This window comes from Patescibacteria group bacterium, assembly GCA_024238995.1.
Taxonomy (GTDB): domain Bacteria; phylum Patescibacteriota; class Minisyncoccia; order Minisyncoccales; family JANBVM01; genus JANBVL01.
Genome location: JANBVL010000005.1, coordinates 1 through 43,297 on the forward strand (window position 1 = coordinate 1; position 43,297 = coordinate 43,297).

The 43,297-nt window shown below is 32.4% G+C and carries 40 protein-coding genes and 3 tRNA genes; 28 read left to right on the forward strand and 15 right to left on the reverse strand.

All coding sequences use genetic code 11. The annotated features are described in order from the left end of the window. Positions 1-270 precede the first annotated feature (270 nt). From KJI70_02245 to recA, 9 genes are all read left to right on the forward strand, one after another. On the forward strand, positions 271-1,713 hold the full coding sequence (locus KJI70_02245) for a tetratricopeptide repeat protein (GenBank protein MCP6718336.1): 1,443 nt from the start codon (positions 271-273) through the stop codon (positions 1,711-1,713). A 111-nt stretch (positions 1,714-1,824) separates the two neighbouring features. Next, positions 1,825-2,031 carry a hypothetical protein gene (locus tag KJI70_02250; GenBank protein ID MCP6718337.1) on the forward strand — a complete coding sequence of 69 codons (207 nt, stop codon included), beginning with the start codon at positions 1,825-1,827 and terminating at the stop codon, positions 2,029-2,031. A gap of 9 nt (positions 2,032-2,040) precedes the next feature. Next, on the forward strand, positions 2,041-2,304 hold the full coding sequence (locus KJI70_02255) for a type II toxin-antitoxin system mRNA interferase toxin, RelE/StbE family (GenBank protein MCP6718338.1): 264 nt from the start codon (positions 2,041-2,043) through the stop codon (positions 2,302-2,304). A gap of 85 nt (positions 2,305-2,389) precedes the next feature. Further along, entirely contained in the window at positions 2,390-2,581 is a 192-nt protein-coding gene (locus tag KJI70_02260; GenBank protein ID MCP6718339.1) for a hypothetical protein, read from the forward strand. Between the two features lie 180 nt (positions 2,582-2,761). Beyond that, complete coding sequence (locus KJI70_02265) at positions 2,762-2,827, forward strand: hypothetical protein (GenBank protein ID MCP6718340.1); 66 nt, start codon at positions 2,762-2,764, stop codon at positions 2,825-2,827. A gap of 214 nt (positions 2,828-3,041) precedes the next feature. Beyond that, positions 3,042-6,245, forward strand: a complete 3,204-nt coding sequence (locus KJI70_02270; GenBank protein MCP6718341.1) for a DNA-directed RNA polymerase subunit beta — start codon at positions 3,042-3,044, stop codon at positions 6,243-6,245. Between the two features lie 4 nt (positions 6,246-6,249). Then, the gene (gene rpoC, locus KJI70_02275; protein MCP6718342.1) at positions 6,250-9,909 is read left to right on the forward strand and encodes a DNA-directed RNA polymerase subunit beta'; all 3,660 of its coding nucleotides are present in this window, start codon (positions 6,250-6,252) and stop codon (positions 9,907-9,909) included. 57 nt (positions 9,910-9,966) lie between these two features. Continuing rightward, positions 9,967-12,138 carry a DNA translocase FtsK gene (locus KJI70_02280; protein MCP6718343.1) on the forward strand — a complete coding sequence of 724 codons (2,172 nt, stop codon included), beginning with the start codon at positions 9,967-9,969 and terminating at the stop codon, positions 12,136-12,138. A gap of 83 nt (positions 12,139-12,221) precedes the next feature. Then, positions 12,222-13,226, forward strand: coding sequence for a recombinase RecA (gene recA, locus KJI70_02285; GenBank protein MCP6718344.1), 1,005 nt, complete (start codon positions 12,222-12,224; stop codon positions 13,224-13,226). 50 nt (positions 13,227-13,276) lie between these two features. Here recA and rpsR read toward each other — a convergent pair whose 3' ends face one another. The 5 genes from rpsR to ychF all read right to left on the reverse strand — a co-directional run bounded on the left by rpsR (position 13,277) and on the right by ychF (position 16,255). Beyond that, complete coding sequence (gene rpsR / locus KJI70_02290; GenBank protein ID MCP6718345.1) at positions 13,277-13,474, reverse strand: 30S ribosomal protein S18; 198 nt, start codon at positions 13,472-13,474, stop codon at positions 13,277-13,279. A 35-nt stretch (positions 13,475-13,509) separates the two neighbouring features. Further along, complete coding sequence (locus tag KJI70_02295; GenBank protein ID MCP6718346.1) at positions 13,510-14,181, reverse strand: hypothetical protein; 672 nt, start codon at positions 14,179-14,181, stop codon at positions 13,510-13,512. Between the two features lie 112 nt (positions 14,182-14,293). Then, complete coding sequence (ssb, locus tag KJI70_02300) at positions 14,294-14,755, reverse strand: single-stranded DNA-binding protein (protein ID MCP6718347.1); 462 nt, start codon at positions 14,753-14,755, stop codon at positions 14,294-14,296. A 14-nt stretch (positions 14,756-14,769) separates the two neighbouring features. Continuing rightward, entirely contained in the window at positions 14,770-15,189 is a 420-nt protein-coding gene (gene rpsF / locus KJI70_02305) for a 30S ribosomal protein S6 (GenBank protein ID MCP6718348.1), read from the reverse strand. Positions 15,190-15,232: 43 nt separating this feature from the next. Then, entirely contained in the window at positions 15,233-16,255 is a 1,023-nt protein-coding gene (gene ychF / locus KJI70_02310) for a redox-regulated ATPase YchF (protein ID MCP6718349.1), read from the reverse strand. Between the two features lie 49 nt (positions 16,256-16,304). Between ychF and KJI70_02315 the strand changes: the two genes are divergently transcribed. Further along, positions 16,305-17,678, forward strand: a complete 1,374-nt coding sequence (locus tag KJI70_02315; GenBank protein MCP6718350.1) for a phosphomannomutase/phosphoglucomutase — start codon at positions 16,305-16,307, stop codon at positions 17,676-17,678. Here the strand turns inward: KJI70_02315 and trpS are convergent. The 10 genes from trpS to KJI70_02365 form a co-directional block, all read right to left on the reverse strand. Beyond that, on the reverse strand, positions 17,675-18,652 hold the full coding sequence (gene trpS, locus KJI70_02320; GenBank protein ID MCP6718351.1) for a tryptophan--tRNA ligase: 978 nt from the start codon (positions 18,650-18,652) through the stop codon (positions 17,675-17,677). The two genes, KJI70_02315 and trpS, sit on opposite strands and share 4 nt — an antisense overlap. A 4-nt stretch (positions 18,653-18,656) precedes the next feature. Next, the gene (locus KJI70_02325) at positions 18,657-20,366 is read right to left on the reverse strand and encodes a ribonuclease J (protein MCP6718352.1); all 1,710 of its coding nucleotides are present in this window, start codon (positions 20,364-20,366) and stop codon (positions 18,657-18,659) included. Between the two features lie 77 nt (positions 20,367-20,443). Beyond that, positions 20,444-20,526, reverse strand: a tRNA-Leu gene (locus tag KJI70_02330). Next, positions 20,527-21,156, reverse strand: coding sequence for a hypothetical protein (locus KJI70_02335; GenBank protein ID MCP6718353.1), 630 nt, complete (start codon positions 21,154-21,156; stop codon positions 20,527-20,529). A gap of 51 nt (positions 21,157-21,207) precedes the next feature. Continuing rightward, a complete protein-coding gene (locus tag KJI70_02340) occupies positions 21,208-21,915 on the reverse strand; it encodes a nucleotidyltransferase family protein (GenBank protein ID MCP6718354.1) in 708 nt (235 codons plus the stop codon). Next, positions 21,912-22,787, reverse strand: coding sequence for a UTP--glucose-1-phosphate uridylyltransferase (locus KJI70_02345; GenBank protein ID MCP6718355.1), 876 nt, complete (start codon positions 22,785-22,787; stop codon positions 21,912-21,914). Before KJI70_02345 ends, KJI70_02340 begins: the two co-directional genes overlap by 4 nt. Beyond that, a complete protein-coding gene (locus tag KJI70_02350) occupies positions 22,784-23,383 on the reverse strand; it encodes a glucose-6-phosphate isomerase (protein ID MCP6718356.1) in 600 nt (199 codons plus the stop codon). Before KJI70_02350 ends, KJI70_02345 begins: the two co-directional genes overlap by 4 nt. Beyond that, positions 23,362-25,377, reverse strand: coding sequence for an ABC transporter substrate-binding protein (locus KJI70_02355; protein MCP6718357.1), 2,016 nt, complete (start codon positions 25,375-25,377; stop codon positions 23,362-23,364). The genes KJI70_02350 and KJI70_02355 overlap by 22 nt, the downstream gene beginning before the upstream one ends. Before the next feature lie 37 nt (positions 25,378-25,414). Then, on the reverse strand, positions 25,415-25,633 hold the full coding sequence (gene secG, locus KJI70_02360; GenBank protein MCP6718358.1) for a preprotein translocase subunit SecG: 219 nt from the start codon (positions 25,631-25,633) through the stop codon (positions 25,415-25,417). Continuing rightward, entirely contained in the window at positions 25,630-26,007 is a 378-nt protein-coding gene (locus tag KJI70_02365; protein MCP6718359.1) for a phage holin family protein, read from the reverse strand. Before KJI70_02365 ends, secG begins: the two co-directional genes overlap by 4 nt. A gap of 172 nt (positions 26,008-26,179) precedes the next feature. Between KJI70_02365 and KJI70_02370 the strand changes: the two genes are divergently transcribed. The 18 genes from KJI70_02370 to KJI70_02455 form a co-directional block, all read left to right on the forward strand. Next, the gene (locus KJI70_02370) at positions 26,180-26,479 is read left to right on the forward strand and encodes a co-chaperone GroES (GenBank protein ID MCP6718360.1); all 300 of its coding nucleotides are present in this window, start codon (positions 26,180-26,182) and stop codon (positions 26,477-26,479) included. 17 nt (positions 26,480-26,496) lie between these two features. Continuing rightward, positions 26,497-28,191: a chaperonin GroEL gene (gene groL / locus KJI70_02375; protein ID MCP6718361.1), complete on the forward strand. Its 1,695-nt coding sequence runs from the start codon at positions 26,497-26,499 to the stop codon at positions 28,189-28,191. Between the two features lie 126 nt (positions 28,192-28,317). Then, on the forward strand, positions 28,318-28,869 hold the full coding sequence (locus KJI70_02380) for a LemA family protein (GenBank protein ID MCP6718362.1): 552 nt from the start codon (positions 28,318-28,320) through the stop codon (positions 28,867-28,869). 7 nt (positions 28,870-28,876) lie between these two features. Then, on the forward strand, positions 28,877-29,773 hold the full coding sequence (locus KJI70_02385) for a M48 family metallopeptidase (protein MCP6718363.1): 897 nt from the start codon (positions 28,877-28,879) through the stop codon (positions 29,771-29,773). Positions 29,774-30,831: 1,058 nt separating this feature from the next. Further along, positions 30,832-30,916: transfer RNA gene (locus tag KJI70_02390), tRNA-Ser, on the forward strand. A gap of 39 nt (positions 30,917-30,955) precedes the next feature. Next, entirely contained in the window at positions 30,956-31,534 is a 579-nt protein-coding gene (locus tag KJI70_02395; protein ID MCP6718364.1) for an HD domain-containing protein, read from the forward strand. A 15-nt stretch (positions 31,535-31,549) separates the two neighbouring features. Next, the gene (locus tag KJI70_02400; GenBank protein ID MCP6718365.1) at positions 31,550-32,065 is read left to right on the forward strand and encodes a mechanosensitive ion channel family protein; all 516 of its coding nucleotides are present in this window, start codon (positions 31,550-31,552) and stop codon (positions 32,063-32,065) included. A 3-nt stretch (positions 32,066-32,068) separates the two neighbouring features. After that, positions 32,069-33,793, forward strand: coding sequence for a DNA primase (gene dnaG / locus KJI70_02405; protein ID MCP6718366.1), 1,725 nt, complete (start codon positions 32,069-32,071; stop codon positions 33,791-33,793). Between the two features lie 3 nt (positions 33,794-33,796). Beyond that, entirely contained in the window at positions 33,797-35,035 is a 1,239-nt protein-coding gene (locus KJI70_02410; protein MCP6718367.1) for a sigma-70 family RNA polymerase sigma factor, read from the forward strand. A gap of 46 nt (positions 35,036-35,081) precedes the next feature. Continuing rightward, positions 35,082-35,156, forward strand: a tRNA-Asn gene (locus tag KJI70_02415). 59 nt (positions 35,157-35,215) lie between these two features. Then, a complete protein-coding gene (locus KJI70_02420; GenBank protein MCP6718368.1) occupies positions 35,216-35,686 on the forward strand; it encodes a hypothetical protein in 471 nt (156 codons plus the stop codon). 505 nt (positions 35,687-36,191) lie between these two features. After that, positions 36,192-36,578, forward strand: a complete 387-nt coding sequence (locus KJI70_02425; GenBank protein ID MCP6718369.1) for a hypothetical protein — start codon at positions 36,192-36,194, stop codon at positions 36,576-36,578. A 729-nt stretch (positions 36,579-37,307) separates the two neighbouring features. Then, positions 37,308-37,826, forward strand: coding sequence for an NYN domain-containing protein (locus KJI70_02430; GenBank protein MCP6718370.1), 519 nt, complete (start codon positions 37,308-37,310; stop codon positions 37,824-37,826). Between the two features lie 362 nt (positions 37,827-38,188). Then, positions 38,189-39,457, forward strand: a complete 1,269-nt coding sequence (locus KJI70_02435) for a DEAD/DEAH box helicase (GenBank protein MCP6718371.1) — start codon at positions 38,189-38,191, stop codon at positions 39,455-39,457. A 282-nt stretch (positions 39,458-39,739) separates the two neighbouring features. Continuing rightward, a complete protein-coding gene (locus KJI70_02440; protein ID MCP6718372.1) occupies positions 39,740-39,940 on the forward strand; it encodes a cold shock domain-containing protein in 201 nt (66 codons plus the stop codon). A gap of 194 nt (positions 39,941-40,134) precedes the next feature. Then, entirely contained in the window at positions 40,135-40,326 is a 192-nt protein-coding gene (locus KJI70_02445) for a PspC domain-containing protein (protein MCP6718373.1), read from the forward strand. A 163-nt stretch (positions 40,327-40,489) separates the two neighbouring features. Next, positions 40,490-40,819: a hypothetical protein gene (locus KJI70_02450; GenBank protein MCP6718374.1), complete on the forward strand. Its 330-nt coding sequence runs from the start codon at positions 40,490-40,492 to the stop codon at positions 40,817-40,819. Between the two features lie 178 nt (positions 40,820-40,997). Next, positions 40,998-43,297: hypothetical protein (locus KJI70_02455; protein MCP6718375.1), on the forward strand; the 2,300-nt coding region annotated here is incomplete at its 3' end.

Here is a 43,297-nt window from a genome sequence, read left to right on the forward strand (position 1 = left end):
AATATTGTTTTGAGAATTCATATATCTCAAAAGAAAAAGGGAGAATAAACAAAGGCATTAAAAATACCAATGAATAAACGCTGAACTTTATAATATTTTCTAAAATCTTAACCATATTTTTTAATTTTATTCAGTTTATTTAATTATTTTAACCTTTAATCTCAAAAAATGCAACGCAAAATGTATAAGTTTATCAGCAAATATTGATGTAATTTACATATATTTTGTTTTTTTTATTTTTTAAATAATCTCGGATATTCTTGGCTTTCTATGTCAATAATCCTGCTTTTTATTTCAATTACATTTTTATTTGTAAATAACTTTAATCAATGGACAGGAATTTCATTGCCACAAGAACAAGTTTTAGGAAGCGCTATTAGCTGGAATACTTCTTTAAATACAGTAACAAGTAATTTTAAAAATGCTTTTCTAGGTTCAGGAACTGGAACTTGGCACTATGTTTTCTCTAAATTTAAGCCTATTGAGTTCAATAATAGTGTTTTATGGCAGATTAGATTTGACAGGGCGGGTAATTATATTACAGAGCTTATTGCCACATCAGGGATTTTAGGATCTGCTTCTTATTTATTAATGATTGTAATGTTCTTTTTAGTATTCTGGGTTTTACGCAAGAAACTAAATACTTTACCTTTGATTATGACTTTTATTGCTTTGATAATATCTCAGTTTGTTTATTATCAAAACAGTATTTTAGCTTTTACCTTTTGGTTTATTTTAGGATTAAGCGTTGTATCGTGGCAGGAAACAAATAAATCTTTTAAAATTATTCCTTTGAAAGATTTTCCTGAGTTAAGTTTGGTTTTTTCTACTGTTTTAGTTTTAATTTTATTAGTTGTTTCAGTTAGTTATTATTCTGCGATAAGGTTTTACTTAGCTGATATAAATTACGCAAAATCCCAAACAGCTTCTAGCCTTGAAAAGAAAGTAGAGTTATTAGAAGAAGCTGTCCGTTTGAATCCTAAATCAACTACTTATCAAACAATATTGGCCAGAGTTTATTTGGTTTCTTTCTTGAATGAATCAAAACAAGCTTCAGACGAACAGGCTGTTGAGAAAGTCCAAAATCTCATGTCAAAATCCATTGATTACGGAAGAAAAGCAAGCGAACTTTCTCCTAATATGGTTGTTGTTTGGGAAACCCTAGGAATGATCTACAGAGATATACAAGTTTTTGTCCAAGGTTCAACTGACTGGGCAATTGATTCTTTTAAAAAAGCAATTGAACTAGAAGGCAAGAATCCAATTCTCCATACTGAAATTGGTAAGTTGTATTTGGTTTTAGATGATGCTGAGAAAGCAAAACAAAGTTTTGCTAAAGCCAAAGAGTTAAAGCCGGATTATATTGACGCTTTGCTTCAAGAAATTTTACTTTATGAAAAAGAGGGAGACTTAGATGCAGCTATTCAAAAAACGGAAGAATTAGTTACAGTTTATTCATTTAATATTGAGGTACGTTTTCAATTGGGCAGACTTTACTTTAATAAAGGAGAAACAGATAAAGCAATTGTTCAATTTGAAACAGTGTTAAGCATTGTTCCAAATCATTCAAACTCTCTTTATTCTCTTGGAACGGCTTATGCTCTTAAAGGACAAAAAACAAAAGCGACTGATATTTTTGAAAAAGTTTTAGAATTAAACCCGGATAATCAAGATGTTATTAAGAAACTTAATGAATTAAGGGGAGAAGAATAACATTATTAAGCTTTTTCGTATAATTAAAATAATTAGGTTTTTACAAATTTGGGCAAGTTAAGCTTGTCTTAGAAATTGACAGTATTATCCGAAAGAATATAATGAAAATATATGGTTAAAATTATTACTATTCCAAAAGAAATTGCAAAAAAAGGTGAATTAGTTTTAATACCTCGAAAAGAATATGAGGAGTTTTTAAGATTGCGAAAGCAAAGAGAGTGGGAAAAAAAGGACACCGATGAAGCAATTAGAATTTTTAAAGAAGAGAAAAAGAAAAAAAAGCTTCTTAAAATAAAATCATTAGCCGAGTTTAAATAAAGCCGTTTTATGGACATTTTCCTTACTTCGAAATTTCGGAGGGCCTATAAGAAGTTGCCAAAACAAGTAAAACAAAAAGCAAAATTAAAAGAAAAGATATTTAGGAAAAACATTTTTACTCCTCATTTAGAGACCCATCCACTCGGCGGAAAATACAAAGGTTATTGGACTTTTTCAATTGATTATTCTTATAGAATAATGTTTAAATTTTTAAATGCCACTAAAACAAAGGTGGCTTTTATTAATGTCGGCACTCATGAAATTTATAAATAGGTTAGAGAAATCTATCGCAAGTTTGGACAAGTTAAGTTTGTCTTAGAAATTGACGGTATTATCCAAAAGAATATAATGAAAATATATGACTAAAACAAAACAGAAAACAATTAAAATCTCCAAATCTGAGTATCAAAGATTAAAATTCCTTGATTTAGAATTTAGTAAGCTAATCCGCTATTTTAGATATCTTCAAAGTCTTGATGAAGCAAGAGAGCAAATCAAAGAAGGCAAAACCTTTTCCTTAAAGAACGTTTTGGAAGAATATAGAATCTAATGAAGATAGAGTTTACTAAAAGAGCTAAAGAAGATTTAGAAGCTCTACCGAGAAATGTGGCAATACGGATTTTAAAGAAACTGATTTTTTATAGCAAACAGAAAAAAATCTTTAGTTTTCGCTAAAGCCTTAAAAGGAAATTACGGAGAGTATCGTTTTCGGATAGGAAAATATAGAGTGGTGTTTGATAAAATCAAAAACACAATATTTATTCTAAGAATTGGTAAGCGTGACGAGATTTATTAATTTGTCTTAGAATCGTGCTTTTCATAGTAAATATTGACTTTTTTTTGCTGATACATTAGAATAATAATCACAGTCTTTTGAATACTGTTTTTAATATTTTATTAATTTTATAATCAATTTTGATTCCCTTTAGCTAGAAAAATTTTTAACAAAGCGTTTATCCCATAACGTGAGGGGGTGTTTTTTTGCTGTTGGGTTTTGATTTCATATTTTTATGACAGGTTTGAACATAAAAAGCTTTGCTAAATCAAAAACTTTTTTGCCTTTACCTTATTTATTAGGTTTAACTAAAGAAAGCTGGGCTTTTTTTTGGCAAAAAGATTTAAAAGCATTGTTCGAAGAAATTTCTCCTATTCGAGACCATGCTAAAAAAGAGTTTGAACTCTGGTTTTTAGATTATAATCTTGATAAACCAAAATACAAATCCTATATTGAGGCAAAGCAAAATAATGACTCTTATGAAACTGCTTTAAGAGTGAGAACAAAGCTTGTTAATCTAAAAACTAAAGAAATAAAAGAACAAGAAATCTATCTTTGTGATATTCCTCTTCCTACAAAAAGAGGAACTTTTGTTGTTAATGGGGTAGAAAGGGTGGCTATATCACAATTAATTCGTTCACCAGGAGCTTTTTTCACAAGCAGAAAAGTTGGCGGTAGAAATCATTTTGGCGCAAAAATTATTCCTAACAGAGGTGCTTGGTTAGAATTTGAAACTGAATCTTCAGGGACAATAGGGGTAAAAATTGACAGACGCAGAAAAGTGGCAGCTACAACATTGCTTCGTGCTTTTGGTTTTGTTGACGATAAAGATATCAAAGAAAAGTTTCAGGATGTTAATAAAGGAGAAAAGGATTATATAGAGGAAACTTTAAAAAGAGATGCTTCTCACAATCAGGCAGAAGCTTTGGTTGAAGTTTATCAAAGATTAAGGCCTGGTGATTTGGGCACTCCTGATACTGCCAGAGAATTAATAGAAAATATGTTTTTTAATTTTGAAAGGTATGATTTATCTAAGGTTGGAAGATGGCGTATGTGGCAGAGATTACCAGAGTTAAGAAAAAAACCAAAGGTTAAACCAAAGAAAAAAGATTTAGGAGAAGAAATTAAAATTGAAGACAGGGTTTTAAAACCAGAAGATGTTTTAATGGTTTTAAGAGAGATTATTAGGTTAAATAACAACCCAAATGCAATTCCAGATCAGATTGATCACTTAGGGAACAGAAGAGTAAGACCTTTTACAGAACTATTAATCAACAGATTAAGGTTGGGTTTAATGAGAATGGAAAGAACTGTAAAAGACAGGATGTCTACATTAGATAGCATTGCTTTAGCTCCAATACAGCTTATAAACCCTAAGCCTGTAATGGCTATTGTTAAAGAGTTTTTTACTTCTAGTCAGATGTGTCAGTTCATGGACAATGAGAATCCTTTGGCTGAGTTAGAACATAAAAGAAGATTAACAGCTACGGGTCCAGGGGGACTAACAAGAGAAAGAGCTGGTTTTGAAGTAAGAGATGTTCAGCCTTCTCATTATGGAAGAATTTGTCCGATTCAAACACCCGAAGGTCCAAATATTGGTTTAGTGGGACATCTTGCCTCTTATGCCAGGATTAATACTTATGGATTTTTAGAAACTCCTTATTCAAAAGTTGAAAAAGGAAAAGTAACTTCAAAGATTCAATACCTTTCTGCTTACGAAGGAGAAGAATACAATATTGCTTCAGGAGCAATACCTGTAGATAATAAGGGCAATATTATTCCTGAAGAAGTTGAAGCAAGGGTAAAAGGAAATCCAGATATGATTAATAAAAGTGAAGTTGACTTTATCGATGTTTCTCCTCAGCAACCATTCTCTATTGCTACATCTTTAATTCCATTTTTACAAAATGATGATGCCAACAGGGCTTTAATGGGTTCAAATATGCAAAGACAATCAGTGCCATTAATTTCTCCAGAGCCTCCTCTTGTTATGACTGGTGTTGAAGAAAGAGTGGCAAAAGATTCTGGTCAGGTTATTGTCAGTGAAAATAATGGAACAGTTACTGAAGTTGATGCTAAGCATATTAAAGTGGGAAGTAAAAACTATGATTTAAATACTTTTGTCAGAACAAACCAATACACATGTTTCCATCAAAAGCCAATAGTTAAAAAAGGGCAGGAGATTAAAAAAGATCAAATTTTAACAGACGGTGGAGCAATTGCAAAAGGTCATCTAGCATTAGGTCAAAATGTTTTAATTGCTCTTCTTCCTTGGCGCGGAGGAAATTTTGAAGATGCCATACTTATTTCAGAAAGATTAGTGAAAGATGATGTTTATAGTTCTATTTATATTGATAGTTTTACTTGCGATGTAAGAGAAACTAAATTAGGTCCAGAGGTAACAACAGCTGACATTCCCAATGTTTCAGAGGAAAAATTAAAAGATTTAGATGAAGAAGGGGTTGTTAGAATTGGAGCTGAAGTAGGGCCAAGCGACATTTTAGTTGGAAAAATTTCTCCAAAAGGAGAAGCAGAATTAACTTCTGAAGAAAGATTGCTAAGGGCAATTTTTGGAGAAAAAGCTAAAGAAGTTAAGGATACATCGCTGAGGATGCAGCACGGAAAAAGGGGGAGAGTTATTGATGTTAAAATCTTTTCCAGAGAGTTGGGTCATAAACTTGACCCCGGAGTTATTAAAAGAATTGAAGTAGAAATTGCCCAAATAAGAAAGGTTCGGGCAGGTGATAAATTAGCAGGCCGTCATGGAAACAAAGGCGTTATTTCCAAGGTTTTACCAGTGGAAGAAATGCCTTTTATGGAAGATGGGACTCCTGTTGACATGATAATTAATCCTTTAACAGTTATTTCCCGTATGAATTTGGGTCAGGTTTTAGAAACTCACCTTGGCTGGGTAGCTAAAAAACTTGGATATCATGCTGTTACCCCTTCTTTTTCAGGCGCTACTGAAGAAGATATTAAACAAGAGCTTAAAAGTGCTGGCCTTGCTGAAAATGGGAAAACAACTCTTTATGATGGCAGAACCGGCAAGATGTTCCCCCAAAAAGTCACTGTTGGTTATATGTATATAATGAAGCTTATTCATATGGTTGAAGACAAAATCCACATGAGATCTATTGGCCCTTATTCTTTAATCACACAGCAGCCTTTGGGAGGAAAAGCTCAATTTGGAGGACAACGTTTTGGAGAGATGGAAGTCTGGGCTTTGGAAGGTTATGGTGCAGCTCACAGTTTGCAAGAAATGTTAACTATAAAATCAGATGATGTTATTGGAAGAGCAAATACTTATGAATCTATTTTAAAAGGAGAAAAAATAAAAGAACCCAATCTTCCTGCTTCTTTTAACTTATTGGTTAATGAGTTAAAAGCAATAGGTTTAAATGTAGAAATTAAAGAGAAATCCAAAAAAGAAATAAAATAAAGTTATGAGAGTAGAAAATTTAGAGGCAATAAGGATAAAAATAGCCTCTCCAGAAGAAATTTTATCATGGAGTCATGGCGAGGTTACTAAACCAGAAACAATAAACTATAGGACCCAAAGAGCTGAAAAAGATGGGTTATTTTGCCAGAAGATTTTTGGACCAGAAAAAGATTATCAGTGTTATTGCGGGAAATACAAAAGAATCCGCTACAAAGGAATTGTTTGTGACAGGTGCGGGGTAGAAGTTACAAAGTCTTCTGTAAGAAGAGAAAGAATGGGACATATTAAATTAGCAGTGCCTGTTTCTCACATCTGGTTTTTAAAAGGAATTCCTTCAAGAATAGGAATGATTCTTGATATTTCTATGCAGGATTTAGAAAAAGTAGTTTATTTTGCTTCATATATTGTTACTGATGTTAATGAAAATGCTAAAAAAGAAGTGCTGGAGAATGTTGAAAAAGAGTACAAGATGAAAATAAAAAAAATAAAAGTTTCACTTCACGAGAATCCTGATTCTCGTTCTGCTCAAACTAAAAAATCAAAATCAAAAACAACAGTTAAGAAAAGAGGAAGAAAGATTTCAAAGAAAACAATTAACTCGAAACTTCAAGAATTGAAGTCTGCCAGAAATCGAGCCAAGGAAGGAGTACTGTCAATTTCTCTCTTAAAGGTTTTATCAGAAATTGAATATCGTGACTTTTCCTTTAAATATGGAGAAATTTTTGAAGCAGGAACAGGAGCAGAAACTTTAAGAACAATTTGCCAAAACATTAATTTATCAAAAGAAACTAAAAAATTAAAAGGAGAGCTTGAAACTATCAGCGCTCAAAATAAGAAAAAGTTTTTAAGAAGATTAAAAATTTTTCAGGCAATGAAAAGAATGAACATTCGCCCTGAATGGATGTTTTTAACGGTTTTACCAGTCTTGCCTTCAGATTTAAGACCAATGGTTCAATTAGATGGAGGAAGATATGCCTCTTCTGATTTAAATGATTTATATAGACGCGTTATTAACAGGAATAATAGATTAAAGTATCTACTGGATATCGGAGCGCCAGAAGTAATTGTTAGAAATGAAAAAAGAATGCTTCAGGAAGCAGTTGATTCTTTGGTTGATAACAGTATGAGGCGGGGAACAACTACAAAAGCAACAACTGGCGGAAGAAGACTATTAAAATCTTTAGCTGATATTCTAAAAGGAAAACAAGGCAGGTTCAGACAAAACTTATTAGGAAAAAGAGTTGATTATTCAGGAAGGTCAGTAATAGTTGTTGGCCCTGATTTAAGAATAAACCAAGTTGGTCTGCCAAAGAGAATGGCTTTAGAGCTTTTCAAACCTTTTGTTATTAAAAGTTTGCTTAAAAAAGAATTAGCTTACAATGTCAGAGGAGCTTCCAAATTAATTGATGAAGAAATTGATGAAGTTTGGGCATGTCTGGAAGAAGAAGTAAAAGACAAGTTGATTTTATTAAACAGAGCGCCAACTCTTCACAGATTAGGCATTCAAGCATTTTACCCGATATTAATTGAAGGAAAGGCTATTAGAATTCATCCAATGGTTTGTAATGCTTTTAATGCTGACTTTGATGGAGATCAAATGGCTGTTCATGTACCCTTGTCTGAAGATTCCCAAAAAGAAGCTAGAGAAAGAATGTTAAGCAATTTAAACCTTTTAAAGCCAGCTACCGGACTTCCTGTTGTAACTTTATATCAAGATATTGTTTTGGGTTGTTATTGGCTAACTGATGTTTGGGAAGGATTAAAAGGAGAAGGTAAGGCATTTTTAACTGAAAAAGACGCTATTTTAGCTTATGATTTTGATGATATTGATTTAAAGGCAAAAATAAAATTAAAAACTTCTAAAAAATCAAATGATTTTACAGAAACTTCGGTTGGCAGGATTATCCTTAATCAGGCTTTGCCAGCTAAGTATTCCTTTCAAAACAAATTAATTACTATTAAGGATTTAAAAGAAATTATTGGGGAAATTATTGATAAATATTCAAATGAAGTTGTTGAAGAAACTTTGGATAAAATTAAAAAATTAGGCTTTGAATATTCTACTTTATCTGGCATTACCTGGGGAATGGAGGATTTAGTTCTTCCAAAAGGAAAAAGCGAAATAATAGAAGCAGCGCACAAGCAGGAGCAAGAGGTTGAGAATTATTTTAAAAAAGGATTACTTGCTCCGGAAGAAAGATCTGGAAAAATAACAGGAATTTGGAGCAAGGCAAAATTAGACTTAGAGAAAGAAGTAAGAAATGCCTTGCCTCGCAAAAGTCCTGTCTTTCAAATGATAAATGCAGGCGCCAAGGGTTCTTGGTCTCAGATTGTTCAGATGTCTGGCATGAAAGGATTGGTAATTAATCCAGTGGGTGAAATTATTGAACTGCCAATTAAAAGTTCATACAAAGAAGGATTTTCTGTGTTAGAGTATTTTATTGCTACTCATGGAGCAAGAAAAGGGACAGCTGATACAGCATTAAGAACCTCAACTGCAGGTTATTTAACAAGAAGACTTGTTGACGTTGCTCACGAGGTGATTGTTTCAGAATCAGATTGTAAAGATAAAAATGGCATTGATATTTTTAAAGAAGATTCTAATCAAATTGGCCAAGATATTAAGTTCAAGGTCTTAGGAAGAGTTGTTCTGGAAAATATTAAAGGGGTTTGCAAAAAAGGAGAAATAATTGATAAAGAAAAATCAGAAAAATTTGCAAAATCTAAAACAGAAAAAATAAAAGTGCGTTCACCGCTGAGCTGTAAAAGCGTTAGGGGAATTTGCCAGAAATGCTATGGTTGGGATTTAGGCAAGAATCAATTAATTAAATTAGGTGAAGCAGTGGGAGTTGTTGCTGCTCAATCTGTTGGTGAGCCAGGCACACAGCTTACATTGAGAACATTTCATACTGGAGGAGTTGCTAGTGCAGTAGATATTACTTCCGGTCTTCCAAGAGTACAGGAGATTTTTGAAGCTCGTATTCCTTCAGGAAAAGCTGAAATTTCTTTAACTGACGGCAAGGTAATAGAAATTACAGATGACAAGATTATAAAAATTAAGAATAAAAGTGAAAAACTAAAAAGCAAGAAAAAAGACGTTTTAGAGTATAAGATTGTTCCTCAATCAACTATTTTGGTTAAACCAGGACAAACAGTTAAAAAAGGTGACCAGCTTTGTGAGGGCAGTTTAGATATAAAGGATTTATTTAAATTAGCTGACAGAGAAAGAACCTGGAGATACATAGTAAAAGAAATTCAGAAGATTTATTTTTCTCAAGGTGCTCAAATTCATGATAAGCATTTAGAAGTTATTATTAGTCAGATGTTTTCCAGGGTTAAAATTAAAGATTCAGGAGACAGTAATTTTACTGCTGGAGAGATAGTTGAAAAAACAATCTTTCTTGAAGAGAATATTAGGTTAAAAGAACTGAAAAAAGCTAAAAAAGTAAAAAATCTTCAATTTGCCAAAGCCAGCCCTGTTCTATTAGGAATTTCAAAAGTAGCATTAACCACTGATTCGTTCTTGTCTGCAGCATCATTTCAAGAAACTTCCCGTGTTTTGATAAAAGCAGCCATTGAAGGAAAGGAAGATAGATTAAGAGGCTTGAAAGAAAATGTCATTATTGGTAAATTGATACCAGTTGGGACCGGCTTTAAAAAGTAACTGAATGAATATATAATGGTTAAGATATTTAATTAAGTCGTTAATCTTACTTTATTAATGGCAAGAAAAAGAAGAAAAAATAAAAAGAATAAGAAGTTTCTACCAGAGCTAGATTTTTCTTTGCCAGAAGAAACACAAAGACACATATTGGGCATAGTGTCTTTTGTTTTAGCTTTGCTTTTTATTCTTAGTTATTTCAGCAAAGCAGGCATAGCAGGACAGTTTCTTTTTACAAGCTTTAATTTCTTAATAGGAAAAACTGTTTTTATTCTTCCTTTGCTCTTTCTTTTAATGGGACTGTCTTTTTTCTCTGCTGGCTATAAAGAGGTTTTAAGACCTTCGCTTTTAGCAATTATTGCACTTGTAGTAGGAGTTTCTGGCATGCTTGAAAGATTGAGCCCTGGAATAAGGGAAGGGGGCTGGTTGGGGCATATTTTAACCTGGCCCTTGCTTAAATTATTTGGCTTATGGGTAACTCAGATTCTTTTTTTTGCAGGCATTGTGGTTGGAGCAGTGATTTTTTGGAATTTACTTAAAAAAGAATCAGTTAAAGACGACGAAGAGGACGAAGAAGAAAAAAAACCCTCTTTCATTAAAAAAATATTTGCGCCATCTTTTAGAATAAAAAGTATTGAACCAGTTATCAAAGAAGAAAAAGAAACAAAAAAAGAAGAGAAAGAGCAGTCTTTAGATTTGAAATCTCAAAAACCTAAGATAATGCCAGCATCAAGTGGTTATGAAATACCTCCTTTGGATTTACTAGATTTAACAAAAGGCAAACCTTCTCCAGGTAATATTAAGGTTAATTCAGCAGTAATTAAAAAAACATTAGAAAGCTTTGACATACCAGTAGAAATGTCAGAAATTAATATTGGCCCCACTGTCACTCAATACTCTTTTAAGCCTGCTGAAGGAATAAAGCTTTCAAAAATTACTTCTCTGTCAAATGATTTAGCTTTAGCCTTAGCTGTTCATCCAGTAAGGATTGAAGCTCCTATTCCTGGAAAAAGTTTAGTTGGCATTGAAGTGCCGAATGAAGTCAGGGCTTTTGTCCGTTTAAGAAATCTTATTGCAGATTCTAAATTTCAAGACCATGATTCTAATCTAATGCTTTGTTTTGGAAAAAATGTTTCTGGCAATTCTATTTATGCCAATTTGGCAAAAATGCCTCATTTATTAGTAGCTGGTTCAACAGGAACAGGTAAGACAATTTTTTTGAATAACTTGATTATTTCTTTGCTTTATAAAAATTCACCTGATACTTTAAGACTGGTTTTAATTGATCCAAAAAGAGTTGAGTTTATAATTTACAACGAGCTTCCTCATCTTTTATGTCCGGTTATTGTTGACCCTCAAAGAGCAACTAATGCTCTGAAATGGTTAACAGAAGAAATGGACAGACGATTTAAAACCTTGGCTCAAGTACGTTCAAAAAATATTGCCGGTTATAATGAAAAAGCAGCAGACAGCGAGTTAGAGCTTCTCCCATACATTGTTGTAGTAATTGATGAATTAGCTGACTTAATGGCTGCTAAGGGAAGGGAGGTGGAAAGCGCAATAGTAAGACTGGCTCAGATGGCAAGAGCAGTTGGGATTCATCTGATAGTTGCAACTCAAAGGCCATCAGTCGAGATTATTACAGGTTTAATAAAAGCGAATATAACATCACGCGTAACTTTTCAAGTTGCTTCACAGATTGACTCTAGAACTGTTCTTGATACTAGCGGGGCTGAAAAATTACTTGGTTTAGGAGATATGCTTTTTATTTCTAATGAGAATATCAAACCAAAAAGAATTCAAGGCCCATATGTTTCAGAAAAAGAAGTAAAAAAAATAACAAAGTGGATAAGTTCTAAAATAGAAGAATATTTAACAGAGACAGCAGATTTAGAAATTGAAGAAGTTAAAGATAGTTTAACAAAAGCACTAGAGCAAACAGAAGTAGAATTAACAGAAGATTCAGAAAGCTCTGGTTTTGATGATTCTTTATATGAAGATGCAAAAAGAATTGTTGTTGAAAATAAAAGAGCTTCTGCGTCACTTCTCCAGAGGAAACTAAGAGTAGGGTATGCAAGAGCTGCTCGGTTAATAGATATGTTAGAAGGAAATAAAATTGTAGGGCCAAGCAAAGGATCAAAACCCAGAGAAGTTTTTCTTGTAGAAGAAGCTAGGGAATATGACGATGACGATATTGATAACAATGAAGAAGGAGAATGGGAGCAAGTATAATTTCTATATAGTATAATAAAAAGAGAAGAGTATGCCGTCTTTATTCTTATTAATTTTAAAAAAGTAATGATTAAAAAATAAATATGGAAAAAAAGGAAAAAACAAAAAACGAAAAGAAAGATTTAAGTGATGCATTAAGCGAAATTCAGCAAAGGTTTGGAGAAGGCTCTATAATGAAGCTTAGCGAAGCTGCTGAATTTTCCAGTGTTGAAGTGATTCCAACAGGTTCTTTTTCGTTGGATTTAGCGCTTGGTGTAGGCGGGTTTCCAAAAGGCAGGGTAGTTGAGATTTATGGTTCTGAAATGACTGGAAAAACAACATTGGCGCTTCATGCTTTAGCCAGTGCTCAAAAACAAGGCGGAGTTGGAGCTTTTATTGATGCTGAGCATGCTTTAGATCCTGATTACGCAAAAAAAATTGGAATAAATATTGATGATTTGTTGATTTCCCAACCTGATTCTGGAGAACAAGCTCTTCAAATTGTTGAAACTTTAGTTAAATCAGGAGAAGTTGATGTAATAGTAGTGGATTCTGTTGCAGCATTAGTTCCTGAAGCTGAAATTGCAGGGGAAATGGGACAATTCCAAATTGGTCTTCAGGCAAGATTAATGAGTCAGGCGCTAAGAAAACTTTCTGGGATAATTTCTAAATCAAAAGTAAGAACAGTAGTTATTTTCTTAAACCAAACAAGAATGAAAATAGGAGTAATGTTTGGCAATCCTGAAACAACTCCAGGCGGTTTGGCTTTAAAATTTTATGCATCTGTTAGAGTAAATTTAAGAAGAAGTGCTCAGATAAAGCATGGAGACAATATTATTGGGAATAGAGTAAAAGCAAAAATAGTTAAAAATAAAGTTGCTGCTCCATTTAAGGTTGCTGAATTTGACATTTATTACAACGAGGGAATCTCATATGTTTCAGATATTATAAATACTGGCGTTAAATATGAAGTTGTTAAAAGATCAGGCGCTAGCCTTCAATACCAAGACATTAAACTTGGCAGAGGAATGGAAGCTAGCAAACGGTTTTTAAAAGAAAATCCAAAGATCTTAAAGCAGATTAAAAAAGCAATTATTGAACAGGTGTAAAATAAAAACAGAACTTTTTTAAAGTCTGTTTTGATCTCAAATAACCTGTTTTACTTAATTGTATATGCAAGTAAGCCTAAAAACCTTGCTCTTTTAATAGCCTGAGATAATCTTCTTTGATGAGAAGAACATGTTTCTGTTCTTTTTCTTGCTTTGATTTTTGCTAAACCAGAAACAAACTTTGTTAAAAGTTTAGTGTTTTTGTAATCAATTTCTTTAATATTTCTCTGACAAAAATAACAAGGCATAGTGTTTTTTCTTTTGCAAAATAAATTTTTCTAGATTAACTAATATAATGATTTCCCTTTTTAATATTTTCTATTTTTTCTAATGGTTGCAGATTTTTCAAATCCCAACATTGTTTAAATTCTAAATCGTCTGGAGAGATATAATTGAACAAACTCTTTGGTTTCACATGATCAATTACCCAATAGCTTCCATAATTATCCCAATTCATTTTATTGTCAAATTGTCTTTCTAAACATTCTATTAATTCTTTTAAAGCAAAATCGACTAAAGTTTCCCATTTTCGTCCAGCCTTTTTATCTTTTAAAGAAACCCAAATAGCTGTACCTATATTTTCATTAAGACGATATTTTGGATCTGTCTTTCTTTTATATTTTTGCCACTTCCCTTTATATCGCAATATTTTTTCTTTATTTTCTCGGCTGTACTTTCTCTGACGCCATTGTATCTTTTCTCTATTTTTCTGATAATATTTTTTACATTGTTGCAATCTTTTCTCTCTATTCCTTTGATACCACTCTTCATGATATCGCGTTCTCTTTTCTCTATTCTTTTGATAATATTCTTTGTGTTGTAGTCGTACTTTTTCTTTATTCTTTTGATACCATTTCTTACTATACAATTGCATTCTTTTTTGTATCCTTTCTTTGTTCTTTTGATAATACTCTTTTTTGTTTTGCCGCTCTTTCTCGTTGTATTTATAGGCCATAATTCCTATAATTAATTTACTTAAATAGTGAACACTCAAAAGATATGATAAATAAAAAAAAAGCTCATTTATCTATTACTTCATTATAGACTTTTTAAGAGTTTTTATCAACTCAAAAGGGGATTTGAGATACATCAATTTCTCCTTCGTTTTCTTCAATAACTGGAATGTCTTCTGATTTTATATCTTTGGTGGCTTGTTTGGGTTGTTGACTGGGCTGCTGAGGTGCAGACGTTGCCTGGGATGCGCTTTTTGGCCCTAACTGCAAGCGTTCACCTATGATTTCAGTTCTATATTTTTTATTACCAGATGAATCTTCCCAGCTTCTGGTTTTAACCCTTCCTTCTAAAAAAGCTAAAGAGCCTTTTGTTAAATACTGGGAAGCAATTTCAGCTAATCTGCCGAATAAAACAATATTATGAAACTCTGCCTGTTGTTGTTTTTGGCCTGATTTGTCAGTGTAAAAAATGTCAGTGGCAAGTCCGAAATTAGCAACTTGATTTCCTGAAGGAAGAGTCTTTAATTCTGGATCGCGAGTTAGTCTGCCTATTAAAAATATTTTATTTAAATTCATAACGATTAGAGATCTTATTGATCGCCTAATATCTCTTCTAATTTTTTTTCAATTTCTTTTAATTCGACCTTTTGTTTTGGTTTAAGCTCAACGCCTTTAACTTCTTTTAAGGGTTTGGTCGTCCTTTTTCGTACGGGCTTAGTTCTTACAATAATTTTCTTAAACATTAAATGCCTTATAATGTTTTTTTCTGATGTTAGTTCATCTTTAATAATTTTTAATTTTTCTGGTTCTAAATTAAAACTTAAACCGGTTAAAAATGCTTCAGTGGAATTTTTAATTTCATAAGCTAAAACCTGTCTATTTAAAATCTCTGTTTTTTTAATAAAACCGCCTTCTTTTTTCACTAAAGACTTTATTTTCTCTCCTATGTTCTTAGCATCTTGCTCTGAAAGTTGGGGAGAAATCAAATAATCAAGTTGATATAATTGCATATTTTTTTATGATTTATTCGCGTTAATTTGTAATTATTCGTGGCTATATTTTAAATTCAATAATATCACCATTACTGATAATATGGTCCTTGCCAACTATTTTTATTAATCCTTTTTCTCTTGCTTTTTGCCAGGAGCCAATAGAAACAAGTTCATTCCAGTCAATTAATTCTGCCCTAATAAATTTATTTTCAAAATCTGAATGAACCACTCCTCCAGCTTCTGGGATTTTTGAATTTTTAACTATTGTCCAGGCTTTTACTTCTTTCCCGCCAGCTACTGTAAAAAAAGTAATCAGACTCAAAATATCATAGCAAGCCAGGATTAATTTATCAAGCTGGGATTCTAAATTAAGTTCTTTTTTTTCTTTTTTTGATAATTCCAAAATACCTTCTTCGTCTTTTAAATTTATCATTAGATGCCTGTCTTGTATATGTTCAAAATTGGTTTTGTCATCAGTGTTTAGAATATAGAAAACTGGTTTATTTGTCAGCATCCTGTAATCTTTTATTATAGCTTTTTCTTCTTCTATTAGTTCAATTTCTGAAATAAGCTTTCCTTTATCAGCCTGCTCTTTTATTTTTTTTAAAATTTTAATTTTTTTAACTTCTTGTCTTTTTTTCTCAAGTTTTGAGATTGAGCTTTCTAAGGTTTCTAAATCTTTCATCAGTAGTTCAATATTTACAACTTCAATTTCTTTTAAAGGATCAATTTGTCCTAGAACATTTTCAACTTCAGGATTTTCAAAAGCCCTTACTACTTGTAAAATCGCATCGCACTCCCTTATTTGTGCTAAAAATTGATTTCCCAAACCCTGGCCCTTGTGCGCTTCTTTTACAAGCCCTGCAATATCAACAAACTCAATTGTGGTAGGAGTGGTTTTTTCTGGCTTAATAATCTCACTTATCTGAATCAGTCTATTATCTGGAACAGAAACTTTTCCTAGGTTTGGTTCAATTGTAGTGAATGGTCTGGGAGCAATCTTTACTTCTTTTTTAGTTAATGCTTTAAAAAGAGTAGATTTACCAACATTTGGCAGCCCAATGATTCCTATTGAGAAGCTCATAGGCCAATGATATAATAAAATTGCTTCAAAATCAACATTTACTATCAATATGATAAACGAAGAAATTTTCAGAGAATATGATATCAGAGGAGTGGTAGGCAAGGATTTAAACCCTAATATTATTAATTTGCTTGGAAAAGCTTTTGGAACTTATCTTTTAGAAAGAGGTGTTAAAGATGTTTTAGTAGGCAGAGATTCCAGAGCCACATCAGAAGAATATAAGAGGGCCATGATTCAAGGGCTAATCTCTTGCGGTTGTAATGTTGTTGATATCGGCCTTATTGTTACATCATTTCTTTATTTTGCTCGTCAACACTACAAAATAGACGGAGGTGCTATGATCACTGCAAGTCATAATCCAGCTGATTGGAATGGCTTAAAGCTTTGCCACGGTTTAAACGCAATAGTTGGAGATGAAATACAAAAAGTAAAGAATATCCTAATATCAGAAAAATTTAAAACTGGCAAAGGCAGTATAAAATCTCTTGATGTTGTTCCTGCATATTTTGGAGAAGTTCAGAAAAGAGTAAAAATGAATAAAAAATTAAAAATTGTTGTTGATTGTGGGAATGCAACTCCTCATGCACCTGATTTTTTAGAAAAACTAGGACATGAAGTTATTCCTTTTTCCTGTAAAATAGACTCAAGCTTTCCCAGAGGAGCAATGGATCCTGCCAAACTAGATCATTACAAAGATTTAATTGAACAAGTAAAAAAACAGCAGGCAGATATTGGAATCATATTTGATGGGGATGGAGATAGGGTGGGCTTTGTGGATGAGAAGGGCCAGATTTGGCTAGGGGACATGATTTTAACCCTTCTTGTAAGAAACATAATGCCAAAACATCTTGGCAGGAAAGTTATTATTGAATTAAAAGATTCAGAAATTGTTGCTGAAGAAACAAAGAGATTGGGAGGAATTCCTATTTTTTGGAAAACAGGCCACGCCTTGTTAGATCATAAAGTTCATGAAGAGAATGCAATCCTTTGCGGAGAAATGAGTTGTCATTACTGGGTGGTTGATAATTGGTATGAGTTTGATGATGCTTTTTATGCATTAGCCAGAGTATTAGAGATTGTTGCGAACTCAAATAAAAAACTGTCTCAATTAATGGAAGAGATACCAAAGTATCCCTCAACACCAGAGCATAGAATCCCTTGTCCAGAAGATAAGAAATTTACTCTTGTTAAAGAGCTAGTAGAATATTTTAGGCCGCAGTGTTATAAGGTCATAGATATAGATGGGATAAGAGGATATATTGAAGACGGCTGGTTTTTAATAAGAACTTCAAACACCCAACCTTTAATAACAATTAGAGCTGAAGCAAAAACTAAAGAGGGACTGGAAAAAATAAAAAAGATTGTAAAAACAAAAATAGATCAATATGATTACATGGACTTTGATTGGAGAAAGGATTTTTAAATTAACCCCATTTTCTTTTTAATATCAGAGATATTTAAGCCAGCAATGTTCTGAGCTTTTTTTGTTCCTTGCTTGAGAATTTCCTTAACATACACCTTTCTTCTTGTGAGTTCTTTTCTTTTCTCTCTGAATGGTCTCAAAGAGTTTGTAAGTAAATTAACAAGGGATTTTTTAAATTCAGAATATCCTTTATTACTGAAATCTTTTTCCAATTTTTTAATTGGCTTGTCAGAAAACAAGGAATAAATAGTTAACAGATTAGAAATGCCTGGTTTTTTCTTGGGATCATATTTAATTTTTCTTCCTGTATCTGTTAATGCAGACATGATTTTCTTTTTAATAACTGCTGGTTCGTCAAAAAGAGCAATGTAAGATGTTGGTCCTAGAGATTTTGACATTTTCTTCTTTGGATTGTTTAAGGACATTATTTTAGCTCCTGTTTTTGGAATATAGGCCTTGGGTATTTTAAAGGTTTTTCCAAATTTTGCATTGAATTTCTTAGCAATTGTTGCAGCAAGCTCAACGTGTTGTTTTTGATCTTTTCCAACTGGAACCATATCAGTTTGGTAAAGCAAGATATCAGCAGCCATAAGAACTGGATAGTTTATGAGGCCTGCCCCGGCTGAGCCCTTAAACTGCTTGGATTTATCTTTATATTGAGTCATGCGCTGCAATTCTCCCATAGGAGTTATTGTATTTAGGAGCCAGGCTAATTCGCTGTGTTCTTTAATTTTTGATTGAATAAATAAAATTGATTTTTCTGGATTAATTCCAGCTGCTAAATAAGATATTGCTACATCTAAAATATTATCCTGAAGTTTTTTTGGTTGGTAGGGAACAGTAATAGCGTGGAGATCAACAATACAAAAGATACATTCAGCTTTTTTTTGAAGCTCAACCCATTGCTTTAATGCTCCCAAATAATTCCCAATATGCATTGTACCGCTTGGTTGGATTCCACTAAAAATCCTCATAAATTTATACTTCAATTATTACTGGCAATACCATCGGCCTTCTTTTTGTATGTGTGAAAAGAAACTGGCCTATTTTATTTCTAAGCTCATCTTTAACATATGTCCAGTTTACTGCTCCTCCAGAACCTGTTGTTTTGTTAATAATGCCGATTATCTTTCTTCTTGTTTCTTTGAGCAGCTGCTTGGATTCTCTTAGATATACAAACCCTCTTGATATTATATCAGGAGAACCTATGACTTTTCCAGTCTGTCTGTCAACAATAGCAATTAATACAAACATTCCATCTGTTGCCAGCATCTGTCTGTCTCTTAAAACAATTTCACCAACATCTCCAACACCCAAACCATCAACCATTACATAATTAGAAGCAACTCGTTCTTTTTCAAGACTTATTGTGTTTGGAGTTAATTTAATAATTTGTCCATTTTCAGGCAAAACAATATTTTTTTCAAGCATGCCCATTTCTTTTGCTAGTTCAGCATGAGAGATTAACATTGAGTGTTGTCCATGAATGGGGAAAAGGAATTTTGGTTTTGTCATCTCAAGCATTTCTTTTAGCTCTTGTTTTTTTCCATGACCTCCAGCATGAATATCCATCATCTTATAATGATATACTTTAGCGCCCTGCCTTAATATTTCATCTTTAACAATTTGAACTGTTCTTTCATTTCCTGGGATAACTGAACTTGAAAACACAACTGTATCATTTTTTTTGATTTTTATATGACGATGTTCTTTGTTTGCAATTCTCATCAGCGCTGCCCTTGCTTCTCCCTGAGCTCCAGTGCACAACACTGTAACTCTATTGTCAGGATAGTCTTTAATTTGTTTGGAACTAATAAATGTTCCTTTTTTCGCCCTAACATAACCAAGTTGTTTTGCAATTTCAATATTAGTTTTCATTGAATAGCCTTCAATAGCAACTTTTCTTTTATGTTTTTCCGAAATAGCAATAATTTGCTGAATTCTGTTTATTAAAGAGGCAAAAGTTGCAGAAATTATTCTTCCTTTTGCAATTTCAAAAATCTCTTCTAAGTTTTCAGAGATTTCTTTTTCTGATAAGGAATGACCTTCATCTTCAGCTCCTGTTGAGTCAGACATTAAAAGAAGCACATTTCTTTTGCCAAAGCTTTTTAATTTTTCAAAATCAGTTGGCAGATCATTCATTGGATGAGGGTCAAATTTAAAATCAGAAGTATGTATAATGCTTCCAACTGGCGTTTCAATAAACAATCCTAAATTGTCAGGAATATTGTGGTTTTGCCTGAAAAACTCAACCTTAAAATCACCTAATCTAATTTTAAGTCCGTTTTTAGCCTCATCAATTTTAATCTTTGGGTGGCCCACAAATTCTTCTTGCCTTTTTAGAATTATTCCTCTTGTTAGAGGACTGGCAAAGATTTTTAAATTCTTCCTATAAATATGTTCAATAATATATGGGAATGCGCCTATGTGGTCATAATGACCATGAGTAAATACAATGCCCACAATATCTTTCTTTCTTTTTTTAAGGTAATCAATATTGGGAATAATATAGTCAATCCCTGGCATGTCTTCCCCTGGAAATCTCAAACCAACATCAATTATTAGGATGTTTTTTTTATATTCTAAAAGCATCATATTTCTTCCTACTTCACCCATTCCTCCTAAAGGAATAATTCTTAAATCATTTTCAATTCTTCTTGTCACCATTTTTTTAGTTGTTTTTTGCATAATTTTTTAAATTAATATCAAAACTCAAAATCAGAGTTTATTTTAGTTTTATTTATTTTAGTTTTAATAATAATTAGTGCCGAGGGTGGGATTTGAACCCACAAGCTCAAAGAGCACACGGTTCTGAACCGTATATGTTTTCCATTTTCATCACCCCGGCTCATCTCTTTAATAAATTTTTAATGATTTTATATTTTCTACTTAGGTGCGGTACTTTCGGATTCGGATAAATCTTTGGTAATAGTTTAAGAGAGTCTCGTTTGGCAAAAGTTAAGCGAAACTGTCTAGTTGTCCGTTCTATGAAGCCACGTATATTTAACAAAGAAGCTATTCTTTGTTGTAGCCATTTCAGGTGCACGAGACTTGCCGAGTGAAAAACAGTATAAAGTCTTTGGCTATTTGGGTAAACTGGATCCTGAAATCTACGGATATGCCCATCTCCATCTAAATGACCACGTAGGAAATTAAAGAAATATTTATTTGGAATCCTTAACGTCCCAATCCTTTTCGATTTGTTTGGCATTAAGCCTAGATCAAGCAACCATTTATACAAAATAACATTTCCAAATTGTACACGGTAATAATCTTTTCTCCTCGCACACCCACTTCTTGTCAGACCAATTTTATTTTTTAATCCCAAACATTTTCTAAAAGTTTCAATTTGAGAGAGGTCTTTCGAAACCAAAGATAAGATTTTGCCGTTGGACGATAAATTTCCATCTGTGGTTATTAGGCCGACGGCATAGGCAATTTTGTCACTCCATTTAACCGGTTTACCTTTAGGTTTCATAAATTAAGCGTTTTGAGATATTTTTTAAGCTTTATTGTATTTGTTTTCATATTATTCACTCCAATTTTTAATAGCTTCTTCCCAGCGCTTGAAAGTTCCTGTGTCATTCCATCTTCCTTCCCATTTATAGCCGGCAAGTTTATTCTGCTTAGCTAATTTTGGGAAAAGATCAATTTCACTCATAGAGAACTTTGCATTTTCAGGGAAATAATTTCTTACTTCAGGCTCCATTATATAGAGTCCGCAATTAACGTAATTAGAAGAGGGATTTTTGGACTTTTCAACAAATTCTATAATTTTATTATCCTTTATTTCTACTGCCCCATAGCTTTCTGGGTTTTTTACTTTTACTAATGCAATAGTTGCTAAAACATTTTGTTTTTTATGCCAGTCAAACATTTCTTTAATGTTTACTTCTTTTAGTTCGTCACCATTTGATATCACTATTGCTTCGTTAAACCAGTTAGGGTCTGTTTTTTTTACGAATGGCGTAAATGTGCCAGAAGGATAACTTTCAATAACAAATTCAATTTTTTCTTTTGGAAAATGAGTAATTTTCCATTTATAGAAATCTGCAATATGTTTTTCCTGAACATTAATTTTAATATCATCAATTCCATTTTTCAAATAAAGTTCAACTAAATAACTGATAACTGGCCGCTTGCCAACAGGAATAAGAGGTTTTGGGATTTCAAGAGTTAAAGGATAAAGCCTTGTGCCCTCTCCTCCTCCTAAAATAAAACCTTTTTTAATTTTCATAAATTAAGCGTTTTGAGATATTTTTTAAGGTCTTCAGAAAATTCACTTCTTTCAAGTGCAAATTCTATTACTGTTTTTAAATATTCAAGCTTATTGCCAGTATCATAGTACTTTCCATTTTCTATTTCGCAAGCATAAACAGGAACCCCTTTTTTATTTAATTCATTAATAGCTTCCGGTAGCCAGTATTCTTTTCCTTTGCCAGGTTTTAAGTTTTTAATTGTGTCAAAAATCTCTGGCGGCAGAATGTATGCTCCATGACTGGCCAAATTAGATGGCGCTTCTTCTGGCTTTGGTTTTTCAACAATTCTTTTTATTTTAAAAATATTTTCATCAACTTTTTCAACATCTGCTATCCCATAACGGGAAAGATCTTCCTTTTCTTTTATCCTTACAGCAGAAATCATTATTCCTTTATACTTTTCATAAGCTTTAAGCATTTGAGCCAGTCTGGGTGGTTTGGCTGCAATAAATTCATCGCCCCACAAAACAACAAAAGGCTCATTTCCAATAACTGATTCGGCTGATAAAACAGGAATGGCATTTCCATACTTGTCTCCTTTTTGGCGGATATAGATAAAATTAGCCAGCTGAGCAATTTTTTGAATTTGACTTAACTTTTCATATTTATTTTGTTTTTGCAAATGCTGTTCTAATTCAAGCAGTCTGTCAAAGTGGTCTTCAATCGCACGTTTATTGGCACCAGTAACAATGACTATATCTTCTATGCCAGAGTTTACTACTTCTTCAACAACATATTGTATTATTGGCCTATCAACTATTGGCAGCATTTCTTTTGGTATTGCTTTTGTTGCTGGCAAAAACCTTGTTCCCCAGCCAGCAGCTGGAATAACTGCTTTTTTGATTTTCATATTCCGTATAAAAAGTTTAAGTTTTTTGGCATTAATTCTAGTGGCTCTTCAAATCGTAATTCAGGAACCTCTTTATAATTCTCATTTTTTATCCAGCCTGAATTTGTAAAATAATAGCAACCGCCTTGTTTTTCTAAAATAGGTTCATAAATACCTTTGCATTGTTCTACTGACCAGTCAATGGTCACCAGCTTTTCTGAAGAATTGTTAATCATAATATGACCGTAACCAGGAAGAACAGGAATATATTCTCCTTTTTCAGCTTCAACACAATAAACATCTTCAATAGTTCCATTATTCTTGCTTTGAAGTAAAAACAAGCCCTTTCCTTCTAAAACACGATATAATTCCCCATATTTTTTATCTGAATGATAATGCCCCTTTGTTTTAATATGTTCTTTACCTAGCATTCTAGGAGGGATAACAGTGATATGATTTACAAGATCATTTTCTTTTCTTACTTTACGGTACATATAGTAAAGCTCATCATTAGAGGCAGTGCTGAGCCATTCTTTATCGTAAATCACTTCTTTCATGTCAAGAAGATAACGAATATCAGGCTTTCTATTTTCAATTAGTTGTCTGTAATTTTCCATGCTCTTCTTGTTTTTATGAACCAATTTGCTGAATCAGTCAACCTTTTTGAAGGATCAACAATTATTTTTTCATTTATACCTTTGATTTTCCTAGGCACAAGATAAAGATAGTCTGGATTGTATAAAAATAAAGCAGGTGAATCTTTCATCAAGATATTTTGAAATTCTTCAAGCTGGTTTTTTCTTTGTTCTTCATCCAGCAGCTGTCTGTTGGCTTCTAGGAATTTATCAGCATCATCATTTCCATAGTTTGCCAAATTTAGTCCAAGCTCTCCTTTTTGTGATGAATGCCAGAAAGGGAAAGGGTCAGCGATTAATGATAAAACTTCTCCGAATAAAAGTGATTCAAACTCTCTTTTTCTTAAAATATCTTCTTCTAAAGCATTAAGGTCAAAAGTTTCAATATTAACTTTGATTCCTAATTCTTTCCATTGTTTTTTCAAGGCCCTGGCAATTTTTACCATTAGTGGCTGGTCAACAGTATAAAGAGAAAATTCTAAAGAAAGCTTTTCTTGTGGTTTTTCAAAGCAAACTTCATTTAATTTTTCCTTTGTTTTGCTTTTGACATCACCGGTTCCAGCAGTAAGTCCAAAAGGAGTTAATACATCTTGTTTATATTTTTCCTGAAATCTAATAACAGCAGCTTTTGTCTGGCTTCCAAAATATCCTGTGATTTTTCCTTCTGGATATATTTCAGTATCTTTTGACAGGCATTTTTGGAGCTCTTTTACCTCAGCTCCTTGGGAACCAACAACAAGTGTGCTTTTAAAAATAAATGACGGTTGTTGCTGTATTGTTTTTTCCCTTATACCTTGTTCTGTCATTGAAAATCCAGCTTGCTCTAAAACATTTATTGCTTTTTCAAAATCAAATGCATAAATTTCTTTTGGCTCATCAAAGCCATAAATTTGAGGCAGAATAGGGGAATGAACTTCTTGCCCATAGCCCGAGAAAAAGGTTTCAATTAATTCTTTTTTATTTGTTCCATAGTTTAAAGCCATTCTTACATCATCATCAGATAAGGCCTCTGATCTTTTTTGATTGAAAAAAACAGCAAAATATCTCGGCAAGGTTAAAGAATAAAGAATTTTATTTTTGCATTTTAAAGGTGTTTGATTAGATGAATTACTGCAGGAAATTGCATTCTCAAAACTAGCCACAGCCATTCCCTCAATCGCCCCTTTTTTATAGGCATTTACTAGATCTTCTCCTGGTTGAAAAAATTTAAAATAAATCTTTGATATATATGGTCCTTGATTATGATATAAGACATTTTTGATTAAATTCACTGAAGTTATTTTCCCTTCATTGTCTTGGGATAATTTTTGTAATTTATATGGCCCCGAGCCAATTGGATTTAAATTATTAGGACTAAATGAAAAGTTTTTTGCAGATACATTTTCCCAAACATGTTTTGGAATTATTTTTAAAGTACAATTTTCCAAGAAAATTGATGAACTATTTTTTAAAGTGAATCGTACTCCCAAATCAGATATTTTTTCTATTTTTACACCCAGCCAAATTGAGCGAAGGGGGCTTTTAATGTCTGGATTTTGAATAGTTTCAATTGTAAAAACTATGTCATCAGCAGTTAACTTGTGTCCGTCTTGCCAAAGCAAATCATTTTTTAAGTAGAATTCATAAATTCTTCCATTATCAATGACTTGATAGTCTTTCGCTAAATCCATGATTAAGCCTCCATTTTCATCATAAGTCATTAGGCCTGAAAAAATTAGTTCTGTTAAATCTTTATCTGCATTTGATAATGAAGCGTAAACCGGGTTTATGAACCTAGGAAATCCAACAACTCCTTCTGTGTAAGAGCCTCCTAAAGCAGGAACAACTTTAGTGTTGGCAAGATAAAAAGTTGTTGATAAATATAGAAATGAAAAAACAAATAAAGAACTAAAAAAGATAAACACCTTTTTTTCTTTTCTATTTAAAGTTTTAAAAAATTGAAGCCACTGGTTTTTCGATGGCCATTTATAACTCATAGTCACTTATTTTTTTTAAAAGACTCTGAGGATTTCATTAGTTAATAATAAGATTTAGCAATGCTAAAACTACAAAGAGTATTGATAAGATTATTGTTACCCCAAAAAGTTTTTTTTCAGCACCTCTTCTTGTACCGTGAAATTCTCCAGTTCCTCCAAAAGCAGAACCCAAAGAACTGCTTCTTTGTTGTAATAGTATTGAAATAATTAAAAATATAGATACTACGCCTTGAGCAATTAATAAATATTGTTTCATTTTTTTAATCCTAAAAATAAACTTGTGGTCCAAACAATTACTGTTGTTAAAAATAATGATGAGAGATTAGTAATTGTAAGTTCTAAAAACAAAATATCTAGAAACCAGATAACAACCATATTTAATATTATTGAAAAAAGTCCAAGTGTCAAGAATTTTAAAGGAAGGGTAAGCAGACCGAGAATGGGTTTAATAAAAAAATTAATTAAGCCTAAAATAGCTCCTACTACAATTAAAATATGCCAGTATTGAGTAAGATCGAATCCTAAAAAACTGCTTTCAGGTAAAATTTCTAATCCTACGCCAGTAATAAATCTTACTGCTAAAAATATTGCTAGAATTCCAGCAACAATGTGCCAAAACAGTTTTTCCATGTTTTTATTATTATACACCTTTACTTAGTCATGGCAAGTTTAATTTATGAATACTTTTTGCTTCCTATTTTGATATCTTGACAAGTAAAGGATGCTTGATTAAGATAGAGAACAATTAGCACTCAAAGGTCTAGCTTGCTAAAAGGATAATGAACATAATATTATAATAATCATGAATATTAAACCATTAAGCGATTATATTTTAATCGAACCAATTAAAGAGCAAGAAAAAACTAAATCTGGCATTTTACTGCCAGATACAGTTGATAAAGAAAAGCCCGAGCAGGGCAAGGTTATTGCTGTTGGTCCTGGTAAAACAACTTCAGTTGATAAAATGATTCCTATGAATATAAAAGTTGGACAAAAAGTTTTGTTTAAAACCGATTATTCAAGCGGAATTAAAGAAATTAAAGTCGATGGAAAAGAATATCTTATTGCCAAGCAAGAAGATATTTTAGCTGTTATAGAATAATAAATTTTTAAAAAATTATGGCAAAACAAATTATTTATCAAGAAAAAGCTCGTAAAAAGCTAAAGTCTGGTTTAGATCAGTTAGCAGATGCTGTTAAAGTAACATTAGGTCCTGGTGGAAGAAATGTTGTTTTAGATAAAGGCTTTGGAGCTCCTACTATTACCAATGATGGCGTTACTATTGCTAAAGAAGTTGAACTTAAAGATAAAACTGAGAATTTAGGAGCTGAAATCATAAAAGAAGTTTCTGAAAAAACTAATGATTTAGTTGGTGATGGAACTACAACTGCTGTTGTATTAGCTCAAGCAATGATTGCAGAAGGATTAAAGCTTGTTGAAGCAGGTTTTACTCCAGCTGATATTAACAAAGGGATTAAAGATAGAGTTAGTAAAATCGTTGAGTTTTTAAAGGAACGTTCAATTAAGATACAAAATAAACAAGAAATTGCTCAGGTAGCAACAATCTCTGCTGAAAGCGGAGAAATTGGTAATTTGATTGCTGAAATTATGGATGAAGTTGGAAAGGATGGAGTAATTACAGTTGAAGAATCAAAAACTTTTGGTTTGGAAAAAGAAATTGTTAAAGGAATGCAGTTTGATAAAGGATATATTTCTCCTTATATGATTACTGATGCAGACAGAATGGAGGCTATTTATGAAAATCCATATATTTTAGTAACTGATAAAAAAATCTCAAGCCTGCAAGAAATTGTTCCTATTTTAGAAAAAGTAAGTCAGGCAGGTAAAAAAGAATTAGTTATTATTTCTGAAGAAATTGAAGGTGATGCCTTAGCTACTTTAGTAGTTAACAAGCTTCGTGGAATATTTAAAACCTTAGCTATTAAAGCCCCTGGTTATGGTGATAGGAAAAAAGAAATGCTCGCTGACATAGCAGCTTTAACAGGAGCCCAGGTTATTTCTGAGGAAGTTGGCTTAAAATTTGAAAGCATTGATATTTCAAGTTTAGGTTCAGCTAGAAAAGTTGTAGCAACAAAAGAAAAAACAACTATTATTGAGGGAAAAGGCAAGAAAGATGCTATTGAAGCAAGAATTAGTAATATTAAAAATGAAATTGAAATTACTGATTCTGAATTTGATAAAGAAAAGCTTCAAGAAAGATTAGCAAAATTAGCTGGTGGCGTTGCAGTTATTAAAGTTGGTGCAGCTACTGAAGTTGAGCAAAAAGCTAAGCAGCACAAAATAGAAGATGCTTTAAGTGCTGCTAAAGCAGCAGTTGAAGAAGGTGTTGTTCCTGGTGGAGGAGTGGCATTAGCAGTAGCAGCTGCTTTGACTGAATCTAGCGGGGATGGAAAACTTTCAGCTTTAGAGAAAGAAGGCTATATTGCTGGTCATGATATTGTTAGACGCGCATGTCAGTCACCGCTTAGACAAATAATTAAAAACACTGGCACTGATGAAGTTGTGTTATATAAGGTGCTGAAAGACATTGAAGACAGGAAAAAAGAAAAAACACAAACTGGCCAAATAGATTGGGTGTTAGGTTATAATGCTATAACCGGTAGATTAGTAAACATGGTTGAAGATGGCATTATTGATCCTACTAAAGTTGTGAGATTAGCTTTGGAAAACGCTAGTTCAGCAGCCTCAATGTTCTTAACGACTGAAGTAGTTATTAGTGAAATGCCTGAAGAGAAAAAACAATCATTGCCTCAAATGCCAGGGGGCATGGGAGGCATGGGAGGAATGTACTAAGATTCTTATCAAAAACCCGGGTTCTCCCGGGTTTTTGTGTATAACATTTAAAAACTTTAGTTAAACCAAAAACTACGATATAATTAATATCAGTCGAGCTAAATTTATTAAATGAATTAAAAAATTATGATTTTTACAATTATATTGGCGATATTAGCTGTAATATTTGTTTTGGTGGTTGGCATATATAATAGTCTGGTTAAGTTTAAAAATAGAGCTCAGGAAGCATGGGCTGATATTGATATTCAGCTTAAAAGAAGATACAACTTAATTCCTAATTTAGTTGAAACAGTAAAAGGATATGCATCTCATGAAAAAGAGATTTTTACCAAAATAGCTGATGCAAGGGCAAAGGCAATGGGAGCTAAAGACATAAAAGAAAAAGGTCAAGCTGAAAACATGTTATCTGAGACACTAAAGAGTTTGTTTGCTGTTTCAGAGGATTATCCGGATTTAAAAGCATCTCAGAACTTTTTAGAACTTCAAAGGGAGCTTCGTGACACCGAAGACAAGGTACAGGCATCAAGAAGATTTTATAATGGGAATGTCAGGGATTTGAATATTAAACTTGAAACTTTTCCTGCGAATCTAATTGTTGGCATTTTGGGGTTTAAAAAAATGGATCTTTTTGAATTAATAGAGCCAGAAAAAAGAGAAGCTCCGCAAGTTAAATTCTAATTAATATATGGCCACATTATATACTCATGCGGATTCTAATATTCGCAAGACTTGGATTTTATTGTTTTTGTTTTTAATTCTAATTATTGGATTAGGCTGGTTTTTTAGTTATTATTATGAGAATAATTTATTTTTAATTATTGCGATTGTTTTAAGTTTAAGCCAAGGCGTAGCTAGTTTCTGGTTTTCAGATAAAATTGTGCTGTCTATGACTGGTGCAAAAGAAATTCAAAAAAAAGACAATCCAGAGCTTTACAGAATTGTTGAAAATTTAGCCATTACTGCAGGGCTTCCTATGCCAAAACTATATATTATTAATTCAGCCCAGCCCAATGCTTTTGCAACAGGAAGAGATTATGATCATGCTGTTGTTGCTGTGACTCGTGGACTGCTGGAAAAGCTAGAAAGAGCTGAACTTGAAGGAGTAATTGCTCATGAGTTAGCCCATATTGGGAATAAAGATATGTTATTGGGAACAGTGGTCGTTGTTTTGGTTGGAATTGTAGCACTATTATCAAGGATGTTTTTAAGAATTAGTTTTTATTCAGGAGGAAGTAGAAGGAAAAGAGGTAAGGATTCTTCCGCTGGAGTTATTATGGTTTTAGGAGTAATTGGAGCAATATTGGCGCCAATTATTGCTATTTTGATTCAGTTGTCAATTTCAAGAAAAAGAGAGTTTTTAGCTGATGCGTCTGGAGCGCTTTTAACAAGATATCCTGAAGGATTGGCCAGAGCTTTGGAAAAGATATCTAGCGATAAAACACCTCTGAGAACTGCTGATAGTTCTACTGCTCACTTATATATTTCTAGTCCTTTTAAAGAAAAAAACTGGTTAACAGGCTTGTTTTCCACTCATCCTCCAGTTGAAAAGAGATTAAAAGCTTTAAGAGGAATGAAGGTTTGAAAAATTAAAAGAAAATGATAGGCTTCTAAATAGGGAGAGGTGCGCCGAACGAGCGAATTATCTAAAACAAGTTGATTGTTCTCATAAATAACAAATAAAATAGATATATGTTTCGGATTAGGTTTAAAAAACAATCACAATTTGATTTCCTTAACAATATTAGAAAGAGATTAGAATTCAATTGGTCCCAATTAGCAAAGTTTTTAGGTGTTCATCCACGCTCTTTATCGGATTGGAAAGCGGGAAAATATACGTTACCCGAAGAAGTTTTTAAAAAATGTACCGAGATTGTAAAGGGAAAATCAGATATTCCTTCTTATGAAATTTTGCCGAACTTTTGGAATACAAAAGAAGCGGGGAGAAAGGGCGCTTCGGCGGTGAAAAATGCCCACAGGAACAAACGTTTAAATCTAAGAAAAGAAATTTTAAGAAAAAAAATATTCAAACCCAGAGAGACATATCAATTGGCAGAATTTTTCGGTATTCTTCTAGGAGATGGCGGGATTACTGACAATCAAGTGATCGTTTCATTAAACAGGAAACATAGCAAAGATTATTCCATGTTCATCAGTGAGATGACAAGAAAACTATTTAAAATTAAGGCCCCCGTCTATTATTACCACACTCGATCGCATAAAAATGATATTACGGTAACAATTTCCAGCAGAAACCTAATAGAATTTCTATTATTAAAAGGGCTTAAGAAAGGAAGTAAAGTTCGACAACAGATTGGAGTTCCCTTATGGATTCAAAACGACATTCAATTTTCGAAAGGTTGCCTCAAGGGATTAATTGATACTGATGGTGGAGTTTACTATCATCGACACCAAGTCCAAGGACACAAATGCTTCAATATAGGTTTATGTTTCACGAACAAATCAGTGCCAATTTTGATATTCGTCCAAAGGACACTTGAGCAATTAGGATTTACACCAAAACTGAATAAAAGAAGCGTTAATTTATATCGGGAGCAGGAAGTAGCTAAATATGCTAGAGAAATTGGATTTAGTAACGCTTATCATCTTGATAGATTAAAGGAATTTTTCAAAATGAAGTATGGAGAGGTGAGTCGAATGGTAAGACACATGCCTGGAAAGCATGAGCCTCGCAAGGGGTTTGCAGGTTCGAGTCCTGTCCTCTCCGCATTATTAGTATTTTGTATGTTGTATTTAGTTAAAAAATATGGATGATAATAAAATTACTAATTTCTTTTTTGAAATCGCTACATTAAGACGATTAACGCGTTCTCATCGTCAGATGATTCAAGAGGTGAGTGATAATATTTCTGACCATAGCTTTCGGGTTGCCATTATTGGTATGATTTTAGCTAATCTTGAGCAGTGTGATGAGAATAAAGTTTTAAAAATGTGTTTATTTCATGACGTTGCAGAAGCTAGAATAGGTGATGCGAATTTTATTAATCAGCAGTATATTGATGCACGGGAAGAGGAAGCATTTAAGGATCAAATGCAGGGATTGCCTATTTCTGAAAAAATGATAGGAATTATAAAAGAACGTGAAGAGCAGAAAACCAAAGAAGCTGTAGTTTCTAAAGATGCTGATTTGCTTGATCAAATGGTTCTACAGCAGGAATATTTTTATAAAGATGAAAAAAATCGTAAAATATGGCAGAACCATTCAGAAAAAAGTTTAAAAACAGAATCAGCAAAAAAATTAGCTAAAAAAATTAGGCAATCAAACCCCTTTGAATGGCTTTATCAATTAGCTGACGATAAAAGAAATCAAATAATTAAGCGATAAATAATTAAAAAAAATATGGAGATTCAAAACTTAACATCTTGGTTTTTAGCTCATGGAATAAAAATTGTTTTTATTTTAATTGCTGCGAATTTAATAAATCGTTTTTCAAGAACTATTATTAAAAAAACAATTGAAAAACAGATTCAAGACAACATTTCTGAGCAGGAAAAAAAAATGCGTATTGAAACTTTGATAACTGTTTTTCAAGGAACGCTTAAATTCATAATCTGGGTTGTAGCTCTATTGATGATTCTTCCTGAATTTGAATTAGAAATTGCTCCTATTTTAGCTAGCGTTGGGGTAATGGGTTTAGCAGTTGGCATGGCAGCAAAAGATATAATCTCAGATTTTATCGCAGGATTGTTTATCATATTAGAAAATCAGTATTATATTGGAGAAAAAATAAAAGTTGCTGGTGTTGAGGGCAAGGTTAAAGAAATTACTTTGCGAAAAACAGTTATTGAATCTGAAGATGGTTCAATTCATTCAATTCCTAATAGTAAAGTTACAGTAGTTTCTAAAAAACAATAATTTATGTTTTCTTCCCCAATTGAAGAAATAAAATCTAAACTTGATATAAAGGAGGTTGTTGGCAGTTATATTAAACTGCAAAAAGCTGGCGTAAATTATAAAGCAGTCTGTCCTTTTCATGGTGAAAAAACACCGTCTTTATTTGTGTCTCCTGCCAGACAAATTTGGCATTGTTTTGGATGTAACGAGGGTCATAGTATTTTTGATTTTGTAATGAAAATAGAAGGAATTGAATTTGGTGATGCATTAAAGATTTTAGCCCAAAAAGCAGGAGTTGAGTTAAAACCAATAAAACCAGAGTTAAGAACAAAAAGACACAGGCTTTATGAGATTTGTGAACTTGCTACTAAATTTTATCAAAAACAGCTTGAAAAAAGCTCAAATGGTAAAAAAGCAAATCAATATCTTTTAAACAGAAAAATAAATGAAGATTCAGTCAAGAAATGGAGGCTTGGTTGGGCTCCAGATGCTTGGCAGGGATTATTTGATTTTTTAGTTTCAAAAAATTATGCACCAGAAGAAATTGAAAAAGTTGGTTTGGCAATAAAAAGTGATAAAGGTAAATATTATGATAGATTCAGATCAAGAATAATGTTTCCCGTTTTTGATTTGAATTCTCAAGTAGTTGGTTTTGGAGGAAGGGTGTTAGAGAAAAAACAGGACGTTGCCAAGTATGTTAATACGCCAAATACCTTGCTTTATGATAAAAGTAAAATACTTTATGGGCTCGATAGGTCAAAGGTTCAAATCAGGAAAAATGATTTTTGCATTTTAACAGAAGGCTATGTTGACGTAGTTATTGGACATCAAAAAGGAATAGAGAACATGGTTGCTGTTTCTGGAACAAGCTTAACCCCTTATCAGTTGGCAATCTTGAAAAGATATTCAAATAATTTATCACTTGCTTTTGATATGGATTTCGCTGGAAATGCTGCTACTAAAAGGGGTATAGATTTAGCCCAATCAAGAGGTTTTAATATTAAGATTATTAAAATGCCAAAAGGAAAGGATCCTGCCGATATACTTTCCCAAAATGATAAAGACTTTAAAAAAATGATTGATAATTCTGTTTCTATTTTAGATTTTCATTTTCAAAATGCACTTAGTCAGTTTGATGAGAGTAAGGCTGAAGGAAAAAGAGAGATATCCAACACTCTTTTACCTGTTATCAAAGGCATTGTTAATAAAATTGAGCAGTCTCATTGGATTCAGGAATTGGCAAAAAAATTGAATACAAAAGAAAGATTTATTGAAGAAGAGCTTAAAAAAGTAAAAATTCAGAAAAAAGATTCAAATATTGAGATTTCTGAAGTTTCAAATTCTGTGATTGTTAAGAATAACAAACAGCTTTTAGAAGAAAGGTTGATAACTTTACTTTTTAAAAAACCTGAAAATTTAAATGTGGTTGGCAAGGAAACTTTCCCATATTTTTCAGAAGGCACAAAAAAGATTATAAATAATTTTGAAAATCCAAAAAAGATTTCTAAAGAATTTTCTGATTTATTTGCTGCCCTTTCCTTTAAAGCTGAATTAGAGCAAATGGAAGATGATGACATATTGCCTGAAATTGAGTTCTGCTTGAAGAAAATTAAATCAATTGAATTAAAGAAACAACTTGATCAGATATCTCTTCAGATAAGACAGGCAGAGCAGGACAATGATTCAAAAAGAATTAATAATTTAACTGAAGAATTTAATAAATTAACAAAAAAAATCATTACTACTTAATCTATGCCAAGAAAAAAAAGCAGAAAGGTTTCTTTTAAGAAGCCAGCAAGGAAAACAAGAAAAACAAAAAAGAGAAAAATTGTTAAAAAAACTAAACAAAAAGAGCCAGTAAAGAAAAAGAGAAAAAAAGTTTCTTTTAAAGAATCAGCAAGGAAAATAAGAAAGAAAAAAGTGATTTACAGGGGTAGTTCAAAAAAAATCTTTGTTCATGAAAAAATTGAGAAAATAATTGAAAAAGGAAAAGAAAGAGGCTTTGTCACTACTTCTGAGATTTTATATGCTTTCCCAGATTTCCAAAAAGATATTCGTGGCTTGGAAAGATTTTATGATGAACTTGAGGGCAATGGTATTGAGATAAAAGAAGTAAAAGAACTTTTAACATTAGAGAAAAGTAAACCAGATTCAAAAAGAAGAAAGATTGATCCTGTTCAAATGTATTTAAAAGAAATTGGTAGAGTTGATTTCTTGACAGCTGATCAAGAAAAAGAACTTGCAAAAAGAATTGAGAAAGAGGACATGGAAGCAAAAAAACATTTAGCAAGAGCTAATTTAAGACTAGTTGTTTCAATTGCAAAAAAATACATTGGAAGATCTCCTAATTTGACAATTTTAGATTTGATTCAAGAAGGTAATTTAGGGCTTTTCAGAGCTGTTGAGAAGTTTGATTGGAGAAAAGGTTATAAGTTTTCAACTTATGCTACCTGGTGGATAAGGCAAGCAATTAGCCGTGCTTTAGCCGATCAATCAAGAACAATAAGAATTCCTGTTCACATGGTTGAAACTCTTTCTAAATTCAATAAAATAAGAAGAAGGCTTTTAAAAAGCCTGGGGAGAAATCCTTTGCCAGAGGAAGTTGCTGCTGAAATGGGGATTGAAGTTGCCAAAGTTCATCACTTAATGAAGATTTCTCAGAGAACTGTTTCTTTGGAAACTCCTGTTGGTGATGATGAAGACGATTCAATTTTAGCTGAGTTTATTAAAGATAAAAAAAGCATTCCACCATCTTTAGATGCAGCCAGAGCATTATTGAGAGAGAGATTGAAAGAGATTTTGGTTGATTTAACTGAAAGAGAACAAAAGATTCTTTCATTAAGATTTGGTTTAGAAAATGAAATTACTCATACTTTGGAAGAGGTTGGTCAGGAATTTGGGGTTACACGTGAAAGGATTCGTCAGATTGAAGCTAAAGCTCTTGAAAAGATTAGAGAACATCAAGGTTTAAAAAAATTAAAAGGATATTAAAAGGCTTCACAAATCCAACAATTTAGTTTATATTAATATATATCATTCCGGCGTGGCGCAATGGTAGCGCGGGAACCTGTTAAGTTCTAGGTTGTAGGTTCGAGTCCTACCGCCGGAGCCACTAAAAATCGCCAAGGAGGCGGTTTTTTGGTAGAATAATCTAAGAGTCATAATAAATATATGAAATTGAAAAACTATCAAATTGAAATATTAAAAGCATTAATAAAAAACGAAGAAAAATTAGCTGAACTTTATAAAATATATTCTGAGAAATTTTTAAATTATAAAGATTTCTGGTTGGATCTAATAAAAGATGAAATAGCTCATGCTACTTGGATACGTAGGTTTTGGGAAAAAACAGAACAAGATTCGTCACTTTATTTTGATGAAAATAGATTTAACCTTGAAGCAATTAATATATATTCCCAAGAAGTAAAAAAACAAATATCAGAAGCCAAGTTTTCTGAAATGACTATTATGAACGCTCTATCTACTGCCTACTATTTTGAAATCGCTCTTATAGAGAGAAAATTTTTTGAAGTGTTTGAAGGAGATTCAGTAGAACTTAAGCACACTTTAAAAGATTTACATGCTGCCTGTATTAATCATAGTAATAAGGTTTCTAAGAAGTTAAAGGAATTGAAGAATTAATGACAGGCTTGTATTTCCAATAAAAACAAGGAAAAAAAACAGGTTATAGTGCCGTCCCATTATAGGCATTTTAACTCCGTAATTCTCTAAAAACCAAGTTCTAATATTGTACCATCCCCGGAGCATTAAGCCCTCCCTTGTTAGAGGGTTTTAATTTTTTTGTGGAGAGAGATTACTAGAGAGGGTTGGGGATATTGGATATTTCCCCGTGTAGAAAAACAAATTTCTGCTGTTGAGGCAGAAACCTTAGGAAAGGTGTGTGTTTTAGTTTTCCACTTTACATACACAGTATGCACGTTATAATTATTGTCATAGCACTTTAAAATAGTTTAAGGAAATAACCGAAAATCTATGGGATAGCCGATCTGTTTACTAAAAATAATTAGTAAATAAATCAGCTATCCTATAGACACAATAGGGTAGCTAAAAATAAGGAGTCAATCATTTGAAAAGACAAACAATATTGAAAACACTAATACCATTATTTATTGTGGTATTGATGAGTATGACAGTGATGCCAGCTCAGGCAAAAACTTACTACACTACGCCTTCTGGGCATTCGGCAGTTCGTTACAACTCTTGGGATATTCCAAGTAGTCTACGGCCATACATTTCCCAAGTCGAGTATGACTTGGTTTATAGTCAAGGATATGGCTATGGCGTAAGGCTTTACTTAACTACTGCTGGTATGCAGGTAGGCCAAAGTTCTGGTTATGCTGATTGGTTTGCTTGGTATATAAGAGTAAATCCAGAATGGGCGTCCGGCGGACGTTCAGAGAATTCAGTAGGCAATGAAATTCAATTTCATTGTCAGCTCGGAGTACAAGTAATGGCCATAGAATATTACTATAATGATCTGGGTTGGTACTACCAAATACTTTTCGGTCCTTAAATAAATAAAAAGATTGGGAATTTCCCAATCTACTTTTTTTTATATATAAACATTCTTACAAAACCTGTCAGAAAGAACCCAGATCCTGTTAAATAGATAAATAACGCACTAAGTAAAGCACCAAAATAAATTCCATATATGTCATTAGAACCGGAATTAGAAATATATAAGAAAATGAAATGGACCACGAGACCAATGCCTAATAGAACCGTAAAGTAATAAAGAGTCCTTGATAGATATTTTTGAATGAATCTTATTGGTACAAGTAAGCTTAAAAATATTCCTAAAAAGTAAAGGGAAAACACACCCAGTGGTAATTTAAGATAGCTAAAATCACGAGATACTGAATAGGCTTTCAGGTGGTCAGCCAAGGAAAGTATCAGCAATCCCAAGAAAGCGAAAGATAATAGAATAATTATAGAAAAAATTAGTTTATTAATTGTTTTTTCGTTCATAATAGATAATTGTATTTTATAATAGTATCACTAGGCATGTATTTTGCCAATGTTGTTCTTGTACCTATAGGGTGTCTCATTTGTTTCATTTTAGCTTAAAATAGCCCTGACCGAGAGGTATTGTGGGATAGCCTAGAAAACTCTTTAATTTTCACTTAGAACCCAAGTTCTAGACCGACTAGGGGAGCCAAATTGGATAAAATTGCACATAATTGGATGTGATTGTATAAAAGAAAAATCGCCTTTGGGGCGGTTTTTTGATAAAATAGAAAATATGAAAAAAGAGTTAAGCAATTATGCGTTTATTGATAGTCAAAACCTTAATTTAGGTATTCAAAGTTTAGGTTGGAAGTTAGATTACAAGCGATTTAGAGTTTATTTGAAAGAGAAGTACAAAGTAGTTAAAGCTTATTTGTTTATTGGTTATATTCCAGCTAATCAAGATTTATATTCTTCATTACAAGAAGCTGGTTACGTTTTGGTTTTCAAGCCGACATTACCTGATAGGGACGGAAGGGTAAAGGGTAATGTGGATGCTGATTTAGTTTTACAGGTAATGATTGATTATAAAAAATATAACAAAGCTATAATCGTGACAAGCGACGGAGACTTTTATTCTCTAGTTAAATATTTATACAAAAACAACAAGCTTAGATATGTAATAAGTCCGTATATTAAGACTTGTTCGGTTCTGTTAAAGAAAACAGCCAAAGAAAAAATTGTTTTTATGGGGAATTTACGCAAAAGACTTGAGTATAAAATGAAAAAGCACCGCGTAAGGACGAAACCTTAAAAGGTGCTTTTTCGTATGTATTCTATTATTAGTATGGCAAACCATGAGTTATTGTCAAGAGATAAAAAGAGAATCAGGGATGTTTAAAACTTTTTTGTTTAAATTTTACTAGGAGAAATCTTAAACTCTCTATTTCTTTCCTGATTTTATCCCAATTTATAGTTCTAAACGCGTCCTGTAGGGGAGCCGTTTAAAATCGCCCTAGAAGCGATTTTTTGGTAAAATAAAGGCAAGAAACTTGACAGAATATAGTTTTTTGGCATAATAAGTTATTAATTTATACTTGGAGGGATTCCTCCAAGTGACTCGACTCTTTTTGTGTCATTGTGACCCTGAAGGATATTGGGTTACATATTATTTTTATGACACAATCAAAACAACTTATTGGTCGTTTTCACGATCTTGGAATAGAAGAAGAGTTTCTTGTGGTACTCACGGAAAAAGGATTCGATATTCCCACACCAATTCAGCATCAGGTTATTCCAGGTGCTTTGAGAGGAAAAGACGTCGTTGGTATTGCCCAAACCGGAACCGGAAAGACGTTGGCTTTTGGCATTCCAATGATTCAGCGTATTTCACGTTATAAGGGACAAGGATTGATTCTCGTTCCAACACGTGAACTTGCGCTTCAGGTAGAGCGAGCATTGAAGAGTATCGGTGCTCCATTGGGACTACGTTCTGCAGTAGTTATTGGAGGAATTCCTAAATATGCACAAATAAAGGCCTTAAAACGCAATCCTCATATTGTTATTGCTACTCCAGGACGTTTAATTGATTTAATGAATCAAAAAGCTTATGCACTTGATCAAGTAAATGTCATTACTCTCGACGAAGCGGATCGCATGCTTGATATTGGTTTTTTGCCTCAAATTAAACGAATTTTACAAACTGCACCAAAGGAGCGGCAAACAATGTTGTTTTCTGCAACTATGCCGAAATCCATTTCATTGCTTGCGAGCACTTTTATGAAATTGCCGCTTAGAATTGAAATTGCTCCGCAAGGAACATTAGCGGAAAATATAGAACAAGAATTGTTTGTCGTCACAAAAAATAATAAGATGCGCTTGCTTAGTTCTCTTTTACAACGGCATCAGAGCGACAAGACGCTTATTTTTTCACGAACCAAATATGGGGCAAAACGTATTGCGCGTGATATTCGCAACATGGGTCACACGGCAACTGAAATTCATTCCAACCGTTCTCAAGCGCAACGAAAGACAGCACTTGAAGGATTTTCAGAAAAGAAGTTTCGTGTAATGGTTGCAACAGATATTGCTGCTCGTGGTATTGATGTGAAAGACATTTCATTAATTATTAATTTTGATCTTCCGAGTAATTCAGGAGATTATGTCCATCGTATTGGTAGAACCGGACGGGCTGGTCGTTCTGGAAAAGCGATTTCTTTTGTTACGCCGTCTGAAAAAGCTAGTGTTAGAAAGATTGAACAGCTGATTCGTAAATCACTGCCTGTGCTATCTCTTCCATCGTTTCCAGCGGAGAAAGAAAGAACTTCTCGTGTAGAACAGTCTCGTACTCCGGAACGAAAGCGATCTACTCAGCGAGGTCGTGGAAGTCAGAATAGGTATAGATCACGGTCGCGCGGTTATAGAGGCAGAGCATTTAGAAAATAACGTTATTAAAATCACTGATAAAAGAGTTTGGATATTTTTAAAACTTTTAGCGATTATTTTAATGTTTGTGGGTGCAATTTTAATAACCTAATCGGCTTGATGATGGGAAATCTTTCCCGAAACCAAGTTCTAATATTGTACCATCCCCGGAACCAAGTATTGACATAAAATTATACAGATGACATAATGCTAAATCAAATAAGAACTGTAAGAGAAACGTAGTCGGGTTTTGTTTTGCGGTATTCTATTTTTGAACATTATTTATTATTTATTATAAATTCTATGGAAGAAGGAACAATTGCTCGACTTACTGACCGAGGATTTGGGTTCATTAAGCGCGAAGGAGAGGAAAAAGATCTCTTTTTTCACTCAAACGAGCTTAAGAACGTAGAGTTCAATGATCTCAAAGAAGGTGACAAAGTGACATTTGAAGTAACCGAGGGTGAAAAAGGACCTCAAGCTACAAACGTCAATCGAGCGTAACATTATAAAATAAAAGCACTCTCATACTGAGAGCGCTTTTGTTTTTAATCTAATCATCTCTTATTCTCCACAAAATTAGTTTTTATAATTTTTGTTATTCTTTTAGTCATCATTTGTTATTTCAAGCATAGGATTATTATTTATATTAGAAAAGTATTTAGATCTTTATTAGAAAAATAAATAATTAAAACATTATGAAAAAATTATACAAAAGCAACAAAAATAAAATCTTTGCTGGAGTGATAGGTGGGGTTGGTGAGTACTTTGACATTGATCCCGTGATACTTAGAATTGTTTGGATTTTAGCAACAGTTTTTACTGGTTTTGTACCAGGAATTATTGCTTATTTTATAAGCATTTTGATTGTTCCAGTAAAAAACAAATAAAGCTAATCTTTTATAAGGTTTATTAAGAATTAAAGCATTAATTCCATGAAAAAAGAACTGTTTCCAATATTTTTTTAATTATTATAGTAACTTTTGTTTTGTTTTTTAAAAACTTTTTTGTAATGCCAAAAACTTTTCTTCAAGATTTAGAAATTAACTATCAATGGGGTCGTGCCACACTTCTTGGGGATGGAATATTTTGAAAATTAATACTGATGGTTTTGTATTGTTAGATATTGGTAAAGTTATTGAAACAGAAAAATCAGAAAACTATTTTTTGACAAATGATCAATTGCTTGAAATTTACAAAACTGTAATTGTTAATATTTTTTTTTGGACTCAAAAAAATTATTCTAATCCAATAGCAGTAGATGGATTTTGTCAAAATTTAAAAATTATCGCAGAGGAAAAAGAGCATGAAATTTTTGTCGGCAATAAAAACATAAAACAGGTAAACAATATCACTGGCAAGATTTTCGATAGTCTTAGCTAGAGGATTTAAAATAACTACAGCATTAGTTTAGAGGATTCAAAATAACTACTTTTAAAATTTATTTGTCTGAAGGAAATAATTGCCACTTTCAGACAATATTTTACTTATCCACAGGCGTATTCTGCCTTATTCTTATATAATAAATTAATCTGGCCATAAACGCGGCTAGAGCTTTGATATGGTTCAAAAAAGGAAAACAATTTTGGCAGAATTTAAGATGTGGTCTGTGGAAAAAGCAAGAGTGTTTTTAGTAGTGTTTCAAAGGTATTGCGTTAAGTATAAAAAACTCTTAAAAAAGAGACAAAAAGTGATTGCTAGAAAAGCATCATTAGAAGTAATTTCTCTAACTCAATTTATTAAGAAAAAAAAGAGAATAATTGAGCGAAAATATCAAAGACACGAAGCAAAGGTAAAAGATTCATATAGCTTATATAAAAAAGCGTTGAAATACTCATCCCAAGGAAAATACTTGGGAATTTCTTTTTTTAATAAGCAGAAAAAAGTTATCTTTTCTGAGTTCGAAACAAAGAAAAAAATACTTAAAGAACATTTATTTTTATATTTATTTTCATTTAAAAAAGAAAAAAATAAAATAAAAAATAAATTAAATAAACAAATTAAAAAATATTTAATAAAAAATAAAAAATTATTTGTTGAAATTTATAGTGATGAAAAACAGGTTTTTATCAACTTGTTTAATTCAATTGGAGATAACACGTTAGACTTTTTTAATTCTTTGGAAAAGTATCAAAAACAGATGCATAAATTATTTATTAAATCTGTTTTTAGAAAGATACCTCGCAGTGTCATTTTAGCTAGAAATAAAGCTAAAAAAGCACTTTTTAGTTTTATTCGTGAGTATAAAAAACTATCTAAAAAGTATGCTTGTGATTGTCAAAAAATATTAAGAATTTCTAACAAATATTTGTTAAAACAAAAAGTTTTGACAGTGCGATTTATCAATAAAAAAACAAGAATTATAAATCATGAATTTAATAAATACGAAAGAAAATTAATAAAAGAAAAAATAAAAATAGAAAAAGAAATAAAAAAACAAAATAAAAAAATATTTTTAAAACAAAAAAGAAAGGTTCTTAAAATTTATAGATCATTAACAGACAGAGTGCGTTATGGACGTGAGTTGTTGCTGTTTACTTTTAGAAATATAAGCTTAAAATTATTTAAATTTAAAACAGATTTCAAGCTTTTTAAAATTAGATTTCAGCGAATAATCGTCTATGCCAGGAGAAGAACAAAAGAAAGAATTGCTTTAGTTTTTAAAGAATACTTTCAAACCTACAAATTTAGTTTTTCTAGTCTTATTAAGAAAAAGAACTTAATTTCAATTGAGCCTTTGCTTCTATTTTTGATGACTAGTGCCTTGTTGTTTGCAATTATTCCAATAAGCTTCTTGTTGGTAAAAAAGGAATTACCAGTCAGTAATCAGGCCTTAATAGCTAGCACTTCTAAACAAATTTTAACTAATAATTCTTCTGAAGACTTAAAAGAAAAACCTGAAACAAATATCAGCGCTTCTGTTGGTGACTCAATGTTTTCTAACCTCGACCCAAAAGAAGAAAAAAATGCGGGGGTTGGCTATGGAGTTTTAGCCATTAATATAAATAAGTCAGTTTTCTTGCCAAATGATATAGTTTATTTTCAGATGGCAGTTTTAGATGAACAGAGGTATGATACGGTTTGCGATGCTGATTTGATTTTAACTATTATTACTCCCAGTTCTAAAGTAATTTATCCAACAATAGAAAAATCAGGTGATTGCGGATTAAATAATGTAACTGATAAACCAGATTATTTTGCCCATTATCAAGTAAATGAGACTGGAATTTATCAAATAAGTCTTCGAAGCCTAGATAATAACTATGAAATTACTGATTTTTTTGAAGTTAGAAATTGGGTAGCTTTTGATGTGGAAAGGGTTGGACCAACTAGAATTTATCCACCAGCTGATTATGAAGTGAGCTTAAAAATTAAGGCAAATCAAGATTTTAAAGGAAAAATCATTGAAAAAGTGCCTATTTCTTTTGATGTAAGACCACAAGATACAAATTATGAGGTACAAGAAACTGAAAGCGGAGAAAAAACATTAATTTGGCAGGATGTTGTTTTAAGGCAAAATGAAGAACTTACACTTAAATACATCTTTAATGCTCCAAATGTTAGTCCTTATCTTTATTCTTTAGGGCCACTTGTTTTTCAAGAATTCCGAGTTTTGAATTTCGGGTTTCAAGAAATTAGACAATGGCATATTATAGCTGATGCAATAGGTCTTGAAAACACTGCAATAACAGTTGATTTTGATGCTCAAAACCCTACTATTGCATTAACTGTTACAAATGCTGACATGGTGGTTGTTCAAGTGATGACTAAAGACGGAACAGTTGTGACTGATGTTTCAGATGTTACTGATGGTAGTTATGTCTTTGCTGGTTATTCTGGTGATTCTTCAGATCCTCCGCG

Bases quoted from the DNA above. Each gene is read 5' to 3' on its own strand.
- KJI70_02245 (MCP6718336.1), top strand. From the start codon at position 271: ATGTCAATAATCCTGCTTTTTATTTCAATTACATTTTTATTTGTAAAT.
- KJI70_02250 (MCP6718337.1), top strand. From the start codon at position 1,825: ATGGTTAAAATTATTACTATTCCAAAAGAAATTGCAAAAAAAGGTGAA.
- KJI70_02255 (MCP6718338.1), top strand. From the start codon at position 2,041: ATGGACATTTTCCTTACTTCGAAATTTCGGAGGGCCTATAAGAAGTTG.
- KJI70_02260 (MCP6718339.1), top strand. From the start codon at position 2,390: ATGACTAAAACAAAACAGAAAACAATTAAAATCTCCAAATCTGAGTAT.
- KJI70_02270 (MCP6718341.1), top strand. From the start codon at position 3,042: ATGACAGGTTTGAACATAAAAAGCTTTGCTAAATCAAAAACTTTTTTG.
- rpoC (MCP6718342.1), top strand. From the start codon at position 6,250: ATGAGAGTAGAAAATTTAGAGGCAATAAGGATAAAAATAGCCTCTCCA.
- KJI70_02280 (MCP6718343.1), top strand. From the start codon at position 9,967: ATGGCAAGAAAAAGAAGAAAAAATAAAAAGAATAAGAAGTTTCTACCA.
- recA (MCP6718344.1), top strand. From the start codon at position 12,222: ATGGAAAAAAAGGAAAAAACAAAAAACGAAAAGAAAGATTTAAGTGAT.
- rpsR (MCP6718345.1), bottom strand. From the start codon at position 13,474: ATGCCTTGTTATTTTTGTCAGAGAAATATTAAAGAAATTGATTACAAA.
- KJI70_02295 (MCP6718346.1), bottom strand. From the start codon at position 14,181: ATGGCCTATAAATACAACGAGAAAGAGCGGCAAAACAAAAAAGAGTAT.
- ssb (MCP6718347.1), bottom strand. From the start codon at position 14,755: ATGAATTTAAATAAAATATTTTTAATAGGCAGACTAACTCGCGATCCA.
- rpsF (MCP6718348.1), bottom strand. From the start codon at position 15,189: ATGCAATTATATCAACTTGATTATTTGATTTCTCCCCAACTTTCAGAG.
- ychF (MCP6718349.1), bottom strand. From the start codon at position 16,255: ATGAGCTTCTCAATAGGAATCATTGGGCTGCCAAATGTTGGTAAATCT.
- KJI70_02315 (MCP6718350.1), top strand. From the start codon at position 16,305: ATGATAAACGAAGAAATTTTCAGAGAATATGATATCAGAGGAGTGGTA.
- trpS (MCP6718351.1), bottom strand. From the start codon at position 18,652: ATGAGGATTTTTAGTGGAATCCAACCAAGCGGTACAATGCATATTGGG.
- KJI70_02325 (MCP6718352.1), bottom strand. From the start codon at position 20,366: ATGCAAAAAACAACTAAAAAAATGGTGACAAGAAGAATTGAAAATGAT.
- KJI70_02335 (MCP6718353.1), bottom strand. From the start codon at position 21,156: ATGAAACCTAAAGGTAAACCGGTTAAATGGAGTGACAAAATTGCCTAT.
- KJI70_02340 (MCP6718354.1), bottom strand. From the start codon at position 21,915: ATGAAAATTAAAAAAGGTTTTATTTTAGGAGGAGGAGAGGGCACAAGG.
- KJI70_02345 (MCP6718355.1), bottom strand. From the start codon at position 22,787: ATGAAAATCAAAAAAGCAGTTATTCCAGCTGCTGGCTGGGGAACAAGG.
- KJI70_02350 (MCP6718356.1), bottom strand. From the start codon at position 23,383: ATGGAAAATTACAGACAACTAATTGAAAATAGAAAGCCTGATATTCGT.
- KJI70_02355 (MCP6718357.1), bottom strand. From the start codon at position 25,377: ATGAGTTATAAATGGCCATCGAAAAACCAGTGGCTTCAATTTTTTAAA.
- secG (MCP6718358.1), bottom strand. From the start codon at position 25,633: ATGAAACAATATTTATTAATTGCTCAAGGCGTAGTATCTATATTTTTA.
- KJI70_02365 (MCP6718359.1), bottom strand. From the start codon at position 26,007: ATGGAAAAACTGTTTTGGCACATTGTTGCTGGAATTCTAGCAATATTT.
- KJI70_02370 (MCP6718360.1), top strand. From the start codon at position 26,180: ATGAATATTAAACCATTAAGCGATTATATTTTAATCGAACCAATTAAA.
- groL (MCP6718361.1), top strand. From the start codon at position 26,497: ATGGCAAAACAAATTATTTATCAAGAAAAAGCTCGTAAAAAGCTAAAG.
- KJI70_02380 (MCP6718362.1), top strand. From the start codon at position 28,318: ATGATTTTTACAATTATATTGGCGATATTAGCTGTAATATTTGTTTTG.
- KJI70_02385 (MCP6718363.1), top strand. From the start codon at position 28,877: ATGGCCACATTATATACTCATGCGGATTCTAATATTCGCAAGACTTGG.
- KJI70_02395 (MCP6718364.1), top strand. From the start codon at position 30,956: ATGGATGATAATAAAATTACTAATTTCTTTTTTGAAATCGCTACATTA.
- KJI70_02400 (MCP6718365.1), top strand. From the start codon at position 31,550: ATGGAGATTCAAAACTTAACATCTTGGTTTTTAGCTCATGGAATAAAA.
- dnaG (MCP6718366.1), top strand. From the start codon at position 32,069: ATGTTTTCTTCCCCAATTGAAGAAATAAAATCTAAACTTGATATAAAG.
- KJI70_02410 (MCP6718367.1), top strand. From the start codon at position 33,797: ATGCCAAGAAAAAAAAGCAGAAAGGTTTCTTTTAAGAAGCCAGCAAGG.
- KJI70_02420 (MCP6718368.1), top strand. From the start codon at position 35,216: ATGAAATTGAAAAACTATCAAATTGAAATATTAAAAGCATTAATAAAA.
- KJI70_02425 (MCP6718369.1), top strand. From the start codon at position 36,192: ATGACAGTGATGCCAGCTCAGGCAAAAACTTACTACACTACGCCTTCT.
- KJI70_02430 (MCP6718370.1), top strand. From the start codon at position 37,308: ATGAAAAAAGAGTTAAGCAATTATGCGTTTATTGATAGTCAAAACCTT.
- KJI70_02435 (MCP6718371.1), top strand. From the start codon at position 38,189: ATGACACAATCAAAACAACTTATTGGTCGTTTTCACGATCTTGGAATA.
- KJI70_02440 (MCP6718372.1), top strand. From the start codon at position 39,740: ATGGAAGAAGGAACAATTGCTCGACTTACTGACCGAGGATTTGGGTTC.
- KJI70_02445 (MCP6718373.1), top strand. From the start codon at position 40,135: ATGAAAAAATTATACAAAAGCAACAAAAATAAAATCTTTGCTGGAGTG.
- KJI70_02450 (MCP6718374.1), top strand. From the start codon at position 40,490: ATGGGGTCGTGCCACACTTCTTGGGGATGGAATATTTTGAAAATTAAT.